The organism is Fulvivirga ligni (genome assembly GCF_021389935.1).
Classification (GTDB): domain Bacteria; phylum Bacteroidota; class Bacteroidia; order Cytophagales; family Cyclobacteriaceae; genus Fulvivirga; species Fulvivirga ligni.
The window spans coordinates 3642269-3699939 of sequence record NZ_CP089979.1; the positions used below are offsets into that span (position 1 = coordinate 3642269).

Here is a 57671-nt window from a genome sequence, read left to right on the forward strand (position 1 = left end):
GCTACCAGCACTTTTGATGACACCAGAGGAATTATTACCGGAATTCAGGGGGCAGGAAGCGATCAAAAGTACTGGATCAGCACCATGGGAGGTGGCTTGTATTTGTTTGATAGAGCCAATCATACCAATGTAAGTAGTTTGAAAGACCTCTTCACACCCATTAAAATTGGCGAAGGCGGAAAGAGTGACTTAACCGACTTTATTCAAACTATGGCTACCGATAGCAATGATGACCTGTGGATAGGTACTGCCGGAGACGGAGTTTACAAGCTGGTTTATAAACAAGGCATAGTTCAATCTTTAGATCACTATAATACTGCTACCACCAACAAACTATCTGATGATTATATCATGTCTTTCGATACTGACGGTGAAGGAAACATGTGGATTGGAACCTGGAGCGGCGGCCTTAACAAAATTAGCGAAGACGGTTCTGTACAGGTGTTTGCCGATTCTGTTTTGAGTATAGCACCTTTAGTCAGTTTATATTCTGATGGCCAGGTACTATGGGTGGGAACGCGAGGCAGCGGCCTGCTAAAAATACAATATTCCCAAGCCGCTCTTAAGGTAGAAAGATACACGCAGGCCAATAGCGGACTAAATAATGATTTTATCAATGATATTTATGAAGACACTCAGGGGCGTTTATGGATAGGCTCGGAAGGAGGCTTAAATGAGTTTATAAGAACGGAAAATAGTATTAGAAGTTATGCGCTTGGTAGAGAAGATAATAGTGTGGTAGTTGGCATTCTGGAGAGCAAAAAAGGGGAGCTTTGGCTTTCTAATTGGAATGGAATTGCTGTAGTAAACCCTGATGATTCGTTGGGGGTTTTGCATAACTACGATGTTCAGGATCGTGTTCAGGGTGGTTTTTTCTATAGTGGCGTATGTTATAGAGATCAGGCAGGTAGATTACTTTTTGGTGGTAATAATGGGCTGAATGTGCTTAAACCCGAGGCTATAAACGAAAATCCTGTGGCCCCCAGGGTGGTGATTACAGATTTTAGAATCTACAACCAGGCTGTATTGCCCAATGAGACTTTCAATGGCAGGGTAGTGCTTACCCAGCCTGTGTCAGAAGCAGATGAAATAGATCTGGATTATTATGAAAATGCCATTTCCTTTGAGTTTTCAGCACTACATTTCGCGGCTCCCGAGAAAAATCAGTATGCATACAGGTTGTTGGGGTATGACTCGGACTGGAAGTATACCAGTGCCCAGAGGCGCTTTGTGAACTATACCAACCTAAGACACGGAAATTACACTTTTGAGGTAAAAGCTAGTAATAACGATGGGGTTTGGAGTGAAGAAGTGCAGACCATTCACATTCATATATCACCACCATGGTGGAAAACCATCTGGGCAGTAATTGCCTATTTCCTGATTTCATCGGCTGTTTTGCTGCTATTCAGACATATGATTATCATAAGGACCAATTATCTGAATGATATCAAAATGGAAAGACTGGAGAGAGAAAATATCCTGAAAATGAACCAGTCAAAACTTAAGTTTTTCACTAATATCTCTCATGAATTCAGAACGCCACTGACCCTAATTATCGGGCCGCTTGAAAAGCTGATAGCTTCCGGGCTGGGAGGTAAATATGTGAGAGATGAGCTAGATGTCATTAATAAGAATGCACAGAGGTTGCTCAGGTTGGTGAATCAGTTGCTTGACTTTAGAAAGGCGGAATCTGGAAAGTTGCAATTAAAAGTTGCAGAGGGGAATATCGTACGCTTCACGAAAGAAATAAAACTCATGTTCGAAGGGCTGGCTGAAAAGCTGGGTGTAAGTTTTGTTTTCTACACAAACACTGAAGATGCACGCATTTGGTATGATCGTGATCAGTTTGAAAAGGTGCTTTTTAACTTACTTTCAAATGCTTTCAAGCACGTAAATCAGGGAGGTGAAGTTAAGGTAGGAGTAGAGGAGTATGAAAACAAGGTTAGAATATTAGTAGAGGACAACGGTTCAGGTATTTCCTCTGAAAAAATACATAAGATTTTCGATAGGTTTTACTCAGATGGTGATGACAAATCAGGTACAGGAATAGGCCTTTCACTCAGTAAAACACTGGTTAAGAAGCACCATGGTGAAATTGAAGTGCAGAGCACGCCAGGTGAAAGCACAGTTTTTATTGTTACTCTGAAAAAAGGGAAAGAGCATTTTGAGCCTAAAGAACTGATAGATGATTTTAAAGACAGTGAGTATATTGGTCATTATCAGTCAATTACTGAACTTGAGACGGACCTTATACCTCAAGGCATGGCTCCTGTAGGTGAAGAGCCGGAAGTGAAAGCAGAATTGAAAAAGCTTCTGATTGCTGAAGATAATGAAGAGGTGAGAAGCTATGTCCGCTCCATGTTTGCGGATAAATATCAGGTGATAGAAGCAAAAAATGGTAAGGAGGCGCTGAAGCTGGCGGAAAAGGAGATGCCAGATATAGTGGTGAGTGATGTAATGATGCCTGAAATGGATGGCATAGCACTTTGCAAGACATTAAAAAGAGATACCAATACATCTCATATACCTATCATTTTATTAACTGCCCGTACGTCATTGATTTATAAGGTGGAAGGTCTGGAAAGCGGTGCTGATGACTACATTACCAAGCCATTTAATTATCAGGTGTTGGCACTTAAGGTGAAAAACTTAGTGGCTACCAGAGAGCACATTAAGAAGCATTTTAATGATAATCAAACCCTGAATATTGAGCCTAAGAAAGTGACATTTAGCTCTGCTGATGAGATTTTCATTGAAAAGGCTCTGGAAAGTGTGGAGAACAACATGTCTAATTACTCCTATTCAGTGGAAGATTTCGGAGAGGATGTGGGTATGAGTAGAATGCAGATTTACAGAAAACTTAAAGCACTTACCGGCCAATCTGCTAATGAGTTTATCCGTACTATGCGATTGAAGAGAGCTGCGCAGCTGTTAGAAACCAATGATTTCACAGTGGCAGAAGTGACCTATCAGGTAGGGTTTCAGGATTTGCAATATTTCAGAAGTTGTTTTAAAAAATACTTTGGTATAAACCCTTCGGAGTATGGTAAGAAGCAATCTGAAGTGGAAGAATCTGAAGAAGAGATATAATTCACATCTGTCTTTGTGAAATGTAGCATGGGCCTGGAATAATGAATTAAGCGAATTTAGTGTCAAATAAAATGATTATGAGACTACTCTTCCTTTGCCTTCTTTCTTTAATAACCACGTTTACATATGCACAGCGCTTTGTAGAAGTAAAAAACGGCCTCTTTTATCAAAATGAGCAGCCTTACTTTTTCATAGGAGCCAACTACTGGTATGGAATGAATCTGGGCATAGATGGTAGTGCTGGTAATAGAGCCAGGCTTGTAAGAGAACTGGATGAGCTGCAAGCCATGGGGGTGACTAATCTTCGTATAATGGGAGCATCAGAAGGTCCTGATACTGAGCCGTACCGCATGTCTCCGGCCTTGCAGCCTGCTCCTGGTGAGTATAATGAGCAGGTCTTTCAAGGTTTGGATTTCCTGCTCGAGGAAATGCGCAAAAGAGACATGAAGGCAGTGGTTACGCTCAATGATTTCTGGATCTGGAGCGGCGGAATGGCGCAATATATCGCTTGGGCAGATCAGGAAAGTATGGTCTATTCACCTCCGGTAGAAAATACAGATTGGCATAATTATCAGCAGCATACCAGCAGCTTCTTTAATCATAAAAAAGCCAATAAGCTTTATAGGAAATTCCTTAAGACAATTATTGATCGTACAAACACCGTTTCAAAGGTGAAATATAAAGATGATCCTACCATTATGTCATGGCAGCTGGGTAACGAACCACGCGGTTATGGAAATACCGAGGCATATAGAAACTGGATACATGAAACTGCGCGCTTTATTCAAAAGAAAGATAAAAACCATTTGGTAAGTATTGGGAGTGAGGGTAATACTGGCTCTCATCATGCTGGGACTAACTTTTTAGAAGACCATAGAAGTGAATATATCGACTATGGCACCATGCATATTTGGATTGAAAACTGGAGTTGGTATGATCCTACAAAGGGAATGGAAGACATGGACTCGGCCATAATGAAGGCCACTGCTTATCTGGAGCATCATCTGGATAAGAGTAAAGAGTTAGGCAAACCCTTGGTACTTGAAGAGTTTGGAGTGGCCAGAGATAATGGCTCTTTTGAGCAATCTGCCACTACTCAAAACAGAGATCGCTTTTTTGACGAAATATTCCAATTAGTCTATAAAAAGGCAGCCAGTGGAATGGTTGGCTGTAACTTCTGGTGTTGGTCAGGAGAAGGTAGGCCTGTGGAAGCTGGCGGCCTGTGGCATGCCGGTGATCCGCTTACCGGAGACCCTCCACATGAGAAGCAAGGATGGTATTCGGTTTATGACAGTGATCAAAGCACAATTGAAGTAATAGAAAAATATGCGGAGTTAATTAATGCTCTGAAAAGCAGCAGCGAAGTCTCTTTAAAATAGGTCTGGAGATTGACTCTTGATAGTATTTTCACTACATTGTACTCAACGCTACAATATTTTGAACTTACTGTTATACATATCATTTTGGCTGCTGCCTTCAATGGCCAGTCACACTGAAATTCCATTCAGAGATGCTGAATCTTATGATGTGGTGGTAGACTATACTTTTAAAAAACGTCCTACTTCTGCTTATATGCTTAACTCTGGAATTGATGATAATTCAGTGCTTCCATATCTATCTATCAACATTAACATGAACATCCTTAAAGCCACTGACTACAAAGTGAAAGTGGAAGATGGCAAAGGGAATCAAATCATGTGTAAAAAGCTGAAGAGGCCCATAAATTTTACTGTTGATATGGGGTACACTGAAGATATTCTCGATGGTATTACACCCACCACCTATTATGTCTATTTTCAAGATAAACTTGAGCAATCAATTAGCCAGCTTAAAATAGAAGTAAAAGAGGATGGATCACTTTATTTTAATGATAAATTTCAACAAAAATTGTGATCATAAGTAATTGATTATCAATAAGTTAGTTTAAATATTTTTCGTTTGGCCCCATAATTGTTTTCATGTGTTTGAAATCAAAACATCAATCACATGAAAAAGCTTTTACTTATCAGCATTCCAATACTACTAATATTATCAAGTTGCGAAGTAGTTGTGGTAGAGGAACCTATCCCTCAAAATAACAGAGCTCTATTTCTAGGTACTTTTGATGTGGAAGAGTACAGCTCTAACTACGATGATTTTACATACTACTATATGAGAGTTGTAAGAGGAGAATACAGTAACGAGGTGTTCTTAACTAACTTTTATGGAGCGGACATAGATGTGCTGGCAGAAATAGATGGTAATTACCTATACATTCCAGATCAAAGGATTAATGGCTACAGAATAGAAGGAAATGGCCGAGTTAATGGAGATAAGCTCACTATTAACTTTAGCGTAGAAGACTATTACAATCATAACACCCCCATCAATTATTGTGAGATTATAGGCTGGAGGTAGTACCTCACCTAAACCCTCTTCTCCAAGGAGAGGGCTTTCATACTTCCTTCTCCAAGAGGAGAAGGGCCGGGGATGAGGTGATGCTACTCATAAAACCCCACCGCTTCTTTGAGCTTTTTATGAATCCTTTGCCTTAAACTCTCGGGTTTAATTACCTCGATAGAATTGCCAAAACCAAGTATTTCTCTTTCCAACTCAACGTTGATCTGTACTTTAAGCATTATTTCCACCCCTTCGGAAGATGATGAGATAATCTCTTGGGAATGGTGTAGTGGTTTGGTTACGACATAAGGTGCGTTTTTCCGGTCTATGCGTAGGTGAATATTCCTGGGCCTTACATTTTGGTCAACGGAAACGCCAATAACATCTTTGTAATATTTATTTGCATCAAAATCGCCATTCGGAATATATTCTTCATTTAAAATTTCAATTTCTTTTATTCTGTCTAAAGCCAATGTTATAAGTGGTTCCTTGGCACTTTTTCGCCCTACTATAAACCACCGGTTCCGGAATTCTTTCAGTAGGTACGGGTGTATTCGGATGGGATTAGCCTTTCTTGCCTTAAACGATTGGTAAAGCAGCCTTATTACCTGCTTCTTTTGTATGGCCTTGTAGATTTCATCTATAAATTCGATACCACGTAGTCGCTCATTAGTTTCTAGATGTATAATTGATTTTTGCTTATTTTTCTCTGAATAAACTTTGTCCTCCAGCCTCTGAATCATTCCAGTCATCTCCTGAAAGTGCGAGAATCCTTTAAATTGCCTTAAGATGTCGACCACCTCATTCAATTTGTTTAGATCATTATCTGTTAAAGGACTATTGGTGATAGAATAATCAGCAACTTCATAGGTGTAATACTTTCTTTCCTTCACTATGATGGGCGCATTGTAGCCCAACTTGTCACTGCGCATCATCTGTATGTCCATCTGAACTGTGCGCTTGCTTACACCTTTGTCAATGCCTTCATATTCATACAGAGCCTCTGAGCAAGCATCTATAAGATCCTCCAACGTCCATTGTCGATATCTGTTTCTCAGGCATTTATCGATGGTATTGTATCGTATTAAAGCATTTCTATTGACTGGCATCTTACATTTTTTTGAAAAATTAGAAAATTAATGTGACTACGCAAAAAGACTGCGTAATATGTACTTTGCTTTGTAATCAATTATTACTGAAGAAATATAAAATGCTATTAAAAATATCTACGAATCGAGCTAATGCCAGAGAGGTGAGTTTTCTTTTTCATAAGCACCCGGACCGACTACAATCGGTGGAGCTACCTTTTGGTAAGGCGCACATATTTTATCCCAAAGCTGATCAGGATGAATGCGCTATCTGTCTGGTGCTGGATATTAACCCAGTTAGCCTTACCAGAAATAATCAGTCCAATAATGCCGATTTTGCACTATCACACTATGTGAATGACAGGCCTTACGTTGCTTCCTCCTACATGAGTGTAGCCATTTCAAAGGCTTTCAGCACGGCTATGAACGGTACTTGTAAGGATCATCCTGAATTAGTAAATGAACAAATTCCTTTTGACATAAAAATAGCGGTAATGTTTGCACCTAAAGGTGGGGAAATACTTATCCGAAGGTTATTTGAACCCCTTAATTATGAAGTGGAAGTGCAAAGACATACGTTGGATGAAGCTTTTCCTGAATGGGGTGAAAGCCGGTACTTTTCGGTCAATCTGAAGGGAACGCAGAGGTTGATGGATGTATTAACGCATTTGTATGTACTTATTCCGTCTTTGGATACACACAAGCATTATTGGGTGAGTAATGCTGAGGTAGAAAAGCTCCTGAGGAAAGGTGAAAACTGGCTGGCCGGTCATCCTGAAAAGGATCAGATTACCAAAAGGTATTTGAAAGGTATTGCAAATCTTACCAGAAGTGCCTTTGATCAGCTTAATGAAGCTATTGAAAGCAACGATGATGTGTCCGAAGAAACACAAGATACTGTCCAACAATCATTACATCAACAGCGCTTACAAATGGCATTTGATGAATTGAAAAGATCGGGAGCAACTACTGTGATAGATCTGGGCTGTGGAGAAGGTAAGTTGTTAAAGTTGTTCCTAAAAGACCCTCAATTTACCAAAATCACTGGAATGGACGTTTCGCATAAAAGTCTGCAGAAGGTGGTGGAACGTTTGCATTTAAATGAGATTTCTCCGGTTCAAAAGGAAAGAATTAGCCTCTTTCAGGGAGCGCTAACCTATAGAGATGAACGCTTAAATAATTATGAAGCAGCAGCTTTAATTGAGGTGATAGAACACCTGGATCCTGATAGAATTAAATCAATGGAAAGGGTGGTTTTTGAATATGCTAAACCTAACACGGTAGTGCTCACCACACCCAATAGTGATTATAATGAACTGTATGAATCATTGCATGCAGGTCAGTTCAGGCACACCGATCACCGTTTTGAGTGGAGCAGAGAAGAGTTTAAACAATGGGTGAATTCTGTTTGCGAGAATTATGCCTATGAAGCTGATATTAAGTCAGTTGGAGATGAGGTGGAAGCTGTAGGAGCACCTTTCTCAGATAGCTATTTTTAAAAGAGTTCATTCATAAATAATAAGATAGAAAGAATGGAAAATAGAGAATTAAATATACCTGAATTATCATTGGTGGTGTTGGTCGGTATTTCAGGATCAGGCAAATCGACTTTTGCCAAAAGGCTTTTTAAAGAAACTGAAGTGATCTCATCCGATAGATGTAGAGCTTTAGTTTCAGATAATGAAAACGATCAATCGGCTACTACAGATGCCTTTGAATTGGTTCATTACATAGCTGCCAAAAGATTAAAGAATGGATTACTCACAGTAATAGATGCGACTAATGTACAGTCTGATTCCAGAAAGCCATTGGTTGCACTAGCGAAGAAGTACCACTGCTTGCCGGTGGCCATAGTGCTTGACGTGCCTGAAAAGGAATGTCAGTTGAGGAACGAAAGCAGAGATGATCGGAATTTTGGTAATCATGTGGTGCGCCAACAAAGGTCTCAGTTGAGAAGGTCAATCAAAAGCCTGAAAAGGGAAGGGTTCAGACACATTCATGTTTTAAAATCCGTTGAGGAGATAGATGCAGTATCGAATATTAAAAGGGATAGCTTATATAATGATAAGAAGCATGAATCTGGTCCTTTTGATATAGTTGGTGACGTTCATGGCTGTTTTCTGGAATTAAAAGAGCTATTGAAAAAACTAACCTATCAGATTGAAGATGTCGATTATTCCAATGAAACATTTGGTTACCGTGTTACTCATCCCGAGGGTCGAAGAGTAGTTTTTGTGGGAGATTTGGTTGACCGTGGGCCAGATTCACCGGCTGTACTTAAGTTGGTAATGAGCATGGTGAATAGTGGTGTGGCATTTTGCGTTCCCGGAAATCATGATATGAAATTGCAGAAATACCTCAATGGTAAGAATGTGCAAATAAAGCATGGTTTAGAAAAAACGGTTGAGCAATTGCTGCATGAATCTGATGATTTTAAATATCAGGTGAGGGAGTTTTTGTACGGTTTAGTAAGTCATTATATCTTCGATAATGGAAGGCTGGTAGTAGCCCATGCAGGTTTAAAAGAGGAAATGCAGGGTAGAGGAAGTGGAGCGGTGAGGTCTTTTTGTATGTATGGTGAAACTACTGGTGAGATAGATGAGTTTGGTTTGCCCGTAAGGTATAATTGGGCGTCAGAATACAGAGGAAGGGCTAAAGTAGTATACGGACACACACCGGTACCAGAGGCAGAGTGGCTAAATAATACCATTGATATTGACACGGGTTGTGTTTTTGGTGGCAAATTAACTGCTTTAAGATATCCTGAGCAGGAGTTAGTTGCTGTGCAGGCTCAACAGGTTTATTCAGAGCCGGCAAGGCCATTGGAAATAAATCAGTTTACCAAAAGCCAGCAACAAGAGTATGATGATCTTCTGGATATAGCTGAGGTTACCGGAAAGCGAATAGTGAGCACCAGATTAAGGAATAATGTCACATTACCTGAGGAAAATTCAGTAGCTGCACTGGAAGCGATGAGCAGGTTTGCCATCAACCCTAAATGGATGATTTATCTTCCTCCAACGATGTCGCCCTCAGAAACCAGTGAGTTGGAGCATTATTTGGAACATCCACATGAGGCGTTAAAATACTTCAGGAGCCAGGGTGTGCAGAAAGTAGTTTGTGAAGAGAAGCACATGGGATCCAGGGCTATTGTAATAGTTTGTAAGAATGCCGATGTTACAAGAGAACGATTCGGAATAGATAATGGTGAAATCGGTGCCTGCTATACCAGAACCGGGCGAGCATTTTTCAACGATAAAACGCTTGAAATGGCTTTTTTGGATCGAGTGCAGAAAGCCTTAAATCAATCAGGTTTTTGGGATAGGTTCAAAACTGATTGGGTCTGTCTGGATACGGAACTTATGCCATGGTCGGCTAAGGCTCAGGCACTTTTAAAAGATCAGTATGCAGCTGTGGGGGCTGCCGCAAGTGCGTCTTTGGATGTGGTAATTCAAGAGTTGAACATCGCTCTGGATAGGAACCTGGAAGGAGTAGAGCAGTTACTGCAAAATTATGGGCAGAAACAAGAAATGATTACCGATTTTGTGGAGGCTTATCGTAACTATTGCTGGCCTGTAAAAGGATTGGATGGATACAAACTGGCTCCTTTTCATATTCTCGCCACCGAAGGTCATGTTTACAGTGACAAAGATCATCAATGGCACATGGAGAATATTAAACAGATGTGTGAAGTAGATCCTGAGTTTATGATTGCCACGCCATATCAGGTAATTGATTTGAATGAAGAGGATCAGCTCAGCTCTGTTGTAGAATGGTGGACTGAATTGACCAATAAAGGAGGAGAAGGCATGGTGATAAAACCATATGATTTTATTACTCATGGTAAAAAAGGCCTGGTACAGCCAGCTGTAAAATGTAGAGGCAAAGAATATTTACGAATCATCTATGGCCCGGAATATAGTACTTCGGAAAATATGAACACGTTGAAGAACAGAGGTTTGGGGCGAAAAAGGTCGCTAGCCTTACGTGAATTTGCTTTAGGGATAGAATCTCTTGAAAGGTTTGTAAACAAGGAGCCTTTACGCAGAGTTCACGAATGTGTATTTGGTGTGCTAGCCCTTGAAAGTGAGATGGTTGATCCTCGGCTGTAATTGATTTCTCAACTGCTAAATTTTCATTAATTAAAAAATAATTTCCATTACGCAAAAACAATGCGTAGTGGGTGCTTTAGTTTGTATCATGAAATGAGCATAAACTTTAGTCATCTTAAAATTATACCCATCTGAGATGAATAAAGTTTGTAGCGAAATCCATGTTACTGTTGAAAAATAAATACTATACAAGTGAAATTAAGTGAAGATTTAAAAAGTAGAATATTTGACGTCATTTTAGGTTCCGCTACTCTCAAAGATTTTGAGCAATGGGTTTATCAGCAAGAGGATTTGCTAGAAAGAATTAATGAAGACTTCTATCTTTTTCTTTTTGCATTTAACTATGGTCAACCAAATGCTTTTAGAGAATTCACCAAGATGGTTAATCGCTATTTTGGTGATGTAAAATGGGACTCGAAGCCTTAGCATCTGACATGTTATGTGATTTGAAAATTCAGATTTTGAATGAATTTTCAGTCATAAGTTATAACGGTTATCCGTCATTAAATCACATATCTACTATTAGATATGCCCTTTGCGAGCCTGATATTTATGGCGATAGTATAGAGTCTTTTGTGAAAGAGTTAACTCAAGAGTCCCTCCAATTATTAGAGAAAATAAATAAAGCCGAACAACTCGATTCGGACTTCAAATTAAAAGTATTTCTTTCTTAAGAATAACAAACAAGCCCCTGTAGCTCCAAGAGGCAGAGCACGGTAAAACAGTCACTAGCCGGTTGCAGGAGTACGGGTTTCCGGAAGACAGAATCGTGGTGAATAGCCCAGTATGTCGCAGCACCGAACAGCCTCTCGGGGAAGCTTAGTAGGGAAGCGTGTTCATCCCGGCTCCATGCTAATCTCGATATTTTCGGGAGAGTGCGGGTTCAAATCCCGTCGGGGGCTCTTAATGAAATTAATGATGCAAACAATAATCAAATCAAGGCTTCAGCAGATTGAAGAAGAAAAATCAGTGCGCATATTATATGCCTGCGAAACTGGTTCCAGGGCGTGGGGATTTCCATCTCCTGACAGTGATTACGATGTCAGGTGTATCTATGCCGAAAAGCTTGACTGGCACCTGTCACTTCGTGCCAGAAAAGATACTTTTACCAGGCCTATTAATGATGATCTGGATATAACCGGTTGGGAAATCAACAAGGTGCTGCATTTGCTATGGAAATCTAATGCACCATTGCTTGAGCGTTTGCAATCGCCCATCATTTATGAGCTAAAAAGTAAAGAGATTCTTGATGGACTGTGGGAGTTGGCAGGAGATTGCTTTTCTCCTATTGCTACTATGCACCACTACCACAGAATGGCTAAGAAGTACTATGATATATGCTATACTTCCGGAAATGAGGTGAAATTGAAAAGCTACTTCTATGCGATAAGAGCAGTTTTATGCGCAAGTTGGGTGCGTGAGAAAATGGCTATTCCTCAAATTGAAATGAATCTCATGTTCGAGCTTCTTCAACCTGAGACTCGGGATAAAGTAGAGGAGCTTATCTTGTTGAAGTCTACCAAAAATGAAGATTATAGACACGAGAGAGAACCTGTGTTAGATGAGTACTTGAAAGCTCAAATTGGTTTAAATGAGGCAATTGCTAATCATCTGCCAGGAGCAAAGAAAAGAGATATTGACCAACTAGATGATTTTTACAGGCGAGTAATTACCGAAAAGCTATGACCATTGAAGAACTGAAAAATAAAGACATGATCATTTTCGAGTGCCAGAGCGGAAGCCATGCTTATGGACTGGCCACAGAAGATTCTGATCTTGACATAAAAGGTGTCTTCATATTGCCTGAGGATGAATATTTTGGGCTTAGATATGTAGAGCAGGTGAGTAATGATAGCAATGACATTGTTTATTATGAACTCAAGCGGTTTGTTGATTTACTTACTAAAAGTAACCCAACGGCTTTGGAGCTTTTGCACACACCTGATGAGAGTGTTTTGTATATGCATCCGGTATTCGAGGCAATTAGAGGTAAGCAGTTTTTGTCAAAGAAATGTCTCGATACTTTTGGTGGCTATGCCATGACACAGGTAAAAAAGGCCAAAGGTCTGAAAAAGAAGATTCTCAACCCTGTAGATAAAGAACGCAAGAGCATATTGGATTTTTGCTATGTAGCAGATCATCAGGGATCAGTACCAGTGAAGGAGTACTTGAAGTCGCATAAGCTTATTCAGGAAGAATGTGGCTTGTCGAAGCTGCCAAATATGAATGAAATGTATGCTCTTTATTATGGTGATGATGCATTTCATGGTATCCAAGGTTCTGATAATGCAAATGATGTTACGTTGAGTTCTATACCTAAGGGACTTCAACCTATGGCATTCATGTCCTTCAACAAATCGGCCTATTCCAGCTATTGCAAGGAATATAAGGAGTATTGGGAGTGGGTGGACAAGCGAAATGACAACCGCTATAAAAACACCTTACAGAATGGAAAGAACTACGATGCCAAAAATATGATGCACACCTTCAGATTGCTGAAAATGTGCGAAGAAATAGGGAGGGAAGGTAAACTTCATGTGAAGCGGCAGGATCGTGAGTATTTATTAAGCATAAAAAGAGGTGAATTTGAGTACAACGATCTTTTGCTTCAAACGGAAATGGCAATCGATCAATTGAAATTGATTTATCAAGAGTCATCATTGGCCAATGAGCCTGATTTTGAAGAATTAAACAGGTTGTTGATTTTGATGAGGAGGGAGTATTATGGTTAGTCACCTGACCACATTATACTCCTGGTCATCGAAGAGAATGGGATTGTTTAACAAAGAATTATTTGGTAGTAGTCAACTGTGATTAGGAATTTAAGTTGCGATTAACGAATTTTTATATAAATTTGAAAACTTAACTTATAAGTGAAGCGTTATAATATTGAATTATATAAGTCATTTGACAAAACAACCTTTTATACCATTCATGAGGAGAGCAAGAAGGTGAGTGAGACAGATGATTTCTTCTTACGCTTTAAGGATGAGAAAAAATTTCAAAGAGATGTTAATCTCATTAGATATTGGCTTGGAAAAATTGGCAATGAATATGGAGCACAAGAAAGACGTTTCCGACCAGAGGGAAAAGGAAGTGCTATTCCCATAGAATCTTCTAAACTTAGATTATACTGTTACAGAATTAATGAGAGAATTATAATTCTTGGTAACGGAGGTGAAAAGACATCTCAGAAAGTACAGGATAGTCCTGATGCTTTTCCGCATTTTGAAACTATCAATCATTTAGCCTACATTATAAATTTGAAAAAACAAAAAGGAGAAATCAGTTTTGCTGAAAATCAAATTCAAGGTGATTTATCCTTTTATATAAAATAAACTACCACTATGAGCGAAATTTTTGATTCAATCGAGGTAAGTGACGAAGTAAAAAGATTTGTAGATCATTCATTTGATATATCTGATCAAATTTACAACATTTTAGAAAAGCAGGGTAAAACACAAAGAGACCTTGCTCGTATGTTGGGGAAAAAGGAGTCTGAAGTGAGTAAGTGGATGCAGGGAACCCACAATTTTACATTGAAAAGCATTGCTAAAATAGAAGCTGTATTAGGTGAAAGCATTATTACTTGCACAGACAGAGCTAAGAAAGCTTATCACAAAACAAAGTTAGTTCCTGTCAGGGTCAATAACTTTTCTTTATCTAAGAAAATTTTGACTCAGGAAGTAGAATGGAAAAAGAGTGATAAAAAAGTCTTCACTGATGGATTAAAAATAGCTTAATGTCAAAAGTTAAAGTAGAGCCAGAGAAAATACATTTATTAGGAATTAGAGTTTTGAAATCTGTCTTTGAGGCAGATGTTTCTCTTATTGATAGTCCACAACCCATTGAAAAATTCAATGCTGGCTACAGGTCTGAGTCTGGTTTTAACTTAAAAGAAAACTATCAATTATTTAGACTTTTCATAAAAATCCAAGGCCTTGATGATGATAAGTCAGTGAAAATTAGAGCTGAATATCATATTGAGTTTCATTTTTCAATCGATAATCTAAGTGACTTTGTTACTCATGAAAAGAATGGTGATGGGTTTTCTGTATCGAGTATGTTAGGAGCTACAATCGCAGGTATTTCTTACTCTACAGCAAGAGGTATGATACTTGATAGAACTCAAACTACAGATTTTAATGGTGTTTTATTACCCGTGATAAATCCACAAAAACTACTAGAAGAAGATACATTTTCTTAGATGAACCATTGGATGGCAATTATAAGTGTACTGGTTTAACGCGACTGAAATAGCGTCTACAAAATCCCAACCCCATACCTACATACTTTAATTATTATTTTTTATGTTTATGACATGCATCATAAACACTTCCTTCAATATGCCTTTTTATTACTTACTTTATGTGTGGTAGGATGTAAGCCTTCAAATAAAGAACTGAAAGAGAAAGGGATATCTCAAGAGCTGGCGGCTGATCGTAGGCAACGGGTTTCAAATATTAATTATAAACTTGAGTTTCAAATACCTGAAAATACTCAGGATTCCATTCAAGCATCCGAGGAGCTGAGCTTTGACTTTACTGGAGGAGAAGATCTACTCCTGGACTTTAATGTTGATCCTCGTCTTTTGAAGTCGGTGACAATTAATGATGCTGAGGTAAAGACTAAGGTGTTTGATGAACATATTGCACTTCGAGCCAGAGATCTGAAGGAGGGGAGGAATACGGTCAACATTGAGTTTGTGGCTGGTGAGCAGTCTTTAAATAGGCATGATGATTACCTATATACGTTGTTCGTACCTGAGCGAGCTTCAACGTGCTTTCCGCTGTTTGATCAGCCGGATTTGAAGGCGGTGTATGATCTTACCTTGCGTGTGCCAAAGGGATGGAAGGCAGTGGCTAATGGTTCGCTAAAGAAGAAAGAAGAGGCTGGTGAGAGAACTACTTATCAATTCAACTCATCACCATTAATAAGCAGTTATCTGTTCTCTTTTGCTGTGGGTGATTTTCAGGTGGTGAGTCGCGAGGTAGGTGGAAGAAAGATGAATATGTACCACCGTGAAACGGACACTGTAAAACTAGCCAATAACCTTGATGCTATATTCGATTGGCATCAAAAGTCAATTGCGTGGTTAGAAGATTATACTGAGATTAAATATCCTTTCGAAAAATTCGATTTTGTACTGGTGCCGTCATTCCAATACGGAGGAATGGAGCATCCGGGAGCTATTTTATATAAGGCCAGTTCCATGCTGCTAGATGAGTCAGCTACATTGAACGAACAAATGGGTCGTGGTCAGCTCATTGCCCACGAAACGGCCCACATGTGGTTTGGTGATCTGGTCACCATGAAGTGGTTCGATGATGTATGGCTGAAAGAAGTGTTTGCCAATTTCATGGCTTCCAAAATAGTTAATCCTGGTTTCCCGGATATCAATCACGATCTTCAGTTTTTAATGTCTCACTATCCTGCGGCCTATGATGTGGATAGAACTGAAGGAACGCACCCCATTCAGCAGCCATTGGATAACCTGAAAAATGCCGGAACTCTCTATGGATCAATTATTTACCACAAAGCGCCAGTGGTTATGCTTATGCTAGAGCAAGCTATGGGCGAAGAAGCGTTTCAAAACGGCTTGAGACAATATCTAAAAACCTATTCCTTCAGCAACGCTACCTGGGATGATCTCATAGCCATAATGGCCAAAGATGCTGATTTTGATATTGAGCAATGGAATAAAAACTGGGTCAAAACTGGTGGAATGCCATCAACTTATTTCTATCTAAAAAGTAAAGACAAGTCTTCAATAGATAAGTTTTCTCTCTACACCAGAGTAGATCATGTAAATAATAAAGATGATGGCTGGCGTCAGGATCTAAAGGTGCTCATGGCCAATCAGGATTCCATTTATTATACCGAAGCTAATATGCTTACTGCCCCGGAATCATTGAATTTAACAGGAAATCCCTATCCTCAGTATGTCTTCACTAATGGAGGTGGCTTAGGCTACGGCTATTTTAAATTCGGTCCGCAAACTAAAGATTGGCTCATCAGTAAGCTGGATTCTTTGGAAAATCCTGTGCTTAGAGGAGCTGTTTGGATTGATCTATATGAAAGTATGCTAAGGGCTGAGGTTAACCCTAAGAATTTGATGGAAAAGTGTTTGCAAAGCCTACTCACTGAGCAAGAACCACTAATTGTGGCATACATCACCAACGTGGCTCAGGAGATTTATTGGAAATTTTATACAGAGAATCAAAGATTGGACTTGGCCCCTCAGCTGGAAGGTGTTTTACTTAATCTGGCTCTAAGTTCACCTTCTTCGAACCTTAAATCAACTTTCTTCCATGCCCTAACATCTGTGGCGCTTACTGATCAGGGAGTAGATTTGCTAAGAAATTTGTGGTCTAAAGAAACGGAGATTGAAGGACTCACTTTATCAGAGCGAGATTATACCAGCTTAGCCTATGCTTTGGCGGTAAGAGAAGTTGATGGGTATAAAGACATTTTGCAGGAGCAGCAAGAACGGATATCTAATCCTGACCGTAAGAATAAATTCAAGTTTGTCTTGCCAGCCCTGTCTGCGGATACAGCAGTTCGAAGGGATTTCTTCAATAGCCTGAAGGAAGAGAAGAACAGACAAAACGAAGATTGGGTGCTTACTGCCATTTCTTATCTTCATCACCCTTTGAGAGCTGACTATTCTGTGCAGTTTATTAAGCCTAGTCTGGATATGCTAGAGGAGATTCAGCTTACAGGGGATATTTTCTTTCCACAAAGATGGCTGGGTGGTACCCTTGGAGGCCATAGCTCTGCGGAAGCAGCTGAGCAAGTGCAAGTATTCTTTTCGAGCTATCGGAAGTATCCCAGTAGACTAAGAAATAAGATTTTACAATCTTCTGATAAGCTGTTTAGAGCGGTGAAGGTAAAGAAAAAGTATTCTGAATCAGAAACTGATGAAATTTCTGAAGTACTACTGCCGCTTAGTGAATAACTTGCTTAATTTTATCGCTTAATCTATTGTTTTCATACATATCGTTTTATTACTTGGCGTATGGTTCTAAAAACCGGAGGTGCGTTAAATGAGTGAAGATCTTCTTAAAGCTATTATTCAGCTGTTTGCCATAGTAGCAAAGGAAAGAGTTACGGAGGCAGAACGTGATAATATACAAGAATTCTTATCCCTGCATGTTAATCAGGAGCTGGTAGGTTACTATCTCAGCCTTTTTGATCAGCTATGCGATGAAAACAAGGTAGATGCTAAGCCTGAGTTAGAGAATTTGGATGATGATACCCTGGAGTTTGTGGGTGATTGGTCCAGAATTATGGCTATAACCAAAGAGGTGAACAAGGCGCTCACCATGCAGCAGAAGATGGTATTGGTGGTGAAGATCATTGAGCTGGTCTTTGCAGATGGTGAGATTTCTGAAAGACAGGGCAACCTTATATTCTACATTGGTGAGGCTCTGAAAATATCCAGAAAAGATATGGTGGTGGTAAGAAATTTTGTTACCGCCTATGATCTGGAAGAACTCTCTTCTAAAGATATTTTAATTATAGACGAAGGTTCAGGTGAATATGATCTGAATGGTCCACGGTTAGTGGCTAAAAATCTTACCGGAGTTATAGCCATACTGAGGTTAAAAGATATCGAAACCTATTTTATCAAATACCTTGGTATATCGGCACTTACATTAAATGGAATTCCTCTCAAGAGTAGGAAGATAGATATATTTCCTACCGGTAGTACCATTAGAGGAAATAAGATCGAGACCATTTATTACAGTGATGTTGTAAGTACTTATCTCAGTCGTCAGGTAAAAAGTAAGATTACTTTTAGTGCAGAGCACTTGTTTTATCATTTCAAGAGCGGTAGAGCAGGACTGCAGAATGTAAATATCTGTGAAGAAGGAGGGAAGCTGGTAGGTATAATGGGAGCCAGTGGCTCAGGTAAATCTACTTTGCTCAATGTAATCAATGGGGCAGACAAGCCTTCTAGCGGCAGGGTGGTGATCAACGGTATCGATATCCATGAAAATCCTCACGCTATGGAGGGTGTTATCGGTTATATTCCCCAGGATGATTTGTTGATAGAAGAGCTTACAGTATTTCAAAACCTCTATTATGCTGCCAGGCTGTGCTTTGAGCAATATTCTGAGGAAGAAACCGAAAAGCTGGTGAATAAGGTGCTTACTAATTTGGGCCTTATTGAAATCAAGAACCTTAAGGTAGGTTCCCCTTTAGAAAAGACCATAAGTGGAGGACAAAGAAAGCGAGTAAATATTGGTCTGGAGCTCCTTCGTGAGCCTAGTGTGCTGTTTGTGGATGAGCCCACTTCAGGTTTGTCGTCTCAAGATTCTGAAAATATTATGGACCTGCTTAAGGAGTTATCTTTAAGAGGTAAAATGGTATTTGTGGTCATACATCAGCCGTCGTCAGACATATTCAAGATGTTTGATAACCTACTCATTCTGGATGTAGGTGGACTGCAAATTTATTACGGTAATCCTATAGCCGCAGTCACCTATTTCAAGGAGATAATGAATGCTGCTAATAAGGATCAAAGTTCTTGTCCGGAATGTGGTAATATCAATGCGGAGCAGATCTTCAGCATTATAGAAACTCGCATTGTTAATGAATATGGAAGGCTTACCAATAAGCGAAAAGTATCTCCAGGGCAGTGGTATCAGTATTTTAGAAGTAGGATCAAGATTCCTAAGATTCAGCAGGTAACTGAGCCCATAAAAGTAGCTCAACACATACCAAACTGGTGGAGGCAATTTAAGGTTTACCTAACCAGAGATATTCTCTCCAAGTCAGAAAACACTCAATATCTGGCTATTAACCTGATTCAGGCTCCGTTTTTGGCCCTTTTTATGGCCTATTTGGTAAGATATTATGCCACGGTGGAGAAAGATCATGCATCTTATCACTTCTTTGAGAATGATAACATTCCGGTATATTTCTTCATGAGCATTATTGTGGCCTTGTTTATGGGCTTAACCGTAAGTGCCGAAGAGATATTTCGTGATAGGAAAATAAGGAAGAGAGAGAAGTTTTTGAACTTGAGTAGGAGCAGTTATCTGGCCTCCAAAGTTCTGATCTTATTTGGGATAAGTGCGCTACAGACAGCCTCCTTCGTAATTATAGGGAACTGGGTGCTGCAAATACATGATATGAACATCAGCCTGTGGTTGATATTGTTCAGCTGCTCTTGCTTTGCTAACATGCTGGGACTCAATATTTCAGCGTCATTTAACTCAGCAGTAACCATTTACATTCTTATCCCAATTTTGCTTATTCCTCAGCTAGTCCTTAGTGGCGTGGTGATCAATTTTGATAAGTTTAATCCACAGGTGACTACCATGGAAGGGGTGCCGATTATAGGAGATGGAATGGCTTCACGCTGGGCTTTTGAGGCGGCCATGGTAGCTCAGTACAAGAATAATAGCTTCGAAAAGGAGTTTTATAATCTGGAACAAGCGAAAGCTAATGCCGAATATAAAAAGCTGTACTACATACCTCGTTTGGAATCTGAGCTGTCTCATGTTTTCCATAATATGCAGCGCAAGCTGGCTTCTCACAATGAAGATCTTCAGAAATCATTAGAGCTGGTGAGAAATGAGCTGCAGGGTGAACTCAAGCTAATAGGCAAGGACAGTACTTCATTGGTTGATCAGCTGGTTTTAGAGGAGTTTGATTCTACTACCTATGAGCAAACCTCACATTTATTACAGGTGCTTAAACAGATGTACATGAACAAGTATACTGAAGCAGTGAACAAGATAGATCAAAAAGTTGAATCTTTGGCTGCAGAGCTTGGCGGGCAAGCTGCTTTCGATTCCATGAGAATGGAATATCAAAATGAGGCCATTACCATCGCTTTAAAGAACACGAATACTACCCACCGGGTGATTGAGCATAACGGACATTTGATTCAGAAGATATATCCTATCTATTTTGATTCCTTTAGACCTCTGAATCCTGTAGATTATCGTACTAAATTCTTTGCTCCGCATAAACCTTTCCTGGGGCAAATGATTAATACTTTTGCCTTTAACCTGATAATTATCTGGTTTATGAGTATCATCTTGTTCATAGCGCTGTACTTTAAATGGTTATCAAATCTTTTAAAGTTTTTATCCGGAGGAAGAAGAAGGAAAAGAATTAACAAGTAGAGAAGGAGTTTAAGATGCTGAAGATTGCCTGGAAGGAAAATTATGTGCACCCATTGCCGGATAAGCACAGGTTTCCCATGATAAAGTATGAGCTGTTGCCCCAGCAACTGTTGTATGAAGGAACAGTATCTGAAGATAACTTTTTTGCTCCGGCCTCAGCTTCTGATGACTTGATAGAAGCTGCTCATACAGAAGACTATTGGCATAAGTTAAGAAGCCTTCAGCTAACTAAAAGCGAAATAAGAAAAACAGGTTTCCCCCTCAGTGAATCTCTGGTAGAAAGAGAAATCATCATAGCACAAGGCACGGTAGACTGTGCTAAGTATGCTTTGGAAAATGGTGTAGCTATGAATATCGCTGGAGGCACCCATCATGCTTTTACTGACAGAGGCGAGGGGTTTTGTCTATTGAATGATCAGGCTATCGCGGCTTATTATCTTTTAAATAATAAGCTTGCCAGTAAAATACTCATTATAGACCTGGATGTACATCAGGGAAATGGCACAGCTGAAATATTCCAAAATGAGGATCGGGTTTTTACCTTTAGTATGCACGGCGAGAAGAATTATCCTTTACATAAAGAGAAAAGCGATCTGGACGTTCCAGTTCCTGACCATACTTCGGATGTCGCATATTTAGGCACATTAGAAAAACATTTGCCTCAGTTAATAGATGCAGTGCAACCAGACTTCATCTTTTATCAGGCTGGAGTAGACATATTGAGTACAGATAAGTTGGGAAGGTTAAAGGTTAGTATTGATGGTTGTAAGAGTAGAGATCGATTAGTGCTGGAGGCATCTCATCAAAATAAAATCCCGGTAGTTGTAACTATGGGAGGAGGCTATTCTGAGGAAATCAAATTTATAGTAGAAGCTCATGCCAATACTTATAGATTGGCTCAGGAGATTTATTTCTGATCATACAGCTATGCTTCTGTTTTCTCTATAATATTCATCTAAAGCTACAATAAGGGGTTCGCGTTTGTCCAGAAGATCAGCATGGGTGAATTTAGGTGCGTCCTTGATCCAATCTGAATTAAAATTTACCATGAGATCACTAGTGTGATGATCAATGTATAGATAGTTTACAGGCACCGCTCTTAAAATATTACTGTCAGAGGTAAGATTTTGAAGGCTCCTTTCTTTAAATACTATGTATTTGATATTGTTTTTAAGAATATCAGCTATCAAACCCACCTCTCCATATACCGGATGGTGTATTTTTTTATTGATAAGCTTCCTTTTCAGTAGTTCGTCCAGTTCCATGAGTTAATAGTTTGTTCTTATAATGTGAATTAGTGTAGAATGTTTAATTTATTATGTCTACGGGCAATATCTTGTCCAAATAGTAAATATTACTTTCAGAAGTATTTTTTTTGATAAGTTGTGAATAATTGTCCCGTCATTATGGATTTAATTGCTCATTGCTCTGGTGAAAATCCCCATCAAATGCTCAAATAAGGCTTTGGCAAAGAAATGGTATTAGTGATCATGAATTAAAAATCGAAAGCTATGAATACTGACAATAAGAACATTATAGATAAGCTAAACCATTTGATCAAAAGGAATTATGATGCTGAATATGGTTATAAAGATGCTGTAGAGGATGTGAACGATCCTCAGCTTCAAACCATGTTTAAGGCTTATGAGGAGCAGAGATATAGATTCGGTCACGAGTTGAAAGGTGAAATTCAAAACCTGGGTGGCGAGGTGACTAAAAAGGGAACAACATTAGCAGGAGACATTCACAGAAAATGGATGGATTTGAAAGCTGCAATTAGTAATCATAATGAGGAAGCGATTCTGGAAGAATGCAGAAGAGGGGAGATGACTTCATGGGAAGATTATAACGAGGCGCTGAGTCTAGAAAACTTACCAGCTTCTACTTACATGATACTTAAAGATCATAAAGCTAAAATAGATGAGTCGCTATATCAAATCATGGAATTGAAGGATAACATGGTCGCGAAATAGGTTTGAATTACAAAGAAGAAAGGGCTGGAAATTAATTTTCAGCCCTTTTTTTATGCATTGTTAAAACAAAAATAATACTTAAAGCTTTCTGATGGTGCCGAACATTGGTAATTTCATCTAACTAACTAAAAATCAAAATCTAACCCAATCAGAAATGAAGCAAATTCTACTAGGTAAAAAGACAATTTTATGTCTTTTGCTCATGCTATTTAGCTTGTATGGATGGTCCCAGTCCATATTTATAAATGAGATACATTATGATAATGCCAGTGCAGATACCAACGAAGGTGTAGAGATAGCCGGTCCTGCCGGTACAGATCTTACGGGCTGGTCACTAGTGTTCTATAACGGAAGTGGAGGTGCGCCGTACAGCACGCTGGCGCTTTCAGGAATTATTCCGGCTCAGGACGGTGCCTTCGGAACTATCTTCTTCAGTGAAGCTGGGGTACAAAACGGAGGGCCTGATGGTATCGCTTTGGTAGATGGTTCTTCATCTGTAATTCAGTTTTTGAGTTATGAAGGCTCTTTCACCGCAGTTGGCGGTCCGGCTGATGGCATGGAGAGTGTAGATATCATAGTTGAAGAAAGTGGCACAACTCCTGTAGACTTTTCATTGCAGCTGGCGGGAGTAGGAACAAGCTATACAGATTTTACATGGCAAGATCCTCAAGCCAGCACTTATAATGCTGTGAATACAGGTCAGAGTTTTGGTGGAGAGCCGCCGGTAGCATCAGTGATTATTAACGAAATTGATGCTGACACCCAAGGCACCGACATCGCTGAATTTATCGAGCTTTATGATGGTGGATTGGGAAATACTTCACTTGATGGTTTGGTAGTAGTGCTGTTTAATGGTAGCAATGACCTAAGTTATCAGGCTTATGATTTAGATGGGTATACTACAGATGCTGATGGTTATCTTGTGTTAGGAAATGCAGGAGTGAACAACGTTTCTCTTGAATTTAATTCTAATACTTTACAAAATGGTGCTGATGCAGTAGCCTTATATGAAGCTGACGCTACTGATTTCCCTTCTGGCACGGCAGTGACATTAACAGGCCTTTTAGATGCAATTGTTTATGATACTAATGATAGCGATGATGCAGAGCTGCTAACACTGTTAAATGCAGGTGAGCCTCAGGTAAATGAGGATGCAGCTGGTGATAAGGATGTTCATTCTTTACAACGATACACTAACGGTAGTGGAGGAGAGAGAAATACAAGTACATATGTGGCTGCATTGCCAACTCCAGGTGCTCCGAATACCAATGTTACTGAGCCTATAAATCTGGTAATCAATGAAATAGATGCTGATACGCCAGGTTCTGATCAGGAGGAGTTTATTGAATTATATGATGGTGGTGTAGGAAATACTCCGTTAGATGGTTTTGTAGTGGTATTATATAATGGAAACGGTGATGCTGTTTATAATGCTATTGACCTATCTGGATATACTACTAACGCCGAAGGTTATTTTGTGCTTGGAAATGCTGCTGTGGTTAATGTGGATTTGGTTTTTGGAAACAATGCACTACAAAATGGAGCTGATGCCATCGCCCTTTATCAAGGTTCGGCTTCTGATTTTCCAAATGGAACTATCGTTACCACAGAAAATCTGATAGACGCCGTAGTTTACGATACAGATGATGATGACGATGCAGAGTTATTAGTTCTGCTTAATGCTGGTGAGCCTCAGCTGAATGAAAATGAAGGTGGTGATAAGGACAATGAGTCTTTACAGCGTTTTCCTAATGGTTCTGGAGGACTTAGAAATACCAGTGCTTATAGCACAGCTTCTCCTACACCGGGAGCAGAGAATGGCGCAGTGGCACCTCCGGGAGAGTTGGTGACTATTGCAGAAGCCAGAGCGCTTGCTTTAGGTACTTCGGTAACAGTAAGAGGAATTTTTACGGCATCAGATCATTTTGGTGGTCCTGCTTATATTCAAGATAACACCGCAGGTATAGCTATCTTCGATGGTACTTTACACGGAGACATGCTTTTTAGTATTGGCGATAGCGTAGAGGTTTCTGGTGTTTTAGAAGCTTTTAATGATCAAATTCAAATTGGTACAGTGAGCAGCGTGACAGATTTCGGACCTGCTTCTTCACCAATTGTTCCTCAAGTGGTCACTTTAAGCGAGTTATCAGCCCATCCTGGAGAACTGGTTACTGTGCTCAACACATCTTTCCCTAACCCTGGAGATATCTTATTTGGAAACTCAAATTACAACCTTACTGACGCCAGTGGCTCAGGTGAATTAAGAATAGATGCTGATGTTCAGGAGCTGGTTGGTTTTGAGCAGCCAGAAACTTGTAGTTCAATTACAGGTGTGGTAGGAAGGTTTCAGTCAATCTATCAGCTACTTCCAAGACAAACGGCAGATGTGCCATGTGCAGCTCCTTATGAGCCAGATGGTGAGGACCTGTCCATCCCAAGGTCATCTACTTTTGATGTAGCTGCCTGGAATATCGAATGGTTTGGAGACGAAGGAAATGCCCCAGCCAGCGATGCCATTCAGAAAGATAGCGTGAAAGCGATATTATTAGCTCTTGATGCGGATATTATTGCTGTGGAAGAAATAGTTGATACAGTATTATTTGCTCAAATGATCAGCGAAATGCCTGGTTATGACTACTTCTTGTCAGATTTTGTTTCAAATCCAGGTGTTTATGATAATAGCCAGAGAGTAGGGTTTGTGTATAATACAAGTACAGTGGCTCCAGATTTCTCAGCTTCAAGAGCTCTACTTTCTACCATTCATCCTATTTACAATGGCGGAGATGACTCTTATCTGGTAGGTTACCCTGATGCTAGAGATAGATTCTGGGCTAGTGGTAGATTGCCATATATGTTAGAGGCAGATGTAACTATCGATGGCATTTCAAAAAGAATCAATATGCTGGTAGTTCATGCCAGAGCCAACAGCAGTGATGCTCAAAGTAGATATGACATGCGTAAGTATGATGTTGAAGTGCTGAAAGATTCATTAGATGCCTATTATTCAGATGTAAATCTGATCATGTTAGGTGACTATAACGACGATCTTGATGAGACAGTGGCAGATGTGCCTACCACAGTAAGTACATATGAGGCCTACATTGCTGATACTGCCGAGTATAAGCTATTAACATTGCCTTTGAGTAACCAGGGCCTAAGAAGCTATGTTTTCTATACTAACGTTATTGATCATATCATAGCATCTGATGAAGCTGCAGAATATTTCCTAGAAGGATCAGCTAGAATTGGATATCAGTTCTATGACAGCGATTATGCTTACAATACTTCTGATCACTTACCAGTGACGGCTCGTTTTCAATTTACTGAAGAGATTACTTCAAATGACTTTACCGCAGTTTCAGTAGCCAGTTTCAATCAAGGGAAAAGAGCGAATGGCTGGCCTGTTTCTTATATCAGAAGTGATCCAAACAAGGCTTTAGGTCTTCCTCTTGAGAATTATTACTACAATTTCGTAAGTCTTGGTTTTGGCGGTGAAATTGTGCTGGAATTAGATAATTACATGTATGACCTTGAAGGTGATGAATTCAGAGTTTACGAAAGTAGCTTTGGTCCATTAGAGCTTCCATGTTTCATCTACCCAGAAAAAGCAGAAGTATTTGTTTCTGAAAACGGAATAGATTTCGTGAGCGTAGGTACTACCTGCCAGAATGGTGATTTTGATATGGCAGGAAGTGGCCTGGAAAGAGCTAAGTATATAAAAGTGAAAGATGCCACCAAAAAGAGCATGTTTTTCGGTCTAGCCGATGGTTATGATTTAGACGGAATTTATAATCTACATCAGGCAGCTAATGCACGAACCATTACAGATCATCAAAATTATGTTCCTAATGAGGATGGTGATGTTGAAGTAAATGTTTATCCAAACCCTTTTAGCGCTGAATTGAACATTGACGTAAGCAGCATTGAAAGCCAGGAGGTAGAGATGACCGTAACCGACATCACAGGCCGTCAGGTAATTGCTCGCGATATAAAGATTGATGCTGGAAATTCTTCTTTAAAATTGAACTTAGAGGAACTACCAAAAGGTGTTTATATCCTTCGCTTAAACGGAGAAGAAGAGATTCTTAAAAGAACGGTTGTAAAAGATCGTTAATAAGAAATATGCATAATATGAAAGCCCAAGCGAGAGTTTGGGCTTTTTTTATTCACCTCAGCCAACCCTCTCCTCAGGTAGAGGACTTTTTTACTCCCTTCTCCTTTGAGGAGAAGGGCTGGGGATGAGGTGATCTTATCCTCCATTTGTAACGAGGATTTGTAGAGCCTGGCATTTGTAATGAGATACAGTTTCTTCTATCATAGCCGTCGTAGGTGCCGCCATCTACGAACTATAAGCATCTAAAAGACTTCTATGAGTTCATAATTATACTGTCCAAACCTTTTTTCAATGCTTCATCACGACCATAAATGGCTTGACCCTCAGCTCTGAAGATATCAATGACTTCAATTCCTAATACCTCCAGAAAGAATTTTAGGTAGTTGGTTGTAAAATCATAATCCTTAAGCTTTCCCTCTGAATAAACACCGCCAGAGGAGGTCACTATGTAGGCTTGCTTGCCGGTGAGGAGGCCAGTGGGTAGGAGGCTGTCATCTTTGTACTCATATTTAAAGGTGAGACCTGCTCTGGTTATCTGATCGAAATAAGCCTTTAGGGTAGAAGGTATGTTCCAATTATACATAGGCGCTTCTACTACTAAAATATCCGACTTCAATATGTCACCGATTAATTTATCCGAAATGCTAATTTCCGCATGTTGTGTCTCTGTTCTTTGTTCAGGCGGAGTGAAGAATACTGAAATATGTTCATCGGTCAAATGAGGGATGTCGATCTTGGTAAGATCATGCTCAATAATGACATTTTCAGAATCCTGATTTTTAAAATTTTGAATTACTTTTCTACCTAAAATTCTACTGATAGATGTCTCTTTCTTTGGACTTGAAATGATATGCAATATTTGTTTCATCTTTTTAATAAGTTATAGATTCATATCGCAAAATTATTTATTTTAGCTATACATTATATAGTAGTTACTATTTGGTTAGTACTGACTTTTGGGTTAGTAGGTAATTGAAAATTAGTGGATATGAAAGATAAAGAAACTGCATTTTACCAATCCCAGTGTGTGGATAATTTATTAGCCACGGAAGATGCTTTGTACGTCCTGTCAGGAAGATGGACCATCAGAGTTATGATTGCAATACAGAGTGGTTATACCAGATTTAATGTAATTCAGCGAACTGTGAAAGGTATTTCTGCCAGAGTATTATCAAATGAATTGAAAAAGTTGGAAGAAAACCATCTTGTTGAAAGGACCGTTTTTTCCGACCAGATTCCTGTTATAGTTGAATACCTCCCCACCGAGTATAGTCATACACTGAAAGAAGTGATTGGAGCATTAGTAGAGTGGGGTATAAATCACAAAAGAAAAATCACAGAGGATTAAGTTTGAGCCCATCTATAATCCTCCGTACATAACGAATATTTCTAGGCACAAGCATTTATAATCTGCCTCAGTCCTAAATCACCCGCCTTCGTAGGTGTCTCCACCTACGAAACTGAAGGCTGTTCCACGAATATTTCTATTGATATACAGCGATCTTACATCTCAAAATCACACTCAGTGTACATCTAGAGGTGAATTTGGTTAGTTATAAATAAAAACTCTTGCTGCCCAGTCGTGCGGTGAAAGAATACTGAAAATCAGATTTAGCTCAAGTCCTTAGTGGTAGTTACGATCTATGAAATGCTCCAGTTCTCGGAAGACCTTGCAGCAAGAAAGACTTTTTTGTTACTTTTTTGGTCGATTGCAAAAAAGTAAAGGAACTGTTGCTATGGAATGTCGAAATTGATAATCGCATTACAAATGCTAGGCTCTACAAATCCTCGTTAAAAACAAGGATTAGGACAGTCTATTTAGCCATCGTTGGTGTCTCCATCAACGAAACTACAAGCCCATTCCAAACCTCACCTCCCCGAAACCAGCAACACATTCAAATCTCCATTCTCCTTCATGTTGATGCTGGTGTTCTCCTTTTCAGTATAGCTTGTCTGTGTGATGGGAGATTCTTTTTCTATGTAAACGGCCTTTTCTTTATACACCACTCTGGTCAAGAATACCGTATCAGGCTTTTCATAAATAGTTAAAGTATCAATTCTGCCCGGAAGTTGTACAACCCTCTCTGGTGTTTGTATCACTGTTTCATTCTGTGCTCCCAGCCAATAGCATAGTCCACTACAAAGTAAAATGATCAAAGAAGCGGCGTAACCAGATACCTTGAAAGATCTGGAATGCTTCTCGCTCAAGTGTTGATGCAGGTTGGGGAGTGTATTTTCTCTGGGGCTTAATCTCCTGTTGGCATCTTCAGAACTCAGGACTTTCCTTATAGATTGATACTCTTCTTCACTTTCTATAAAATGGGAAACCAAAATGCGCTCAGATTCAGATAGATGTGAGTAATCTTTGGTTTTTAATAATTCTTCAAACTTCTCGTAGCTTACCATCTCTTCTATTTTAATAATCTCCTTCGTCAATTTCTTTAAACTGCTTGAGCTGTGAGGCCAGGTTTTTCTTAGCATGGAATAACCTTGATTTTACTGTGCCTTCCGAGCAACTCATAATCTCTGCTATGTCTTTGATAGGCATGTTTTCATAATATCTAAGTACAAATACGCTCTGATGATCTCCGCTGATATTGTTCATGGCATTTTTTAAAGCGTTCTCCAATTCATTCGGGTCAATCTGCTTTTCTGAGCTTACGATCATGGTATGAGAATCTATTTGATCGATAGAATCTAACTGTAGCTTTTCATGCTTTCGGTAATGGTTTTTACACATGTTATGGGCTATGGAATAGAGCCAGGTGCTAAACCGTCTGGAGGTATCGAATTGATAGGCTTTGTCAATAAGTTTTACAAATAGGTCATGAAGAGAGTCTTGCGCTAGTTCTTCATCTTTCCATAGCATCTTGAAAAAGTAGGAGAGCAGCTTTGTGCTATATCTATGATAGAGTTCTGACAACGCATCATGGTCCCCCTTTTGAAGAAGGACCATGAGCTGCTCGTCTGTTTTCTTTTTATAGTTTGTAAATAGTTTCAAAGTTTATTCTTCTATCACCTCCATAAAAACTCTAAATCCGATTGATGCACTAGGGCCATCATAATTTTTCACGCTCTTAATGCTAGACTTCTCCGGTATATCATCCCAACTACCACCGCAAGCCTTGCCTTTTTCAGATACCATTTCGGCTACATTTCCCACCACATCAAAAAGGCCCATGTCATTAGCGAAATATCTGGCCACTTTGGCTGCCATTTTAAAGCCATCTCCATGAATGCCGTTAGGACACGTTATCTCATCAGAAGTTTTGAAATTACCCAAATAACAGCCTTTGGAATTTATGGCTTCCTTCACGAACTCTACATCATAGATATACCAGGGATAGATGATATCGTGATCAGAAACCTTAAAAGTCTGCGGGTTTGATTTATTTCTCTTGCTATCCAGTGTTACTACCACATCATTCAGATTCCAGCTTTGAAAGCCTTTATATCCCAAGGCAGCAATTTGCCACTCATTTAAAGTCGGTAATCTAAACACCACCTTTTTGAATTTTTTAATGCTTTGTTGGTTGTATTGATCCGTAAGCCACTGGCAATATTCAACAGCTCCTTCATAGCTGATATCAATAACTGGATAATTTGTATAATATTCTTTCTTCTTAGACATTTTTGAAGGATCAATAACCTCATGGTAACTCTTCATCATAGCTAAACCACCACCTTCATATTGACTTAGATCATAATTACATTTTTTATAAAGGTTATCCATGTTGTGCTCTTGAAGGTAGCTGAGAAAGTCGTTATAAGACTTGTTGGTAACTTCGGAATACTGAGCATAAAGCTTTCCTCTAATTGGCTTAAACGTCTCCTCCAGGTCCTTGGTGTCTATCTCAATAGCAGCGTAAGGCTTGTGAGGCTCCGAAACGGTAAGGAAGTTCTTTACTACATCTGCTCTGCCGCTTTCTCTGGCAATCTTCTCGATGATGGCATCCAGTTGAGGAGATTCCAGATGTTGACTTTGGTAATACCGCTTAAGCAGCAAAGCAGGAACAAGATAATTAGGTGTGAGCTTTCTACCGCTGGCGGTCTGAGGCTCTCCGTTAAAATCAACAGAAACATAGTCAAGCAAAAATTTTTGTTCCAGGTTAGTCCTTATTTCTTCAACGTTATTGATCCTTTTCTCACTTCTTACTGATGCTAACCCTACCACATATAGCTGATTTTCTATTTCACTTAAATATTGGCGATCCAGGGTTAGTGAATAGAAGAAATTAAACTCCGGATTAACGTCAGGTAGTTTTTGTGTGAATTCCGATTCATTTAATCCGCTCAGGCCTTCAGTCTGTAATTGCCACCTGCTGCTTAAAGAATTTAAATAATTTTCATCCTTGCATAGGTTCAGGTCCACCACTTTTACATCGGTTCTTATGTCCATGGCATCTTGAAGAAGCCATAAAGGTATAGATGTATTGTCGCCATCCACTAAAAGGACGCCGTTGGGCTCTATAGACATGAGTACATTGTAGTTATAGGAGAGCAGGCTCTGGTAAATCCTTTGCTGGCTCATTACTTTCATGGCATAGGCTTTTCTTTGGTTTTCCAGTCCTAGCCGTTCTGCGTGGGCCATCATGAGTACTTGAGCCATGAAATTATTCTTTCTGAGCTCATTGGCTTTTTGAGTATGCACATACCCTTCATCAGTCTGTTCAAAATGGAAGGCCAGGATGAGTTCCTTTTCAAAGCTTTCAGCCATGGATTTAATCTGGCTGTAAAGGGTTTCTTCAGAGGCCTTGTTGGCATATCTGGTGGCCAGATAATAGTTAAGCCATGCCTTATTATTGCCCGGATGCTGATCTACTATGGCTTTCCATTCGGCAGCCTGTGAGCTGTACCATGATTGGTCCTTTCTTTCTGATAACCTGGAGGGCACTTCTTCTGCAGCGCCCAAGGCAAACCGGCTGAAGGCAGAAAGAAGTAGATATAATATAAACGATTTCTTCATTTTAAATTTCTTTTGAAAAGCGGCTGTCTCAATTTACCGCCGGCAGGTGATATCAAGACAGCCACTTAAAGTCGCGTTGTAGACTGTTTAACTTTCGGTACACAATGGCGTTAAAAGGTTCAATGAATCGTGGATAAAAATTTTTAAATTCCATTAAATTTAGAAAACAAGAACCCTTATTAATATGAAATTCGGTAAACCTACATCAAATAAAGAACTTGAAAGTATAGATCTAAGCCTGCCGCCGGACCATCCTGATACAGCGAAAAATCTGGGTAAAGGCAAGAATCCTGTTAAAGTATATGTTGGCTGTGCCAAATGGGGCAGGAAAGAATGGGTTGGTCTCATTTATCCTGAAAAGACTAAGGATAAAGATTTTCTTGATCACTATGTGAAGAATTTTAATGGTATTGAAATGAATACCACTTTCTACAGCATAAAAAAGGAAAATGTCGAGAACTGGGCTTCCAGAGCGCCGGAAGGGTTTAGTTTCAGTCCTAAGTTTTCAAGGAATATAAGTCACCTGAAGAGATTGAATGAAGATGCGAAAAGATTCACAGATTATTTCCTGGATGCCGCTCATGCTTTCGGTGATAAGCTGGGCCCCTCGTTTCTTCAGATGCCGGATAACTTCGCTCCCAAATACCTTGATAGACTGGCTGATTATATCAAAGATATTCCTGGTGATTTCCCTATGTTCGTAGAGCTTCGACATACTGATTGGTTCACTGATCCCACAGCATATGATGAGACTTTTAGCATGTTGGAAGAGTACGGAAGAGGTGCAGTAATTACAGATGTAGCTACTCGAAGAGATGTGGTGCATCAGCGTCTTACTAGTACCAAGGCCTTTGTAAGATTTAATGGCTACGACTTTCACCCCACAGATTTTACACGCCTGGATGAATGGGTGGAAAGAATCAAAACCTGGATAGATTCAGGTCTGGAGGAACTGTACTTTTATGCTCACCAGGAAGATGAAACTAACACTCCGAAGACTTGTGATTACATCATTGAAAAGTTAAATTATCAGTGTGGTCTTAATTTGCAACGTCCTAATTTTCAATGAGTAATGAACTTGTTATAACTTTTTGTTATAGTAGGTTTTGTTAAGCTGATGGCTAAAGATGTTACATATGTTCAGGTAGGAAAACATAAGTTGGAACTCTCCAATTTGCAGAAAGTTTTATACCCTGATGATCATATTGTGAAGGCTGAAGTGCTTCAGTATTATCTGAAAATTGCTCCTACCATTTTGTCTCATATCAAAGGAAGGCCCCTGTCATTGGTACGCTTTCCTGATGGTGTGGAGGGTGAAAGGTTCTTCCAGAAGAATAAGCCAGATTGGGCTCCTGATTGGATAGAATCGGTGAAGCTCGGTGGAGAGGTGAAAGATTATATGATGGCTAATGAAGAAGCTACCTTAGTGTGGCTTGCAAACCTTGCGTGTTTGGAGCTCCATCAGATGCACGCCAAAAGGCCACACCACGATAAACCTGACTACATTGTTTATGATTTAGATCCGCCAGAGCAGTATGATTTTGAAGAGCTGAAAAGCATTGCATTTAAACTGAAAGATCATATTGAATCATTTGGTTATCAGGTGTTTGTGAAAACCACCGGAGGTAAAGGTTTACATCTGGTAACACCTGTTTTGCCTCGCTGGACCTTCGAGGAATGCTTTAATGCAGCCAAGGCTATAGCACAGCCTTTTGTAGAGAAAAACGCTAACACCACCTTGCAGATTAAGAAAGACGCACGCAAGGGCCGGGTGCTCATTGATATCTATCGAAATAGAACTAGCCAAACTATTGTGGCGCCTTACAGTCTCCGTGGCTATGAGGGAGCGCCGGTTTCTATGCCGCTTACCTGGGAAGAGCTTGAGGACATAGAGAGTGCTCAGGATTTCAATATTGAAAATGCCTTAGATAAAATCTTGGAAGATGGAGATGCCTGGCAGGCATTGCCGGCTTATGCTGAAGAATTGCATACACACAGAAAGGAGAAAGCTAAGCCTAAGAAGTTGGGACCAAATGCCAGACATAAAACTCCCGAACAGCTGGAAGACTATTCAAAAAAGCGAAATTTTAAAAAGACCCCTGAGCCCCAGGGGTTGTATGAAGGTGGTGATGATACCGGATTTGTTATCCATCGGCACCACGCCTCGCATTTGCATTATGATTTAAGGTTGGAGCAGAACGGTGTATTAAGATCCTGGGCAGTGCCTAAAGGCATGCCCCCATATCCGGGGGTAAAACGGTTGGCGGTGGCTACGGAGGATCATCCTATGAAGTACATCACCTTCGAAGGAGAAATACCCAAGGGCCAATACGGAGGCGGTAATATGTGGATTTATGCCAATGGAAGGTATGAGATTACCAAAGAGAAGAAGGATGGCTTTTATTTCGCCTTGCATAGTCCGCAGATGAATGCCGAATACCGCATGCATAAGATGAAGGATAAGGAGTGGCTATTGGAGCGTGTGGACAATCCGCAGCTAGACTGGTTAAGGCATCCTGTGGAGCCTATGCTTGCCGATAGCGCGGAGAACGTGCCTTCGGGTGAAGAGTATATCTATGAGGTGAAATGGGACGGTATACGAGCTCTAATCGTCTTGGATGAGGGGGAGCTGAATATCTATAGTAGAAATCATAAATTGCTCAATAAGCAATTTCCTGAGCTAATGATACCTGCTGAGGCTTTTAGAGTCACTTCAGGTGTATTTGATGGCGAAATAGTGTGTTTTGACAGTGCAGGAAGGCCAAACTTCAAAAACGTAATTCACAGAATGCAAAGAACAGCGGACGGGGACATTCAAAGAAGCATGAAGAAATACCCCGCTTTTTGCTATTTATTCGATTGTCTGATGCTGGATGGGCGACCTCTGGTGAATGATCCATTACTCCGAAGAAGGGAATGGCTGGAGGACTCTGTGAGGAAGGGAGGCAGTTACCGAATCAGTGAAACTGTAGAGGAGGGTCAGGAGCTGTTCGAGGCCGCCAAGAAAATGCAGCTTGAGGGCATTATGGCTAAAGATGTGAACAGCAGATATATTCCAGGTAAAAGAAGTGCGGGCTGGATAAAAGTGAAAGTGAGGCAATCTGCTGAAGCGCTCATTATCGGGTACACAGAAGGCAGGGGAGATAGAGAGGAATTATTCGGTGCCTTGCAATTGGCTGAGAGGGTAGATGGTGAATTGGTCTACCGTGGTAAAGTAGGAACCGGCTTTAACAGTAAGTCGATGAAGGAGCTATATGATGTGCTGAAAAAGAAGAAAAAAATAAAGAGACCTGTGGAAGAAAAGCCACTGGATGATGCAAAAACTACATGGATCGAGCCTGAATTATACGCGGAGATACAATATTCTATGCTTACACATAACGGAACCTACCGCGAGCCGGTATATTTGCGACTAAGACCCGATTTGGTATAATATTTTTTTATATAAAATTGATTATTAGAAAGTTAGAGTATTATATTTATAGTATAGCTTAATGATAATATACTGCTTTAACTATATCTGATATTTTTTTGTTAAATTTATTATATCACCATAACTAGATCATCATGAGAGCAATTTGGAAAGGTCATATCCGGTTTTCATTAGTTACCATCCCCATCCGTATTTATACCGCTATAGATTCAGGCAGAACCATCCGGTTCAATCAACTTTCTAAGGAGAATAAGAATCCTGTAACGTATGAGAAAAAGGATAAGGTTACGGGTGATGTGCTCAAGGCTGATGACATAATAAAAGGGTATCAGTATGAGCCCGGTCAATATGTGATTATTAACAATGAAGATTTCGAGAAGATCAAATTGAAGAGCACCAAGGTGATAGAGATAGAAGGCTTTGTAGATGAGAATGAGATACACCCTGCTTTATACGACTCACCATATTTCATTGGTCCCGATGGTGATATCGCTTCTAAGACCTATTCACTGCTTATGCAAACACTAAAGCAAACAGGTAAGATAGGTGTGGGAAGAGTGGTGCTTCGCGAGCGAGAAAGCCTGGTGTTGCTCACCCCGCATGAAGAAAATGGCATGATGCTTTACAAGTTGAGGAATCCTGATGAGCTAAGAAGTGTTAATGAAGTGCCAGGTCTAAGCAAAGTGGATGAGGCAGATAAGGAGCAGCTCAAACTGGCTAAAACTTTGGTAGACTCCATGAGCAAGTCTTTTGAGAAAATTGATACCACAGATCATTATTACGATGCCTTGAAAGAAATGATAGAAGCGAAGATCGATGGTAAAGAAGTGGTAAGCTACACCGAGCAGGAGCCAGAAGTAAAAGATATTATGACTGCTTTGAAAGAAAGTATAGATCAGGCTAAGGCAGAGAAAAAGCCAATGAAAAAGGCTACAGGAAAGACCAAGAAAACAGCAGAGAAAAAGACCAAGAGCAAAAAGGCAAGTTAATATACTTTAAAACCGAACTGAAGAAGGCATTAGAGGAATATGGCAAGAATCATCAAGTTTCCCGCAAGCGGAAATTCAAAATTTGGTTACAAAAAGGTAAGAAAAAGGAAGTCTGTTGATCTTGAAGATTACGGACAACTGAACCTTTTTACAGTGGCTCCCAGCGAAGCTAAAGTAGTTAGCCTCAGTAGCCATGGTAGCCTTTTTGATCAGGCGCTATACTTTGATGAAAACAATGATCCTCGCGCAGTAGAATTTTATTGGAAGGCCATCAAAAGTGGTGAAGGAATAGTAGACTCTTATTGCAATTTAGGTATTATAGAATCTGAAAAGAAGAACTATGCAAATGCTATTGATTGCTTTACGCAATGTCTGAAGCATGATCCACGCCACTGTGAGGCCCACTATAACCTGGCTAATATATATTCAGAGTTAGGTGATCTTGATTTGGCGAAGGTGCATTATCAAATGGCCATTAAAATAGATGCCGACTTTGAAAGCGCATATTACAATCTTGGATTGGTCATGGCTATGAAAAGTGAATACAAAGAAGCGCTTGAAATACTACAACAATATCGTCTGTTCCTTGAAGATGATGACAAAGGCAATGTAGATAAGCTCATCGACAGCCTGCAGAAAACAATGAAAAGTAAGACCCAATAAATAGTGTTATGGATAACTCAGCTGAATTAATATTGAAAAGCCACTTTACCCAACTTAAAGATGAAGTGAATAATGCTTTAAGTCTGCAAAGGAAAGATTCTGATGATCAATTAATTACGTTAATGAAAGAGGTCTTTCATTATTTAAAAAAGTTGGAATATAGCGGTAAAATGGATGCCGAGGGAATGAAGGTGTATGAAAGCCTTGCTACTTATTTAGACTCACTAAATCAAGATAATCTAGTAGTGCCAGAAAAACTGCCGATGGCTAAAGCGCGTCAGCGAAAGGCAGACCACAGAGCTAATAAAAAAACTGGCTCCTAATTAGAACCAGCCTTCTCTTTCCATCAAACTTGTTATGTGCGCCAGATGATGGTCTCCATGCCAGGCATACATTTGGGCCGCTATTCTCAAGGGCACTCTCTTATTGCCATCAGGATGTATGTAAGCTTTATTCAAGCTATCCTCATTTAATCCTTTTAAAAGATATGCCCATTTAGCATGTAGCGCATCAATGAAAGATAGCGACATGGATACCGGTGCTTCTTTCGTATCAAAAATTTCAGCCCACTTCTGCTCATCATAGGCCTTGATGAGAGGTTCATCTTCGGTTAAGGTCCATTTGAATCTTATATATGCATTCGCATGGCTATCTCCTATATGGTGCACCACCTGTCTCACAGTCCAGCCATCAGGTCTGTATGGTGTGTCAAGCTGGGTTTCTGATAGTGATTCTACTACATTCTTTAGTCGTTCTGGCAAGGTTGAAATGCGATCGAAAAATTCGGTAAGATCACTGTCATCTGTTGGCTTAAAGTGGCCAATAGGATATTTAAGTTGTTCCAGGTTCATAGCTTTAAATTTCATTTACAAACGGCTCCAGATTTTCTATTGTTACGTGTTCCATGATTACTATTTTAAACCACTTTGGTGCAGCATGGTTATCGGGTACTAGGCCATATTTCTTAGCAATCTCCTCTTTAATGTCATTCGCATCTATGGTTACAATGTTCGAGGCATTCTCTCTGTAATATTTTATCTTTTTGGCATCTAATTGCGCACAAAGCCAGTCAGCTCGATTCAGAAGTATCAAGATTTTTTCTCTCCAGCCATAGGGGCCGTAGGTCATAAGGATCATCCATACAGCTATAGCATTGGCGCCGCTTCGGCTACCTATTAAAGTAAAATCTTCACCCTCTACATAGCTTGCTTCTTTGGTGTTAGCATATTTAATAAGCCCTTTTCTGATCAGGAAGATACCCGTTCCGTAAGGTGCTTGTAGCATCTTATGAGCATCTAGCGTTACAGAGCTCACTTCCGGGTTAGAAAAATCCAATGGGTTGTTGTCATCAGCAAAAGGGTAGAAGAAGCCACCATAAGCACCATCAATATGAATCTTATATTGGCATTTGTATTTCTTCAATATGTTAGTGTAAGTTGATACCTGGTCTACGGATCCAAACATGGTTGTCATCATATTGGCAACCACAATGAAGTATTTACGGCCTTCTTTTAGCTGTTTTTCAATTATTTCAGTCAGGCTCTTGTCTGTTGGTTTTCTTTTCTCATCTACACTAATGTACTCAGTATGAAGAGAAAGTACATTACCAGCTTTACTCATTGAATAATGGCTGTCCTCGGAGCATAGTATGCATATTTCTTCATTGGTACATTGAAACTCCTGCTTGAAAAAGTTTCTATAAACCCAGACGGCCTGCATGTTGGCTTCAGTTCCACCTGAAGCTACATATCCGTCAAATCCATTTTCCTCGCCTCGCAATATTTCTTCTGAGCATACCTTAATCAGTTCTTGCTCAATTTCCTGGGTTCCCTGAAAGAAGCTCTCTGATTTGCCTAACGTATGGCACCCAATGTGATTAGGATTGTGAATCAGGGTCGATAAATAAGGTGCATTACTTAAAAATGGAGCATCCTGATAGTATACCTTATTGTCCAGGTGAGAGGCAGGAATGCCTAATATGTTGGATTCATAATAATTGACGTTGCTATTTAAAGCATTAAAAACTCTATTCTTAATCTCCTCAGGAGATAACTTTTTCCAGATCTTCATGTTATTGATAATTTGATGCGTGAACCTCGTGCGGTTCTAAGAGGGGCATTTCTTTAAGAATGCTCGAATATAGGAAAAGTTATTAATTTGTTGTTTCGAAAAATATGTTAGATTTGTGAGATAATGAATTAAGAATTATGCTCTTATCAAGAAAGGCTGAGGGAAATGGCCCTGCGAAGCCTTAGCAACCGACCAATTAGGATCAGGTGCTAAATCCATCTCCGCAAAACGGAGGAAGATAAGTTAGGAATTGGCTTTATTACACAAAAGATAAAATAAAAAGCTCTTCTGACTTACCAGAAGGGCTTTTTTTGTTTTATGACATTTATACATGAGCAAACAACACATACCATACCTACGGCTTAGTGGCCTTGAACCATTAGTAATTACACCCGAATCTAACTTTGTTAATGTAGGGGAGAGAACTAACGTTACCGGTTCCAGGAAGTTTCTCCGTTTAATTCAGGAAGAAAATTTTGAAGAGGCATTGTCCATAGCAAGAGATCAGGTAGAGGGTGGGGCCCAAATACTTGATGTAAACATGGATGAAGGTATGCTCGATGGTGAAGAAGCCATGGTGAAGTTCCTTAACCTGATTGCTTCGGAGCCCGAAATCTCCCGAATTCCTATAATGATTGACTCTTCTAAATGGCCAATTATAGAAGCAGGTTTGCAGTGTATTCAGGGAAAAGGAGTGGTGAACTCAATCAGCTTGAAGAATGGTGAAGAAGAATTCCTGGCACAGGCCAAAAAAATCAAAATGTACGGCGCCGCAGTGGTGGTAATGGCATTTGATGAAGATGGACAGGCTGATAACTATGAAAGAAGAATTGCTATCTGTGAACGTTCGTATCGTACTCTGGTAGATAAGATCGATTTCCCACCACAAGATATCATATTTGATCCCAATATATTTCCTGTAGCTACAGGTATGGAAGAGCATAGAAAAAACGCTCTTGACTTCTTTAACGCTACCAAATGGATTAGAACTAATCTTCCCGGAGCTAATGTAAGTGGTGGGGTAAGTAATGTGTCCTTCTCATTTAGAGGAAATGATACGGTTAGAGAAGCCATGCATTCGGCCTTTTTATATCATGCCATTAAAAATGGTATGAACATGGGGATCGTAAACCCTACGATGTTAGAGGTTTATGATGAAATACCTAAAGACCTCTTAGAGCATGTGGAAGATGTGCTGTTAGATAGAAGAGATGATGCTACAGAGCGACTTTTAGACTTTGCTGAGAAAGTAAAAGGAACCTCCAAGACACGTGTTAAGGATGATGCCTGGAGAAAGGGAACTGTGGAAGAGAGACTTGCACATGCTTTGGTGAAAGGTATTGTAGATCATATTGATGAAGATACTGAAGAAGCAAGACAGAAATTAGGGCAGCCACTTTTAGTTATAGAAGGTCCTCTCATGGACGGAATGAATATAGTGGGTGATCTGTTTGGTTCAGGTAAAATGTTTCTTCCTCAGGTGGTGAAAAGCGCCAGGGTAATGAAGAAGGCAGTAGCCTATCTGGAGCCTTACATGGAAGAGGAGAAGAGAAGGAATAAATCTACTGAAACAGCGGCTAAAATCTTGCTGGCTACGGTGAAAGGAGATGTTCATGATATTGGTAAAAATATAGTAGGAGTGGTGCTAGCCTGTAATAACTATGAGATCATTGATCTTGGAGTTATGGTGCCAACAGATAAAATTCTTACAGAGGCTAAAAAGCATAATGTGGCAGCGATTGGTCTTAGCGGGCTCATCACCCCATCGCTTGATGAAATGGTGGGAGTAGCTGAAGAAATGGAAAGGCAAAATTTCAAATTGCCGCTACTTATTGGTGGTGCTACAACCAGTAGAATCCATACCGCCGTAAAAATTGATCCTAAATATAGCGGTGCGGTGGTGCATGTGCTTGACGCTTCCCGTAGTGTACCTGTAGTAGGGGAGCTGATCAGTAAAAATACAAAGGAGGCATTCCATACCAGGATTAAAGACGAGTATCAAGATTTAAGAGAAAGCCATTCTTCCAGAAAGGTAGAAAAGAATTACATCAGTCTGGAGCAGGCTAGAGCCAATAAAGTTCAGATCCAGTGGGACGGTTATAGTGCCCCTAAACCTAAGCAATTAGGAGTAAAGGTCTTTGAAAACTATCCTCTTGCAGAAATTAGAGAGTTTATAGACTGGACGCCGTTCTTCAGCACCTGGATGTTGAAGGGGAAGTTTCCTAAGATATTGGAAGACAAAGTGATCGGGGAAGAGGCTAAAAAACTATATGCTGATGCTAATAAGATGCTTGATGAAATCATTGAAAATGAGCAGCTTACTGCTAATGGTGTTATCGGTTTGTTTGAAGCGAACGCATTTGAAGATGATATTGAGATCACTCTGCAAAATGGAAAAAAGGAGCGTTTCCACTTCTTAAGACAGCAGGGCAAGAAGGGTAAGAATATCCCTAACCTGGCCTTGTCAGACTATGTAGCTCCAGCGACCTCGGGAGTACAAGATTACCTCGGAGGTTTCGCTGTAACAGCAGGTGTTGGTATAGAAAAGCTGGTTGATGCCTACAAGGCTCAGCATGATGATTATAATGAAATAATGGTAAAGGCCCTTGCCGATAGATTAGCTGAGGCTTTTGCTGAATTAATGCACTATAAAATTAGAACTGATCTATGGGGCTATGCTCCTGAAGAACCGTTCTCAAACGAACAGTTGATTAGAGAAAAATATCAGGGCATAAGACCAGCTCCTGGTTATCCTGCATGTCCGGATCATACAGAAAAGCCACTTCTTTTTGAAGTACTGGAGGCTGAGAAGCACACTGGCATTTTCTTGACAGATTCTAACGCTATGTATCCTGCTTCGTCAGTCAGTGGCTTTTATTTCTCTCATCCTGAATCCAGGTATTTCGGACTCGGGAAAATAGAGAAGGATCAGGTAGAAGATTACGCTGTTAGAAAGAATATGACAGTAGAGGCGGTTGAAAAATGGCTTGGACCTAACCTATCTTATTAAATTTTAAAACTTTGAATATCACAATCTGATATATAAAACCTATTCACCATGAAAATTACCGAGCATATTGCTAATGCTAAAAAAACCCTATTCTCATTCGAGATCCTACCACCATTAAAGGGTGAAAATATTCACAATCTCTACAAACACATTGATCCATTAATGGAATTTAATCCACCTTTCATTGATGTAACTTACCATAGAGAAGAGTTTGTGTACAAGAAAAGAGAAAATGGGTTATTAGAGAAAAAATCGATTAGAAAGCGTCCGGGAACTGTTGGTATTTGTGCGGCTATCAAAAATAAGTACAACGTAGATACAGTGCCTCACATCATTTGTGGTGGTTTTACAAAGGAGGAAACCGAGAATGCACTTATTGATTTGGACTTCCTCGGTATTGATAATGTTTTGCTTTTGCAGGGAGATGCCATTAAAACGGAATCTGTTTTCGTGCCAGAAGAAGGTGGTCATAAATATGCCTCTGACCTTATAGAGCAGGTGGTTAAAATGAACAATGGTCAATATCAGGATGATGATTTGCTTAATGCTAATCATACCGATTTCTGTATAGGAGTAGCAGGTTATCCTGAAAAGCACTTTGCAGCCCCTAACCTAAAAGTTGATCTTAAATACCTGAAAATGAAGGTAGATATGGGTGCTGAATATATTGTAACTCAAATGTTCTTTGATAATCAGAAGTTCTTCTCATTCGTGAAGCAATGCCGTGAGGCCGGAATTAATGTACCCATCATTCCAGGATTGAAGCCTCTTACTACTAAAAGGCAGATGAATATTCTACCAAGAATATTCTATATTGACCTTCCAGAAGATCTTGCTGATGCCGTTGAAAAGTGTAAGACCAATGATGAAGTTAAGCAAGTAGGTATAGAATGGACCATTCAACAATCTAAAGAGCTGGTTGAGTTCGGTGTTCCTGTACTGCACTACTATTCTATGGGTAAGTCTAATTCCGTTTATAATATTGGGAAGGAGCTATTTTAACCTCCTGGTTAAAAGTCATAAATAAGAAAAGCTCATGTGAATACATGAGCTTTTCTTATTTATATGCCATAATGGCTTTCATCAAGACATTTTGTCTATTTTGATAGCTTGGTATAACTCTTGTTGTTCAAACATCAAACAACGGAGGATAACATGAAGTATGATCACGATATTAAATGGGTGAGGAAAGTATTACAAAGTGCCGACATCATGAATACTTTCAATGGTGGAACAGCCTCGCCCCAGACTCACGTGAAGAAGCTAAAAGATAGTAAAATTATATATGCCCGTGTTCCAGGTGTATCACCAGAAGAGTTAAGAGTTGAGGTGATCAATGGAAATCTGATTGTCTATCATAATGTCAATTTTGATACATTAAATAGTGATGTGGAAGTGCCTCACGTAGTCACCACCACTACACTAGATGCAAATATTGATAGGATGGGAATTCAAGCAGATTATCAGAATGGGATATTAAAAATAACCTTGCCTTATAACAATATGGAAGGTGATTTTCATAAAGATATAAAGATAGATATTGATAGGTAGAGGAAAATTGTGATAGTAAAAAGGCCTGTATATTAATTATACAGGCCTTTTTTTATGCTTGATTTCGAATTTTTCTATTCAATAATATCTCTCAATTCTTCTTCACTTAGTTTAAACGTACATAGTCTATTAAACCTGCCCGTGATATAAGTGTTTCCTAATATAATTAATCCATTATCTTCGGTGGTGGAGAAGTTGGCTATTTCATATGAATTGCCAAACCCTAAGTACTTAGTTCCGACAAGCGTTTTACCTTCAAAAGCTAGAAGAATGATTTGGCCTGTTTTAGTATTGCTGGCAAAAATGGTAATATCTCTACTGCCTATACTTACTTCTTTTATAATGACAGTAGCATCTTGAACTAACTCTGGGAAGATATTTCCTCCTATGTTTACTGATGATGTTGCCAGTAGTGGTTCAGCATCGTAATTGGCATATAAATAGTTATCTCCATAATTAAATCTGGATATAGCAAAATTATTACCGTCCAAATTCAGTGCAGCACTTATGCCAGCCACTCTATGTTGTCCATTAATTTGGCCTATCACAGAGTTATCCCCGTCCAAGTTTGTAAAGATGAATGATAAGGTGAAATTATAAAAACCGTTAAAGTAATAGGTTTGATCATTCATTTTTCCTATCAAATAGGGTTGCTTTTTGCCTGTGCGAAAGAAACTCTCATTGATTGTACGGAACGGTTCTCCAATATCTTGGGCGTTTGGACCAAGTGAGAACTTTGATGATTTAAGAATTGATCCATTGATATCTGATTCTGTAAATACTGTATTCAAGTTTTTGTTGTCGAAACTCAGTAAGAGGATTTTACCATCATCCGTTTTTGTAGCGCAAAAGGGATAATTTCTGACGCTAGAAAGAGTTATGGGATCTGCTAGTGTTCCAGTATTGTCAATCATAAAAATGACAACTCTAGCCGCCTCCGCACGCGTGGTCATGGCAATAAAATAAAAATTACCATCAATTTCCATTAAATCACCAACAGGGTGTGAAAAACCATCTAAGTCTTGTTGCTTTTCAAAATCGCCATTTGCGTCTAATTTTATCACTCTCACACCAGTAAGTGGTTCTAACTCCGCTTTCCGAGTGGCTGACAATACTAGATAACCACCATCAGAGGTTTGTTTAATATCAATCGGTATATAGGATGATTCATATGTGTTATCATCGTAAATTTTCAAAAACGATGTAGTTGGGTCTGTCTCGTTATCTCCAATATCACAACTGGTGGCTAAACCAATGATGCATATGAATAGTAGATATATCTTTTTCATTTTATAAAGTCAAAAAATAGAATTGCGGGTTAATTAAAGCTGTCGTATTTGCTACTAATAAATCTTAGCGGGAAAAGAAGGCCAATGTTGCATGAAATATTACTCATTTCAATATCATCCATTGCATCTCCTATACCTACTAGTTCATTTTTGGAATACCTGTTTTTGGTACTGGTAATATTGGCCATGCCATAGCGATATGTGGCATCAAACACTAATCTTACATTCCAGAAATCATAGGAGACTCCAATGCCTCCCGCAATTCCTACACTTGATTTAATATAGAAATCCTTGGCACCAATCACTGTTTCTTGATTTTTAAATGGCCCAATAGCACCAGATGCCCTATCGGTGCCTGAGGTTTTCAAATGTCTATCTGCTCCGACCAATGTGCCATAATACCCTCCTATTTGGATAAAAGGTCTTAAATTTCCTCTTGTTAAGTCATATTTTATGAATATCGGCAATTCGATGTAGTCCAAAGTGTTTTCGTGAGTGTACTGAATATTTAGCTGATTGGGAAGTTCATTTGTTGCCAAAGTGTCAATAATTGAAGATTTCCACTCGTATTCGTTTATGTAGGTAAACCTTTGTCTTCTGTAATTAGGTTGTAGGCTAAAAGAGAATCCCTTGTGGTAGAAAGTAATTTCAATACCCGCTTGCCCACTAATCTGATCTAAACCAAAGGTGTTATACTCTTTCTCTTTTAGATCATAACTTATCGGACTAAAGGCGCTATAACTTTGAGTAGGAGTAACCTCAGTAATGTTGGCTCCTGCTCTAAACCCTAGCCACCATTGCGAGTTAAGGAATTTATCACCAGGTTGAGCTTTTTTGGTCTGGTAACCATAATACATCTTATTCTTTTTCTGCCCAAAACTGCTTGTTATGGTAAATACCAGCAATACACTTAGTACAGCTGCTAATATGTGCTTCATTAGTTAGGTGTTGGTTTAAGAAGATAATTTAATATATTAAAATGGTATTATTTATCTGACTACTAGTTTTTTGGTGTCTTTTAATAATCCAGCTTCTATCTGATAAAAATAGACTCCTGGATTAAGATCTTTAAGATTTACATTCAATTTATGCTCACCTGCCGCTCTTTTTTCATTTAAAACCTGCTTCACTAGTCTTCCTTTTATGTCCAGAAGTCTTAGGTTAACCATAGTTTCAGTATTGATGTAGAAAGACATTGTAGTACTTCCTAAGGCCGGGTTAGGGTATGCATTGTTCAGGTGAAATCGATCTTTAATGAATGCCTCGGTACCTGTAATAAGGTCTTCATCAACCACCAGGTTAAGTGGTTGGTAAAAACCAGAAGGACTTTCCTCATCAAAAGGGCCGTCATAAAAATTTGTATTCTGGTGAGTAGCGAGTACTATACCACTAGTGAGACCTCCAACTTTATCTTTATCCACACCAAGCCAATCTACCAAAAGGTTAGCGTAAACCTGTCTATAGTCATACTGCTGGGTAATGTTGTCGTCATCGTCTTCAAACTTATGATTAGTTCCAGTTACTCCGCCCCTTATTTTTTTACCAAATAAGAACATTGGGCCACCTTTACCATGGTCAGTTCCAAAACTTCCGTTAGATTTTATACGCCTACCGAATTCAGAGATAGTCATCGATACCACCCGGTCCTCAAGTGCTCTGGCTTTAAGGTCTGCCTGGAAGGCATTCATAGCTGAGCTAATATGATACATTAAAGCAGCGTGATACCCCATGGTAGAATCATAACTGGTAACCTGATCAGCATGCGTATCAAAACCACCGATTTTAACCATGTATACTTTAGTTTTTGCACCACCAGCTATGAGTCTTGCAACTAGCTGAAGCTGAGAGCTAAGGTTATTATTGATAACTCCTTTTGGTGCATTGAAAGGATAAGTTTCCGGATAGGTTACAGATGTTGGTGATGAATTTTCGAAAACTTCCAGTAATCTGCCTGCATAATCTTCAGTTTTATCTTCTAAACCTAGTATCCATTCCATTTCTTGATAATAGGCTGTATCTCTTAAGTAGGCAGGGGGCATACCACGAGGATCTAGATCTACATCTTCAAATCCTTCCAAGCCTTCCACCAAGGTTTTAAATGTTTTTGGATCACCAGGTAATGAGATAGATGTAGGAATATTTCCTTGTTGGTGAAATAGTAATGATACATCACTGCCAAGCTCTATGGCTAATGGATCTTGCATCTCAGCATTAGGAAACTCATCAGGATATTGCTTGGGAGCGTATTCCTGGGCCAAGTATCTGCCAATCCACCCAGAATCTTCATAGCGATCGAAACCTGCTCCCATAAGCCAAATGTCACGGCCTCTAAAGTGTGAGCCATTATTGTTAGGGTAAGATACACCTTGCACAATATTGATTCTCCCCTTGTCGTACATTTCCTTTATTCCTCCCATGTCTGGATGGAGTCCTACCTGGTCTTCTTCATCCAGAGTATTATCTAATGGAATATACTTCCTAACATTATTTTTTGCAGGTATAGCTATGTTAGGCCTTAAGTTATAATAAAGATCATATTGAGATACTGGTATTACGCAGTTAAGACCATCATTACCACCATGAAGCTGAATTACAACCAGAACGCGATCTTTTTCATCGTCACTCATTTGAAGGTACCTGTTCTCTTTTGCAAGAACCTTCATCGGAATATTATTTATGGCAAAAGCACCGCCCGCAATTAGGGGGGCACTTTTTAAAAAATTTCTTCTTTTCATAAGTTAATTGTTTAACCTCAAATGAAGTTTGTCTTGCTTATTAGAATAACTGATATTCAGGAGTTTGCAACATTGCATTAAAAAGTCTGCGTAAATAATCTCCTGCTAAAAGATACTGAGCAGGATCATTCAGGAGAGAAACCCAAATGGCATTTTTATCATTTACCTCGGCAGTGTCATTATAGTCCATGAATTGTAAAAACGCTTGCAAAAAGTATCTCAATCTCTCTTTCGTCATGCCTCGGCCAGCCATATCGGTATCAAAATCAAGATTCTGAGCCACTGGCAAGAAGTAGGGTGCCATTGCTTTAATAAAATCTTTGGCATCTTGAGCCTCTGCCATAAAATTGTCTTTCACATACTGCAAGATGTCAACAGGAGGGAGGATGTAGTCATCATCCATGTCTGTACCTTCTCCTTCGAATATTACCCTGATAAATTCATAGCGGTAAGTGAGATAGTTGGTAGATATCCAGTTTCTATTAAACACGGGATACTGATGATAAGCTCCATATCCAGCTACTTCATAAGGGTTGTAGAAGTTCATTCCATGCAGCGATAATTTAGATATCAGCCTCTTTTGCATGAAATTGTAATAGTTTTTAGTGTCAGAAAGATAATCTGGCACCTCCGTTCCAAAGAACACATGTGTTCCTAATACAAGATCTAGAGGAGATTTTATGATACCTCCAAATTTATCATCAGCCACATCAGTGGAAGCTTCGTAGAAAAACTGGCTAGTGAATAATGCTTCTAATACAGGCTGTATTCTGTATTCATTATTAACAAAAATGTCAGCCATATCAGCAATTACAGTATTGTCAATTTCCTCTGTAATATTATAGTACACGAAGAAACGATAGAGCTTTCTACAGATATTTTTAGGAGTTTCCTCATTCTCGTAGATCATGTCTATCATCTGGCTCACCTCATCTAACATACGCTCTTCCTCAGAGGTGATTGTGTTATCTTGTTGTATGATAGTGTTATCGTAATACTCGCTGAAATCTTTCTCATCACTGTTAGTAGTGTGACTTCCTGAATTCATTCGACCTCTCGGTAAACCCGTATAAGGATCTATAATGCTGAATTGATTGTCAAAAGCGAATCCTGTTAATACTCTGGCGGCAGCTTGAACATCTTGTTCTTTAAAGGTGAAATAATCCCCAGCATCATCTGGCTCCATATTGTTCACCACCACTTCTAAGCCTCTTCCAACAGTATAAAGTTCGAACATTTCACGAGCATAGTTCTCATTAGGTGAGCCTTTTACATTCAGTGTACCATCTAGAAAAATAAGCATAGCATTATCTACGCAGATTTTTTTAGTAAGCTCTTTAAAGTTTCTCGGTGCATCTTCAAGCACCATGTCACCCGTCTCTTCATCTTCAATTTCAACAGTATCATCCTCTTTGTCTAAAGCAAATAATCGGAATAGTTGATTTTGATAATAAAGAGCTCGGCTATCATTTACCTTTTCTTCAATAGTGGTAAAATGAGTATGTAGGAAGAATACGATTTTTTCACGTGCAGAGTAAGCCAGCTTCAGGTTGCTATCAGTAATGTTAGCACCCATCATTTGGCCGAGCATCCATGCCTTTAAAAAAGCAATCAGTTCTCTTTCTCCGCTATTTGCACCCGTTTTTCCAGATTCTACCCATTCAGTTCCTGTTTCCAGGTCAATTGGCAGCTCCGGATCAGGAAGAGTGCTATTAAATAAAATGTTAATAGCCTGCTGCGGAGTTAATGAAGCAAAAAAATCAATCTGCTCTTTTGTAGCACCAAAAGTGGTTCTACGTAGTAAATGAGCAGCTCTGTGCACGCCTAGTGCACCTGTCAATTCATTAAACGGCATGTTGGTTTTAAATAGGTTTCAATTTCCAAGCTAAGTATTAATTATTAAAATAGAAATTCCAAGTAAGTTAAATGAACATTTTTTTCGTTTAGCTGCAATATTTTGGCTTTGTGAAACGGTACCATAACTTTGTTATGTTAAACCTCATGAAGTATGAAAATAATAGAATGCCCTAGAGATGCAATGCAGGGAATAAAGCATTTCATTCCAACTGAAAAGAAGGCCGAATACATCAATCAGCTACTCAAAGTAGGCTTTGATACCATTGACTTTGGCAGCTTTGTTTCTCCTAAGGCCATTCCTCAGATGAAGGATACTGCCCATGTTTTGGAGCAATTAGATATGTCATCTTCTAAATCTAAACTTTTAGCTATTGTAGCGAATTATCGAGGAGCGGAAGAAGCTGTTACATATGATGAAATCACTTATCTGGGGTTCCCTTTTTCCGTTTCAGAGACTTTCCAGCAGAGGAATACTAACAAGTCGGTGGTGGAAGCTTTGAACCAGTTGAATGAGATTCAGAACCTCTGCGTAAGTAAAGGGAAAGAATTGGTGAGTTATATATCTATGGGCTTTGGCAATCCTTATGGTGATCCTTATGATGCTGAAATAGTGGCCAAGTTCGCGGATATATTAAAGTCTATGGGGATTAAAATTATTTCTTTAGCAGATACTATAGGTGTGGCTACAGAAGAATCTATTGGTCAGCTATTTAAGCATTTAATAAATCAACACCCTGATATAGAGTTTGGAGCTCATTTACATGCAAATCCTAATCACAGCATTTCAAAAATTGAAGCTGCATATGCCGCCGGTTGTAGAAGATTCGACGGCGCCCTCAATGGCTTCGGTGGCTGCCCTAAGGCTAAAGATGAGCTAGTGGGGAATATGGCAACTGAAACGATGGTTTCCGTATTTAGGAACAAAAGTCTCGATTTGGGATTAAATGAAGAGATTTTTGAACAGGCCAAAAGTATGGTACCTCGCATATTTGCAGAATAGGGCAGTTTTTAATTTTTCCTCAACAGTTTGCACTCTTTTTGTTTCCTGCTTGTTCAACCATGAAACGACAAACAGGGATGAAACAATTTATTACTATGTATTTCTTACTTGGCTTAATGGCAATAGCCAATGCCCAAACGGCCAAGGAGTCTACAGAAAAAGGGAAAGCTCTATATGAGAAGAGAGAGTATATGCAGGCTGTAATCAGCTTCAATGCTGCCATAGAGAAAGACCCAAACTACTACCAAGCCTACTATATGCGGGGTAAAATTAAAGAGGCCTTTGGAGATCTACACGGTGCTATGAAAGATTATAATACGTGTCTGGAAAAATTTGATAAATTTCCTGATGCGTATTACTCCAGAGGAAACATCAAATTCAAGTTACAAGATTATTACGGAGCAATCGCAGACTATTCTTCTACCATAGAATATGATGGAGACAGATTAGAGGCGTATTACAAAAGAGGGCAAGCAAAGCAACAGTTAGAAGCTTATCAGGATGCAATTAATGATTGCTCCAAAATAATCGAGTTAAATGCCAAGAACGTAGATGCTTATTATCTTAGAGGCATTTTAAGGTTAGACTTTGGTCAGGTACAAGAAGGATGTCTTGATCTGAGCAAAGCAGGGGAGTTAGGCGACTTAAAGGCCTATGATGTGATTAAAGAAAAGTGCAATAATAAGATTTATCACAACGAACAATAATATTAAAAATTAGTCGGGTTTTTCATGGTTAAAAAGCTCTAAGAATTTTCTTAGGGCTTTTTTAATGTCCGCAATGTAAGGCGTACCTTTCTTGAGCTTCATTTAACCCTAATTCCTTAGCTTTATAAAAATCTTTGCAAGCGTTAGATTTTTGCTCAAGAACGATCTCATTAATTCCTCTGTAATAATAGGCCTTAGCAAGTGATGGGTTTAGTTTGATTAGACGGCCATAACTGTCAATCGCTTTTTCATACAAGTTGAGTTGCTGTTCGCACCAGGCCACGCCAAACCATCCTAGTTCTGAAGCGGGATTAACTTTTACCAAGTCCAAAAAAGCATTATGCCCAGAGACATACTTTTTTAAATGATAAGTATATATCAGCGCTTTCTGTAGAAACACGCTGTCTGGACTATAGCCAAAGGTCGTTGCTGTTTTTAAGTTTTGTAAAGAGGAGTAGAAATCATTCTTTGACTTGTGGGCCAGGGCATTCAGGTAGTGACAATAGGCTATTTCACTGCTGTCACTAGCGTAGGATAGAGCAATATGTGAATACTGCAACGCAAGAGGTGCTCTCTGAAGTTCATAAATGCTTATCTCACAGATTTTTATGCAGGATTTGTACGAATGATTGCCCCAGGTCATAATTCCCTTTTCAAAGGATCCTATGGCCTGTACATACTGCTTGCGGCTGGTAAGTTCCACGCCTCTTTCATAATGCTGACTAGAGGAAGCACGGGATAATACTATCATTATAGAAAAAACCAAAATGCCTAGCCCACCCATGAATATAGCGCCATATATTTTAGTTTTTAAGCTATACTTGGTTCCTGTCCTGGTTCTGGTGCTGGTTCGTTGATATGGGGTGGTTTGATAAGTATACTCCCTGTTTGATGTGAAAATATCTGTATACTCTACAGAGGCCAAATTGAAATCATAGTCTCTCTTGGAAGAAGCGTCAGACAGCACACTGTAGGCTTCATTTATCCGTATGAATTTTTCCTCTCGGCTGGTATCATTAGGATCCAGATCGGGATGATACTTTTTAGCCAATTTCCGGTAGGCTTGTTTTATATCTTCTTGCGAGGCTGTTTCATCTAAGCCAAGAATATGATAGTAATTGTCGGTACGCATTAAACTGATTGATATCGCTTGCCAGGTAAAGTCTTAACCAATCCTTGAAACTCTAAACTGAGTAGGATAGAGGACAACTGATTCACAGGTATATTGGTTTTCCAGCTTAAATTATCAATTAATATTGAATTATTCTCATTTTTTAATTCTAGAATTACCTGTCTTTCTTCTTTACTCAAATTTTCTAAATCAATTACTGTCTCCGGCACTTCATCATCCAGTTGCCAGTTCATAATGTACTCTAAATCTTCTACTCCGGTCATTAAATGAGCTTTGTTGCTCTTAATCAGATTGTTACATCCTTGAGAATACTTATCAGCTATCTTTCCTGGTACGGCAAAAACATCTTTATTATAACTATTGGCGATCTCTGCAGTGATCAGTGCTCCTCCCTTTTTTGCAGCTTCCACGATAATAATGGCATCAGACATGCCAGCGATAATCCGGTTTCTAGCAGGAAACCTGTGTGGTTCGGGCTTGGTGTCAAGAGGGTGTTCGCTGATTAAACCGCCTTTTTCAGTCATATCTATGGCCACTTGCTTGTGAAGCGCTGGGTAAACGATATTAACACCACTGGCCATCACACCGATGGTGGGTAAGTTGTTTTTAAGAGCATGTTTATGGGCTTGTATATCTATGCCATAAGCTAGGCCGCTTACAATCAATGTATTATGTTGTTTCAGCTTTTCTATTATGGTTTGAGTAACTTCTTTTCCGTATTCACTGGCGTTTCTAGTGCCAACAATAGCCACTATTTTAGAGGTGTTAAGATCAGAGTTTCCCTTGTAATAAAGTAATGAAGGCGCATCATTGATTTGCTTTAGGCGCTTGGGGAATTCTGCATCTGTATAGAGTAGAATTTTTATATTGGCCTGTTCAGCTCGTTTTAGTTCTTGCTCTGCTTTCTCAAGAGGTTTGTTATTCAGTATAGCCTCAGAGGTAACTTTGCCTATGCCAGGAATTTTAAGTAACCGAGATTTGGTGAGCTGAAAAACATTAGAAGCAGAACCTGCATAGCTCACTAGCTGCTTGATGGAATAACTACCTATGCCGGGTATGAAATTCAGCGCCAGTTGTGATAGCCGATTCTGGTCCATGTCTCTACATTTTTAAGGGATTTGCTGTTTGAGTTCTTGTAAAAAGTGCTTTACTCGAGTTAAAGAATCGATCATATCCATCTTATCTTTCACTGCATCGGAGTCACTGCTAAGTATATCTTTTGCACCTTGTAGAGTAAAGCCTCTTTCTTTCACTAAATGATAAATCAGCCTTACGTTTTCAATATCATCTTTGGTGAATTGACGATTACCTTTTCTGTTTTTCTTAGGTTTTATAATATCGAATTCACTTTCCCAAAAACGGATTAGAGATGTAGCTACGTTAAACATTTGTGCCACTTCACCAATGGCATAATATTTTTTCTCTATTATTTTCTCTTTATAAGGCATAGATAGAATTAATTTTTAATATAAGTAATTATACCGCTATCATCAATTTTTATTTCAGATTCTGGAAAATCTTCAGCGGTTAATTCCTGTATTCTTTTTATTACTCGACCTTCTGGATCTATAGATGGTCCACCCGGTGCTTTTTGAATGATTGGTGTTATTTCAGCTTTAAAAAATTCGCCTTCGCCATTTGTGAAAACTTTCACTATAGGGGCAAGGCCATTATCTCCTCTTAAATTAAACCTGGCATAGGTGCAAAAGTTTCCCATGCTATAGATTATAAATCGCTTTTTGTAGACTTCAACTGCTCGGGTTACATGCGGGCCGTGGCCTAAAATAACATCAGCTCCAGCATTGATCATTTCATGAGCAAAAAGGTAAACATTTCCTCTATTTTCACCATAGAAGTATTCATTTTTTCTAGGTACATGCTGGTATTTGCTACCCTCAGCGCCACCGTGAAAACTTACAATTACTATATCACTGATGGAATCCAGATGAGCCACAATTTCTTGAGCTTTACTAATATCGTTTATGCTCATTGTACCTGTATTCGGAGCAAAGGCAGCGAACCCGTACTTCATTCCGTCTATCATAAAGGTAGTATATGGCCTCATGGTTTGCCCTGCATTATAAATTCCTAGCGAATCCAGGGTTCTCATGGTATTTTTTCTACCCGGATCTCCAAAATCACCAGCATGATTATTAGCTGTACTCATTACATCAAAACCAGCTGTTACCAGGTTCTGAGCTAAATATTCTGGTGATCTGAATATGTAACAAACTTTAGGGTCTTTGCAATATTTAGGATTGCCACCTTCATTTAGGATCACCCCCTCCATGTTTCCAAATGTTACATCGGCATTTTGAAGAATAGGATTAACCTCGGCCAGTAAATCTCTGCCTTCATTGGCAGGAAGATACCACTCTTCAGGGAAGTTTGTACCCATCATAATGTCACCTACACCAACTATTGAAACGGTATCTTTTATGAGTCTATGCACTTGAACCTCCACAGAATCCTGAATTACCTCAGCAATGACGGTGTCCGGTTTCACCAAAATAGTATCTATTTGAGCAATAGCTGAAGAATCTATTTCAGGAGTATTGCTCTTAGTAGATGTCTTTTGAGAAACCTTACAAGCACTTAGGAAAATAACTATGACAAAAATCCAGGCGGATGTAGAGAATAATGCTTTCATATAGAAAGCAAAATAAGGTTAAAGTATTCAATATCAGAAGCTATTCTCTTTCAAAAATTAAATTTTCTCTAAGTAGTGGTATGTAAGTGTCTGTATTTCTAATGGTTATGAGTTTTTTTGATAACGAAAATTTCTCAGTATTTGTCGACAAATGGAAGGTGAAGTTTGATTCTAATCTGTTGCCTGGAGCTATGGTTATTGTCTCAAAATCTTCTACCGATGAAATTTCTGGTTGCGTGGCTACCATGATTAGGGGGCTGGAAACCTGGATCATAGTTTGACTTCTATTGATTATTCTAACCTTCATATGAGTAATATCATCTTTGGTGAATACTTTACTTATAAAGTTAATGCCAGCCAGCGTGATTTCATTGTCGCTTTGATATACAAAATCAGTCATTCCCATAGAATCTTGATAGGTCATTTGAGCCTCTTTATTGAGCTTTGGAAGGTAAATCACTTGCCTATTTCTACTGGTCTTTTGAATATAGCTGCTCCTATGAATACTGTCCATATTAAAAGTGGTTTCTTGGCCTGAAATTATGGCCTTATATTTCTGCTGGATGTTCCCTTTTTCACCAGTTTTATAATAAAAGCTTCTATCATGGATAGGCTCAAATATGATTGTATGCCTAAATGCATTTTCAGCCATAGAATCGGTTGTTATTCTAGTCGGTGTGGCGATGTTACCTCCATCAGGTTGAAGGGTCATTTCCATATATTTTTGGGATAGGTCTTTGCTGCTTTGTACCATTAAAGCCATATTCAAATCCGAGGAGTTGCCTAAGAGTTTCATATTCTGATTTGAGGATGTAAACTCTAAGTCCATTTCAGGATGCTCCGTTTTGTAATTTTCAACTGCTTTCTCCAAGCTGTCTGTTTCAGGCTTGCAAGATACTACAGCCATGATGATGCAGCATAAGGCTATATATTTGTTCATATTTCTAAGCTTTGAAGCGACAAGGTAGTTATAAAAATAAGAGTCACCATCATTAGATAGTGACTCTTATAGTTGCCTATATATTTTTCTAATTATAGAGGTGACCAGATAGTATAGCTATTAGGTGGGCATTGAATCTTCACCCACTTATCACCTTGAGTAACAGGTTGCCAGTTAGAGTTTCCTGTATAATCTTTAATTGTAGTACTAGTCCAGTTGGTTTGAATCCATCTTTCCACCCAGCTGTTGGAGTCGTTAAGGTAAACGATCAGACCGGGGCTACCATTTCTTCTTGCAATGTATTCGTCATTATCAGTATACAAAACACTGGTCGAGCCTACAGCCTTATTTCTGTGTATCCAGATAAGGTTATTCAATTTGTTTTTGTCTAACCATTCTTCATAATCTCTGTAAAAAATGGTAGGATAACCTTCGTGCGTCATGATATAGGCGTAGGCATGCATCTTATCCCAAATAATGTCGGTGTCATGATTAGAAACGAAAGTCACTGCCTTGGCAGGATCTCTTTTCCAGAACATGTCATCATTGAGCTTGTTCAGGTTGTTGCCATCAAAGGCTTCATCCATTCTGTAATAGCAAGCAAAATCAAAGGCAGATGAAGTTCTGTTGGTTGAGTTTACCCAGTTTTGAATCAGCTGAGCATTGCCATCCCAATATTCACCTACGGCAAAGCCACCCACATTATTCATCCAGTCGCGAACCACCCAGCCGCCGAAGCCTTTTACATAATCAAATCTCCAGCCATCGAAGCCTAGCGTGTTTTTGTAATATTTACCAACTCCATCACTTCTTTTCCATAGCCAATCTTGAACGTACGGTACAGAGTGGCTTAGATCTGGAAAGCCTCCAAAAATACCTTCGTCACTATTTCTGTAGTTATTCGGGTGGAAATCACTGGCTGATCTATAAAACTTGCCTGATGCAGGATTGAAATCAGTGTAGGTGTTAGTTCCCGTGAATGGGTTAGCCTCAAGTGCGCCACCGCTGTTATGGTTGAGCACAATGTCAGCATAAACATCTATACTGTTACTGTGAGCGGTGTTAATCAAGCTCTGAAGTTCGGATTTTGATCCAAATCGGGTTTCTACAGAACCATGCTGATTGAAGTTTCCAAAGTCAAAGTAATCAGCAGGATCATATCCCATGGAATAGGCTCCACTTTGAGCTTTACTTACTGGTGGTAACCATATGGCTGATATTCCAGCGGCATTCCAGGAGGATATTTTACTTTTAACGGTATTATACCAATTACCACCAGCAGGTACATCCCAATAAAAGGCCTGCATTATTACCCCGCCACCGGGGCCGGGAGCCATAGCATTAGTAGCTCCTTTTTCCTCAGTAGTCACGTCTGTGATGTCATTACTGAGCTGAGTTTTTTCAATGGTTGGTTCTGAACAGGCCAACATCATGGCTGCAATAGCAAGCGGCCATTTTTTAAAATAGTTTAGCGTTTTCATACGGGTTTAGATTTTATTCAATGAGACCTTTAAGTTCTAAAGAATAAAGTGTGTAAACGCCGAAAAGTAAGCTTTAACTTGTGTAATGCGAATGACAACGTTTGCGGTATCGTTTGAAATTAAAAGCTCAAACGTAATTTCTATGTAAGATTTTTTTGATTTTGTTAATTAATCAAGAGGTATAGTTTCCTGTTTAGAAATCTCTATTAGCTTCTCATATTCTTCGTTGCCTAAGTCACGCTGGAAGAAGTTAATAGGATTAATAGGAGTGAGGTTGTAAAGTACCTCGTAGTGTAA

General features: G+C 39.3%; 47 protein-coding genes and 1 riboswitch (2 of these 48 running past the window's edge). Of the genes, 28 read left to right on the forward strand and 19 right to left on the reverse strand.

Annotation, left to right across the window (positions count from 1 at the left end; all coding sequences use genetic code 11):
• From LVD16_RS15570 to LVD16_RS15585, 4 genes are all read left to right on the forward strand, one after another.
• Positions 1-3093: the 3' portion of a two-component regulator propeller domain-containing protein gene (locus LVD16_RS15570; RefSeq protein ID WP_233769196.1), read on the forward strand. Its footprint begins 1083 nt before the window's first position; the window shows 3093 of its 4176 coding nt (coding positions 1084-4176); the start codon falls outside the window, past its left edge; it ends in the stop codon at positions 3091-3093.
• A gap of 77 nt (positions 3094-3170) precedes the next feature.
• Positions 3171-4472: a glycoside hydrolase 5 family protein gene (locus tag LVD16_RS15575; protein ID WP_233769197.1), complete on the forward strand. Its 1302-nt coding sequence runs from the start codon at positions 3171-3173 to the stop codon at positions 4470-4472.
• A gap of 100 nt (positions 4473-4572) precedes the next feature.
• Positions 4573-4986, forward strand: coding sequence for a hypothetical protein (locus LVD16_RS15580; RefSeq protein ID WP_233769198.1), 414 nt, complete (start codon positions 4573-4575; stop codon positions 4984-4986).
• 93 nt (positions 4987-5079) lie between these two features.
• Positions 5080-5490: a hypothetical protein gene (locus LVD16_RS15585; protein WP_233769199.1), complete on the forward strand. Its 411-nt coding sequence runs from the start codon at positions 5080-5082 to the stop codon at positions 5488-5490.
• Between the two features lie 83 nt (positions 5491-5573).
• Here the strand turns inward: LVD16_RS15585 and LVD16_RS15590 are convergent, their stop codons facing one another.
• Positions 5574-6581, reverse strand: a complete 1008-nt coding sequence (locus tag LVD16_RS15590; RefSeq protein ID WP_233769200.1) for a helix-turn-helix transcriptional regulator — start codon at positions 6579-6581, stop codon at positions 5574-5576.
• A 101-nt stretch (positions 6582-6682) separates the two neighbouring features.
• On the opposite strand from LVD16_RS15590, the gene LVD16_RS15595 reads away from it, so the two are divergent.
• From LVD16_RS15595 to LVD16_RS15645, 11 genes are all read left to right on the forward strand, one after another.
• The gene (locus tag LVD16_RS15595; protein ID WP_233769201.1) at positions 6683-8059 is read left to right on the forward strand and encodes a 3' terminal RNA ribose 2'-O-methyltransferase Hen1; all 1377 of its coding nucleotides are present in this window, start codon (positions 6683-6685) and stop codon (positions 8057-8059) included.
• 33 nt (positions 8060-8092) lie between these two features.
• Positions 8093-10672 (forward strand): polynucleotide kinase-phosphatase, encoded by a 2580-nt coding sequence (locus LVD16_RS15600; protein WP_233769202.1) that lies wholly within the window; start codon positions 8093-8095, stop codon positions 10670-10672.
• 192 nt (positions 10673-10864) lie between these two features.
• Positions 10865-11098, forward strand: a complete 234-nt coding sequence (locus tag LVD16_RS15605; RefSeq protein ID WP_233769203.1) for a hypothetical protein — start codon at positions 10865-10867, stop codon at positions 11096-11098.
• 489 nt (positions 11099-11587) lie between these two features.
• Positions 11588-12358 (forward strand): nucleotidyltransferase domain-containing protein, encoded by a 771-nt coding sequence (locus tag LVD16_RS15610; RefSeq protein ID WP_233769204.1) that lies wholly within the window; start codon positions 11588-11590, stop codon positions 12356-12358.
• Positions 12355-13404 carry a nucleotidyltransferase domain-containing protein gene (locus LVD16_RS15615; protein ID WP_233769205.1) on the forward strand — a complete coding sequence of 350 codons (1050 nt, stop codon included), beginning with the start codon at positions 12355-12357 and terminating at the stop codon, positions 13402-13404. The genes LVD16_RS15610 and LVD16_RS15615 overlap by 4 nt, the downstream gene beginning before the upstream one ends.
• A gap of 141 nt (positions 13405-13545) precedes the next feature.
• On the forward strand, positions 13546-14010 hold the full coding sequence (locus LVD16_RS15620; protein WP_233769206.1) for a hypothetical protein: 465 nt from the start codon (positions 13546-13548) through the stop codon (positions 14008-14010).
• Between the two features lie 9 nt (positions 14011-14019).
• The gene (locus LVD16_RS15625; protein WP_233769207.1) at positions 14020-14415 is read left to right on the forward strand and encodes a helix-turn-helix domain-containing protein; all 396 of its coding nucleotides are present in this window, start codon (positions 14020-14022) and stop codon (positions 14413-14415) included.
• Positions 14415-14879 carry a hypothetical protein gene (locus LVD16_RS15630; RefSeq protein WP_233769208.1) on the forward strand — a complete coding sequence of 155 codons (465 nt, stop codon included), beginning with the start codon at positions 14415-14417 and terminating at the stop codon, positions 14877-14879. Before LVD16_RS15625 ends, LVD16_RS15630 begins: the two co-directional genes overlap by 1 nt.
• Before the next feature lie 114 nt (positions 14880-14993).
• On the forward strand, positions 14994-17630 hold the full coding sequence (locus LVD16_RS15635) for a M1 family metallopeptidase (protein ID WP_233769209.1): 2637 nt from the start codon (positions 14994-14996) through the stop codon (positions 17628-17630).
• A gap of 88 nt (positions 17631-17718) precedes the next feature.
• Positions 17719-20814 carry an ATP-binding cassette domain-containing protein gene (locus LVD16_RS15640; RefSeq protein WP_233769210.1) on the forward strand — a complete coding sequence of 1032 codons (3096 nt, stop codon included), beginning with the start codon at positions 17719-17721 and terminating at the stop codon, positions 20812-20814.
• A gap of 14 nt (positions 20815-20828) precedes the next feature.
• Positions 20829-21731 carry a histone deacetylase family protein gene (locus tag LVD16_RS15645; protein ID WP_233769211.1) on the forward strand — a complete coding sequence of 301 codons (903 nt, stop codon included), beginning with the start codon at positions 20829-20831 and terminating at the stop codon, positions 21729-21731.
• On the opposite strand, the gene LVD16_RS15650 is transcribed toward LVD16_RS15645, so the two are convergent.
• A complete protein-coding gene (locus LVD16_RS15650) occupies positions 21732-22079 on the reverse strand; it encodes a hypothetical protein (protein ID WP_233769212.1) in 348 nt (115 codons plus the stop codon).
• Positions 22080-22325: 246 nt separating this feature from the next.
• On the opposite strand from LVD16_RS15650, the gene LVD16_RS15655 reads away from it, so the two are divergent.
• Positions 22326-22787 (forward strand): ferritin-like domain-containing protein, encoded by a 462-nt coding sequence (locus LVD16_RS15655; RefSeq protein WP_233769213.1) that lies wholly within the window; start codon positions 22326-22328, stop codon positions 22785-22787.
• A 154-nt stretch (positions 22788-22941) separates the two neighbouring features.
• The gene (locus LVD16_RS15660) at positions 22942-26901 is read left to right on the forward strand and encodes a T9SS type A sorting domain-containing protein (RefSeq protein ID WP_233769214.1); all 3960 of its coding nucleotides are present in this window, start codon (positions 22942-22944) and stop codon (positions 26899-26901) included.
• 253 nt (positions 26902-27154) lie between these two features.
• Here the strand turns inward: LVD16_RS15660 and LVD16_RS15665 are convergent, their stop codons facing one another.
• Positions 27155-27769, reverse strand: coding sequence for an FMN-dependent NADH-azoreductase (locus LVD16_RS15665; protein ID WP_233769215.1), 615 nt, complete (start codon positions 27767-27769; stop codon positions 27155-27157).
• A gap of 120 nt (positions 27770-27889) precedes the next feature.
• On the opposite strand from LVD16_RS15665, the gene LVD16_RS15670 reads away from it, so the two are divergent.
• Positions 27890-28249 carry a winged helix-turn-helix transcriptional regulator gene (locus LVD16_RS15670; RefSeq protein ID WP_233769216.1) on the forward strand — a complete coding sequence of 120 codons (360 nt, stop codon included), beginning with the start codon at positions 27890-27892 and terminating at the stop codon, positions 28247-28249.
• Between the two features lie 521 nt (positions 28250-28770).
• Here LVD16_RS15670 and LVD16_RS15675 read toward each other — a convergent pair.
• The 3 genes from LVD16_RS15675 to LVD16_RS15685 are packed head-to-tail and all read right to left on the reverse strand — an operon-like array spanning position 28771 to position 31867.
• Entirely contained in the window at positions 28771-29337 is a 567-nt protein-coding gene (locus LVD16_RS15675) for a hypothetical protein (protein WP_233774632.1), read from the reverse strand.
• Entirely contained in the window at positions 29318-29902 is a 585-nt protein-coding gene (locus LVD16_RS15680) for an RNA polymerase sigma factor (RefSeq protein ID WP_233769217.1), read from the reverse strand. Before LVD16_RS15680 ends, LVD16_RS15675 begins: the two co-directional genes overlap by 20 nt.
• 3 nt (positions 29903-29905) lie before the next feature.
• Positions 29906-31867 (reverse strand): formylglycine-generating enzyme family protein, encoded by a 1962-nt coding sequence (locus LVD16_RS15685; protein ID WP_233769218.1) that lies wholly within the window; start codon positions 31865-31867, stop codon positions 29906-29908.
• 184 nt (positions 31868-32051) lie between these two features.
• Between LVD16_RS15685 and LVD16_RS15690 the strand changes: the two genes are divergently transcribed.
• From LVD16_RS15690 to LVD16_RS15710, 5 genes are all read left to right on the forward strand, one after another.
• Positions 32052-32936: a DUF72 domain-containing protein gene (locus LVD16_RS15690; RefSeq protein ID WP_233769219.1), complete on the forward strand. Its 885-nt coding sequence runs from the start codon at positions 32052-32054 to the stop codon at positions 32934-32936.
• Between the two features lie 48 nt (positions 32937-32984).
• Positions 32985-35300, forward strand: coding sequence for a non-homologous end-joining DNA ligase (ligD, locus tag LVD16_RS15695; protein ID WP_233769220.1), 2316 nt, complete (start codon positions 32985-32987; stop codon positions 35298-35300).
• A gap of 134 nt (positions 35301-35434) precedes the next feature.
• Positions 35435-36289: a non-homologous end joining protein Ku gene (gene ku, locus LVD16_RS15700; RefSeq protein ID WP_233769221.1), complete on the forward strand. Its 855-nt coding sequence runs from the start codon at positions 35435-35437 to the stop codon at positions 36287-36289.
• Between the two features lie 39 nt (positions 36290-36328).
• On the forward strand, positions 36329-36952 hold the full coding sequence (locus tag LVD16_RS15705) for a tetratricopeptide repeat protein (RefSeq protein ID WP_233769222.1): 624 nt from the start codon (positions 36329-36331) through the stop codon (positions 36950-36952).
• Between the two features lie 8 nt (positions 36953-36960).
• Complete coding sequence (locus LVD16_RS15710) at positions 36961-37275, forward strand: hypothetical protein (protein ID WP_233769223.1); 315 nt, start codon at positions 36961-36963, stop codon at positions 37273-37275.
• Here LVD16_RS15710 and LVD16_RS15715 read toward each other — a convergent pair whose 3' ends face one another.
• Together LVD16_RS15715 and LVD16_RS15720 are read right to left on the reverse strand one after the other, a co-directional pair.
• Positions 37276-37818, reverse strand: coding sequence for a YfiT family bacillithiol transferase (locus tag LVD16_RS15715; protein WP_233769224.1), 543 nt, complete (start codon positions 37816-37818; stop codon positions 37276-37278).
• A complete protein-coding gene (locus tag LVD16_RS15720; protein WP_233769225.1) occupies positions 37808-39022 on the reverse strand; it encodes a pyridoxal phosphate-dependent decarboxylase family protein in 1215 nt (404 codons plus the stop codon). Before LVD16_RS15720 ends, LVD16_RS15715 begins: the two co-directional genes overlap by 11 nt.
• Before the next feature lie 140 nt (positions 39023-39162).
• Positions 39163-39267: riboswitch (SAM riboswitch) on the forward strand.
• An 86-nt stretch (positions 39268-39353) separates the two neighbouring features.
• On the opposite strand from LVD16_RS15720, the gene metH reads away from it, so the two are divergent.
• The 3 genes from metH to LVD16_RS15735 all read left to right on the forward strand — a co-directional run bounded on the left by metH (position 39354) and on the right by LVD16_RS15735 (position 43583).
• Positions 39354-42032: a methionine synthase gene (metH, locus tag LVD16_RS15725; RefSeq protein ID WP_233769226.1), complete on the forward strand. Its 2679-nt coding sequence runs from the start codon at positions 39354-39356 to the stop codon at positions 42030-42032.
• Positions 42033-42080: 48 nt separating this feature from the next.
• Complete coding sequence (metF, locus tag LVD16_RS15730) at positions 42081-43034, forward strand: methylenetetrahydrofolate reductase [NAD(P)H] (RefSeq protein WP_233769227.1); 954 nt, start codon at positions 42081-42083, stop codon at positions 43032-43034.
• 153 nt (positions 43035-43187) lie between these two features.
• A complete protein-coding gene (locus LVD16_RS15735) occupies positions 43188-43583 on the forward strand; it encodes an Hsp20/alpha crystallin family protein (RefSeq protein WP_233769228.1) in 396 nt (131 codons plus the stop codon).
• Between the two features lie 74 nt (positions 43584-43657).
• On the opposite strand, the gene LVD16_RS15740 is transcribed toward LVD16_RS15735, so the two are convergent.
• From LVD16_RS15740 to LVD16_RS15755, 4 genes are read right to left on the reverse strand one after another with little or no spacing between them, the layout of a single operon-like run.
• Positions 43658-44872, reverse strand: coding sequence for a hypothetical protein (locus LVD16_RS15740; RefSeq protein WP_233769229.1), 1215 nt, complete (start codon positions 44870-44872; stop codon positions 43658-43660).
• A 29-nt stretch (positions 44873-44901) separates the two neighbouring features.
• The gene (locus tag LVD16_RS15745) at positions 44902-45810 is read right to left on the reverse strand and encodes an outer membrane beta-barrel protein (RefSeq protein WP_233769230.1); all 909 of its coding nucleotides are present in this window, start codon (positions 45808-45810) and stop codon (positions 44902-44904) included.
• A 51-nt stretch (positions 45811-45861) separates the two neighbouring features.
• Positions 45862-47607: a DUF1501 domain-containing protein gene (locus tag LVD16_RS15750; RefSeq protein ID WP_233769231.1), complete on the reverse strand. Its 1746-nt coding sequence runs from the start codon at positions 47605-47607 to the stop codon at positions 45862-45864.
• A gap of 40 nt (positions 47608-47647) precedes the next feature.
• Positions 47648-49462 (reverse strand): DUF1800 family protein, encoded by a 1815-nt coding sequence (locus LVD16_RS15755; protein WP_233769232.1) that lies wholly within the window; start codon positions 49460-49462, stop codon positions 47648-47650.
• A 153-nt stretch (positions 49463-49615) separates the two neighbouring features.
• On the opposite strand from LVD16_RS15755, the gene LVD16_RS15760 reads away from it, so the two are divergent.
• Positions 49616-50464 carry a hydroxymethylglutaryl-CoA lyase gene (locus LVD16_RS15760; RefSeq protein ID WP_233769233.1) on the forward strand — a complete coding sequence of 283 codons (849 nt, stop codon included), beginning with the start codon at positions 49616-49618 and terminating at the stop codon, positions 50462-50464.
• A gap of 59 nt (positions 50465-50523) precedes the next feature.
• Positions 50524-51171 (forward strand): tetratricopeptide repeat protein, encoded by a 648-nt coding sequence (locus LVD16_RS15765; RefSeq protein ID WP_233769234.1) that lies wholly within the window; start codon positions 50524-50526, stop codon positions 51169-51171.
• Positions 51172-51232: 61 nt separating this feature from the next.
• Here the strand turns inward: LVD16_RS15765 and LVD16_RS15770 are convergent, their stop codons facing one another.
• The 7 genes from LVD16_RS15770 to LVD16_RS15800 form a co-directional block, all read right to left on the reverse strand.
• On the reverse strand, positions 51233-52303 hold the full coding sequence (locus LVD16_RS15770) for a DnaJ domain-containing protein (protein ID WP_233769235.1): 1071 nt from the start codon (positions 52301-52303) through the stop codon (positions 51233-51235).
• On the reverse strand, positions 52303-53400 hold the full coding sequence (dprA, locus tag LVD16_RS15775) for a DNA-processing protein DprA (RefSeq protein WP_233769236.1): 1098 nt from the start codon (positions 53398-53400) through the stop codon (positions 52303-52305). The genes LVD16_RS15770 and dprA overlap by 1 nt, the downstream gene beginning before the upstream one ends.
• 12 nt (positions 53401-53412) lie before the next feature.
• On the reverse strand, positions 53413-53751 hold the full coding sequence (locus LVD16_RS15780) for a MerR family transcriptional regulator (RefSeq protein WP_233769237.1): 339 nt from the start codon (positions 53749-53751) through the stop codon (positions 53413-53415).
• Between the two features lie 8 nt (positions 53752-53759).
• Positions 53760-54953, reverse strand: a complete 1194-nt coding sequence (locus tag LVD16_RS15785) for a CapA family protein (protein WP_233769238.1) — start codon at positions 54951-54953, stop codon at positions 53760-53762.
• A gap of 40 nt (positions 54954-54993) precedes the next feature.
• Positions 54994-55893, reverse strand: a complete 900-nt coding sequence (locus tag LVD16_RS15790; RefSeq protein WP_233769239.1) for a hypothetical protein — start codon at positions 55891-55893, stop codon at positions 54994-54996.
• Positions 55894-55985: 92 nt separating this feature from the next.
• Complete coding sequence (locus tag LVD16_RS15795) at positions 55986-57374, reverse strand: alpha-amylase (protein ID WP_233769240.1); 1389 nt, start codon at positions 57372-57374, stop codon at positions 55986-55988.
• 168 nt (positions 57375-57542) lie between these two features.
• Positions 57543-57671, reverse strand: partial view of a M23 family metallopeptidase gene (locus LVD16_RS15800; RefSeq protein WP_233769241.1) — the end only. It continues 846 nt past the right edge of the window; 129 of the gene's 975 nt are visible here — the last part of the coding sequence; its start codon lies beyond the right edge, outside the window; the stop codon is at positions 57543-57545.

Bases quoted from the DNA above. Each gene is read 5' to 3' on its own strand.
- LVD16_RS15575 (WP_233769197.1), top strand. From the start codon at position 3,171: ATGAGACTACTCTTCCTTTGCCTTCTTTCTTTAATAACCACGTTTACA.
- LVD16_RS15580 (WP_233769198.1), top strand. From the start codon at position 4,573: ATGGCCAGTCACACTGAAATTCCATTCAGAGATGCTGAATCTTATGAT.
- LVD16_RS15585 (WP_233769199.1), top strand. From the start codon at position 5,080: ATGAAAAAGCTTTTACTTATCAGCATTCCAATACTACTAATATTATCA.
- LVD16_RS15590 (WP_233769200.1), bottom strand. From the start codon at position 6,581: ATGCCAGTCAATAGAAATGCTTTAATACGATACAATACCATCGATAAA.
- LVD16_RS15595 (WP_233769201.1), top strand. From the start codon at position 6,683: ATGCTATTAAAAATATCTACGAATCGAGCTAATGCCAGAGAGGTGAGT.
- LVD16_RS15600 (WP_233769202.1), top strand. From the start codon at position 8,093: ATGGAAAATAGAGAATTAAATATACCTGAATTATCATTGGTGGTGTTG.
- LVD16_RS15610 (WP_233769204.1), top strand. From the start codon at position 11,588: ATGATGCAAACAATAATCAAATCAAGGCTTCAGCAGATTGAAGAAGAA.
- LVD16_RS15615 (WP_233769205.1), top strand. From the start codon at position 12,355: ATGACCATTGAAGAACTGAAAAATAAAGACATGATCATTTTCGAGTGC.
- LVD16_RS15625 (WP_233769207.1), top strand. From the start codon at position 14,020: ATGAGCGAAATTTTTGATTCAATCGAGGTAAGTGACGAAGTAAAAAGA.
- LVD16_RS15630 (WP_233769208.1), top strand. From the start codon at position 14,415: ATGTCAAAAGTTAAAGTAGAGCCAGAGAAAATACATTTATTAGGAATT.
- LVD16_RS15635 (WP_233769209.1), top strand. From the start codon at position 14,994: ATGCATCATAAACACTTCCTTCAATATGCCTTTTTATTACTTACTTTA.
- LVD16_RS15640 (WP_233769210.1), top strand. From the start codon at position 17,719: ATGAGTGAAGATCTTCTTAAAGCTATTATTCAGCTGTTTGCCATAGTA.
- LVD16_RS15645 (WP_233769211.1), top strand. From the start codon at position 20,829: ATGCTGAAGATTGCCTGGAAGGAAAATTATGTGCACCCATTGCCGGAT.
- LVD16_RS15650 (WP_233769212.1), bottom strand. From the start codon at position 22,079: ATGGAACTGGACGAACTACTGAAAAGGAAGCTTATCAATAAAAAAATA.
- LVD16_RS15655 (WP_233769213.1), top strand. From the start codon at position 22,326: ATGAATACTGACAATAAGAACATTATAGATAAGCTAAACCATTTGATC.
- LVD16_RS15660 (WP_233769214.1), top strand. From the start codon at position 22,942: ATGAAGCAAATTCTACTAGGTAAAAAGACAATTTTATGTCTTTTGCTC.
- LVD16_RS15665 (WP_233769215.1), bottom strand. From the start codon at position 27,769: ATGAAACAAATATTGCATATCATTTCAAGTCCAAAGAAAGAGACATCT.
- LVD16_RS15670 (WP_233769216.1), top strand. From the start codon at position 27,890: ATGAAAGATAAAGAAACTGCATTTTACCAATCCCAGTGTGTGGATAAT.
- LVD16_RS15685 (WP_233769218.1), bottom strand. From the start codon at position 31,867: ATGAAGAAATCGTTTATATTATATCTACTTCTTTCTGCCTTCAGCCGG.
- LVD16_RS15690 (WP_233769219.1), top strand. From the start codon at position 32,052: ATGAAATTCGGTAAACCTACATCAAATAAAGAACTTGAAAGTATAGAT.
- ligD (WP_233769220.1), top strand. From the start codon at position 32,985: ATGGCTAAAGATGTTACATATGTTCAGGTAGGAAAACATAAGTTGGAA.
- ku (WP_233769221.1), top strand. From the start codon at position 35,435: ATGAGAGCAATTTGGAAAGGTCATATCCGGTTTTCATTAGTTACCATC.
- LVD16_RS15705 (WP_233769222.1), top strand. From the start codon at position 36,329: ATGGCAAGAATCATCAAGTTTCCCGCAAGCGGAAATTCAAAATTTGGT.
- LVD16_RS15710 (WP_233769223.1), top strand. From the start codon at position 36,961: ATGGATAACTCAGCTGAATTAATATTGAAAAGCCACTTTACCCAACTT.
- LVD16_RS15715 (WP_233769224.1), bottom strand. From the start codon at position 37,818: ATGAAATTTAAAGCTATGAACCTGGAACAACTTAAATATCCTATTGGC.
- LVD16_RS15720 (WP_233769225.1), bottom strand. From the start codon at position 39,022: ATGAAGATCTGGAAAAAGTTATCTCCTGAGGAGATTAAGAATAGAGTT.
- metH (WP_233769226.1), top strand. From the start codon at position 39,354: ATGAGCAAACAACACATACCATACCTACGGCTTAGTGGCCTTGAACCA.
- metF (WP_233769227.1), top strand. From the start codon at position 42,081: ATGAAAATTACCGAGCATATTGCTAATGCTAAAAAAACCCTATTCTCA.
- LVD16_RS15735 (WP_233769228.1), top strand. From the start codon at position 43,188: ATGAAGTATGATCACGATATTAAATGGGTGAGGAAAGTATTACAAAGT.
- LVD16_RS15740 (WP_233769229.1), bottom strand. From the start codon at position 44,872: ATGAAAAAGATATATCTACTATTCATATGCATCATTGGTTTAGCCACC.
- LVD16_RS15745 (WP_233769230.1), bottom strand. From the start codon at position 45,810: ATGAAGCACATATTAGCAGCTGTACTAAGTGTATTGCTGGTATTTACC.
- LVD16_RS15750 (WP_233769231.1), bottom strand. From the start codon at position 47,607: ATGAAAAGAAGAAATTTTTTAAAAAGTGCCCCCCTAATTGCGGGCGGT.
- LVD16_RS15755 (WP_233769232.1), bottom strand. From the start codon at position 49,462: ATGCCGTTTAATGAATTGACAGGTGCACTAGGCGTGCACAGAGCTGCT.
- LVD16_RS15760 (WP_233769233.1), top strand. From the start codon at position 49,616: ATGAAAATAATAGAATGCCCTAGAGATGCAATGCAGGGAATAAAGCAT.
- LVD16_RS15765 (WP_233769234.1), top strand. From the start codon at position 50,524: ATGAAACGACAAACAGGGATGAAACAATTTATTACTATGTATTTCTTA.
- LVD16_RS15770 (WP_233769235.1), bottom strand. From the start codon at position 52,303: ATGCGTACCGACAATTACTATCATATTCTTGGCTTAGATGAAACAGCC.
- dprA (WP_233769236.1), bottom strand. From the start codon at position 53,400: ATGGACCAGAATCGGCTATCACAACTGGCGCTGAATTTCATACCCGGC.
- LVD16_RS15780 (WP_233769237.1), bottom strand. From the start codon at position 53,751: ATGCCTTATAAAGAGAAAATAATAGAGAAAAAATATTATGCCATTGGT.
- LVD16_RS15785 (WP_233769238.1), bottom strand. From the start codon at position 54,953: ATGAAAGCATTATTCTCTACATCCGCCTGGATTTTTGTCATAGTTATT.
- LVD16_RS15790 (WP_233769239.1), bottom strand. From the start codon at position 55,893: ATGAACAAATATATAGCCTTATGCTGCATCATCATGGCTGTAGTATCT.
- LVD16_RS15795 (WP_233769240.1), bottom strand. From the start codon at position 57,374: ATGAAAACGCTAAACTATTTTAAAAAATGGCCGCTTGCTATTGCAGCC.